The sequence below is a fragment of the Labilibaculum euxinicum genome (genome assembly GCF_009795715.1).
GTDB classification, from domain to species: domain Bacteria; phylum Bacteroidota; class Bacteroidia; order Bacteroidales; family Marinifilaceae; genus Labilibaculum; species Labilibaculum euxinus.
Map to the genome: position 1 here is coordinate 1 of NZ_WTCR01000014.1, position 57,671 is coordinate 57,671.

Below are 57,671 nucleotides of genomic sequence, written 5' to 3' on the forward strand. Positions count from 1 at the left end.
TGTCTATTGCATCGGGGTTCCACCTCTTCCCATTCCGAACAGAGAAGTTAAGCCCGATAGCGCCGATGGTACTGCCAACTGGTGGGAGAGTAGGTCGACGCCAACTTTTAAAGAGTCTTGTTCCAATGGAATGAGACTCTTTTTTGTTATATGTGTAAATTTTTAACAGCAGAATTTTAATATAGATCGCAAATATATTCTCTTCTTTAACTCTCTCTAAGGTTTTTTAACCTATATTTTGAATCAATCCATTCAACTTAATAACAGTTTGTTTATCTTTGTTGGCTATGAAACAATTCTTCCTATTAGTAACAATTTTAGTTTGTCTTTGTCTGAATTCTTATGCTCAGGTGTATGAAGGTCGTCCTGATGATCTTCAAAGAGATAAATTAGGGAGTAGAGGTAAATTGGGAAAGGAAGGTAATGAACTTGACAGTTTAGGCTATAATAATGTAAAATCTGTTATTAAGAGTTGGAAACTCACTGATTTTGCTTCGAGAAATGAGTTAGTTGAATTAGATACAATTTTGGGCTCTCAACATAACTACAACCCAATATTTAAAAAGAGTATTTCCAACACTTATTTAGGCAATTTAGGTTCTCCATACTTATCAAATATTTATAGAGATCGTAATGTCAATGAACAGTTCTTACCGTTTTCGCCTTATAGGAACTATATGCTTAAACCGGAAGATATCGTATTCTTTAATACAACCACACCTTTTACAAGTGTTTATTACGAAACAGGTGGCCCTAAGGGACGAGCGGAGAATTTATTGAGAGTGTTGCAAACACAGAATATTAATCCTAACTTGAATGTGGGAGTTAGTTATAACTTAATTTCGAGTGATGGGCAGTATCAAAATCAGAAAACAAAGTTGTATGATTTTAGCTTTTTCTCTTCTTATAAAAAAGAAAGGTACGGGTTGGATTTTGTTTTGAATCAAAATAGTCTGAATAATGAGGAGAACGGTGGTTTGTCTGAAGATACTGACTTAACTGATAAAAGTGAGGATCCGGAAAATTTGGAAGTCCGGCTTGATGGTGCTAAAAGTAAATTGACCAATTTTAATTTTTTCATGAATCATTCTTATGGCATTGGTGAAGAAAGAGAAGTTATTCAGGAGAAGGATACAACTTATTCTTATCCTATAAATTTTATTTATAATTTTAAGTATGAATCAGATAGTTGGAGATACAAGGAAACAATAATCGACAATTCTTTTTATTCACATTATTATTATGATACTAAGTCGACATTTGATAAAGTTGAATATTCAAACATTAGAAATACGTTTCAGCTTGTATTTAATGAAAATAAAAACAAGTGGATTCGTTTGGGAGCTAGGTTTGGAATTATAAGCGATCTTGGAAAATACAACACCAGATTAGCGGTAAAGGAAATTTCTTTTCACCAAACGGACACTAAAATTCATAATAATCAACTTCTTGCCGGTTTGTTTAGTTCAGCAGGTTCATCTTTAAATTGGAATGCAACCGGAAGGTATGTATTCGAAGGATATAAGCAAAATGATTTTGAGCTAAAATATGAATTAACAAAATGGATTGGAAAAAAAGATACAATTCATCACGGTGTATCTGTTCTTGCTAAATTAAATTCTAAAACACCTGATTTTCTTCTTTCTAAGTACTATGGAAATAACCAGCAGTGGAATTTGAATTTGGATAAGATTACAGAATTAGAGCTTGGAATTGAATATTTTAATGAGAAAAGGAATTTAAAAATAGGTGGGCAAATTAACCAAATAGATAATTATACTTATTTTGGACTGGATACTATTCCAGAACAAACAAACAAAGGAATTACGGTATTGACCGGATATTTAGAAAAAAGATTCAAGTTGGGAAACTTTTATCTAAACCAAAAGTTAGTTGGTCAAAAAGGATCTGAGGATAAAATTTTACCATTACCAACTTTTTCAATCTATAGTAATAATTATTATAAAAATACATTTTTTAAAGGCGCACTTGGGCTTCAAGTAGGATTTGCAGTGCATTACAATACTGCATTTTATGCCCCTGACTATATGCCATCAACAGGACAGTTCTTTTTGCAGAATCAGAAAGAAATTGGTGATTATCCTAAGGTTGATGTATACATTAATTTTAGAATTAGACGTACTCGGATATTTGTTATGTATGAGCACATGAACGCGTCGATTGGCAGTAAAAATTATTTTGTTGCTCCACACTACCCTCTCAATCCAGCCATGTTAAAATATGGACTAATCTGGACTTTTTACAATTAAGGATTTATTATAAAAACCAAGAACTGAATCAAATATTTCTAGGTTGGAAATCTGATTTTTTCTAATTTTTAATTAGGAAAGGAAAAAGTTATGTCTGGAATCAAATATTTAAAATTATTTATCCCCGTGATTTTCATGGTCTTTCTTCAGACTTGTAATCAAAACCGTAAGATGGTTGGATTGCAGATTGATGAGAAACCAGTTGTGGAGTTAAAGCATGTAAAGCTTCGTGGGAAGTTGCGTGTGGTTACGGATTACAATTCCACCAATTACTTTGTATACAAGGGGCATACAATGGGGTTTCAATATGAAATGCTTGAAGCTTTGGCTAAGCACTTAGGTGTTAAATTGGAGCTGACTGTAAACAATGATTTGGTATCCGCTTTTGCTTCTTTGGAACGAGGTGATGTGGATTTATTAGGGATGAATTTAGCAGTGACAACTGATCGCATGGAGAAATTCAATTTTACGATTCCTCATAGTCAGTCGCCACAGGTATTAATTCAGCGGAGTCCTGTTAATGATTCTATTGGTTTCATTAGGAACAAGGCTGATTTAGGAGGTAAGCGAATTCATGTACAGTCAGGATCATCATTTCAAGAGCATTTGGTAAAACTCTCTAATGAAATGGAAATGCCTATTGATATAGTAGTTGTTGATATGTTGGAGGAAGAGGAGCTGATATCGATGGTTGCCAGTGGTGAGATCGATTATACTATTGCAGATGAAAATGTTGCGATGGTTAATTCATCGTATTATCCGGGTATTGAGTTTAAGACAAGTGTGAGTTTACCTCAGAACCTGGCATGGGCATTGCGCAAAGGAGCGAATCATTTAACTCATGATGTTAATATGTGGTTAATGAATTTTCAAAAAACGAAAGAATACAAACGAATATACCAGCGATATTTTAAGAGCAGCCGAATTGAAGAGATGATGCAAAGTGAGTATTTTACTGTAAAAAGTGGTAAGATTTCGGATTTTGATGATCTTCTTAAGGAAAAAGCGAAAATAATAAATTGGGATTGGAGATTGCTGTCAGCTTTGATATCTCAGGAATCAAATTTTGATCCTAAGGCGCAATCATGGGTTGGAGCTTTTGGTTTAATGCAACTAATGCCCGAAACTGCTTATCGATATGATGTTGATTCACTTTCTTCTCCTATTGATAATGTTGATGCCGGAGTTAGGCATCTGAAATATCTAAAAGGGAAATTGGACAAGACTCTGTCTGACAAGACGGATGAGTTGAAATTTTTACTTGCGTCATATAATGTTGGATTAGGACATGTGCTGGATGCAAGACGATTGGCAGAAAAAAATGGTAAGAATCCTGATCAATGGAAGGGAAGTGTCGACTATTATTTATTGAATAAATCGAAACCGGAGTTTTTTAATGATCCGGTAGTGAAATATGGTTATTGCCGTGGTTCGGAGCCTTATCAGTATGTGAATAAAATTTTGGAACGCTATAATAATTACCAAAACATTGTATTACTGAATTAGTCCGGCTCGAAGAAACATTTCTCTTAATTCGGATAGAATCATTGCAGTGGCTCCCCAAATTTTGTGCTCTTTTGCTTGAAAATAAGGAGCGTGAATTTCGAATCCGTTTTTGTTAATGGTGAAATTGCTAATATTCTCTTTTCCTAATAGTTGAGATACAGGCATTTCGATTATTTCTTCAACTTCGAATTCATTCAATTTAAATTCAGGTCTTTTTTCGCAATATCCTAATACGGGTAAAACCATAAAATTACTGACTGGAATGTAAAGTTCTGTTAAGAAGCCTAATATTTTTATTTTTTTGCAGTCGACACCAAGTTCTTCATTTGTTTCTCGAATTGCAGTTATTGTTCTATTTGCATCACTTTCTTCATATTTTCCTCCAGGTAAACTAATTTGACCACTATGGCTGTTGTTTCCTGTTGTTCTTTTCATGAAAGGAATATACAATTGACCATTGTGAGGATAAAATAATAATAGAACACTACTATCCCTGGCAATACTAGGATCACTTGTTTTAAGGGCGTGATCCCGAATCGACGGGGACATTAAATTTTGAGCCTCGAAACCAGGCAATCCATTATTTAGTTCATTATTTACTAAACTGGTAAATTGTTCAAGGTCAAATATCGTTTCTAAAGTACTCATAAAGGCTTTTTTCTAATAGTACTTAAAGATAATAATAATGTTTCCCTCTAGTAAGAAAAAAATATTAATCTTTTTTAGATCAGCAAAAAGTAACCCCGAAAAAAAATCGGGGTTTAAACTATTTTCTAAAGTTTTTAACAAATTGTTCTACTTCAGGAACTCCTCCCTGATAGAGAAGATATCCATTATAAGGTTCTCTTTTTGTTGTTTCGTCGTTTACGGGTTTTTGCATAATGTCAATTACCTCTTTTCGTTTGCTGGTTTGGCCTAGTGTCCATCCTAATTTAATATAGGCGGCTTCGGGCAGCATATTATCAAGCGGAACAATTCCCATTGAGAGTAAGTCTCGTCCTGTATCGTAAACAAACATGTGAGTGTAACCCCAAAGAGTTTGAACGGTCATGAATATATGAACCCCTTTTTCAACTGCTCTTTTTAAAGCTGGGTAAACCGGTTTGTTGACATGACCAAGGCCAGTACCAGCGATAATTATTCCCTTATAGCCACAGTCAACTAATGCATCGATAATATCGGGTTGCATATTAGGATAGTAGTATAGAATCGTAACTTTTTCTTCGAAGTAAGGAAGGATTTTTACGTTTCGATCTTTTCGTCGGTGATTGTACTGTTTTTTAATTGGTTTAACTCCTTTTCTGGTAACCGTAGCTAAGGGTGTATCGCCAAGAGTCCGGAAGGTAGATCGATAACTCGAATGCATTTTTCTCACTCTGGTTCCCCGATGCAAAAATCCATATTCATCCGAAGTTGGGCCAAACATACAAACCATTACTTCTGCAATATCACCGTGACCGGCAGCTACTGCTGAGTGCATTAAATTTAAAGCTGCATCTGATGACGGTCGATCTGATGATCGCTGAGAACCTACTAAAACAATTGGAACGGGTGAATCCTGAACCATATAGGTTAAGGCGGCCGCGGTATGATGCAATGTATCTGTTCCATGAGCGATAATAATTCCATCAATTCCGTTTTCAATTTCTTTTCCAATTGCAATGGCTAATGAAATGTATTGTTTCGGTCCCATATTTTCACTGAACACAGCAAAAACCTTTTCGGTAGATAGATTACATATATCAGCCAATTCAGGAACAGAACCATAAAGTTCTCCTGGTGAAAAGGCCGGAATAACAGCTCCGGTTCTATAATCTAACCGGGATGCGATTGTTCCTCCGGTTCCAAACAGCTTTACAGCTGGTTGTCCATTTGTATAAGGAAATTCTTTTTCGGGAACTTTATAATTGGCTTTTTTGTAACCGATTTCCTTCATTTCTTTTATAGTTGTAACATTTATCCCAATGTTGTAACCGGTTATTATTTTAAGCACAATGTGCTGATCATCATCATTTTCTGCTCTCGGTAGAATTGTTCCGTCGAATTCGCCTCGGGTGGTAACAATATGTGTTTTGCCCCATACCCGAACACTGTATTTTTTTAGGGTCTCAAGAGCCATCCCTTTGTATCCTTGAAAAATATCTTCCATTAGTTAAGTCGTTTGTCGATGTTTATTCTTAATTCCCTTAATTCAATATTCCCAATTGCCTGACGGTGCAATTGCCCCATAATCCAGTGACTGGCATTTTCACTGTTCTCAGATGGATGTAAGTCCTTAAATTTTTCTTCCAGAAAATCAATTGGAGCGATCAACTCGGCCAGACTTCTTTTTTTAAATTTTAAGCTGATTAACATGGAGGCAAAATCCATACTTGGGTTTTGGTAGAGAATAGGGAACAGGTATCGTGTAATGTTTGGGTGTAATTCCTGATCGTGAATGAACTTGAATAGTCCGACTAATTTTCGGTAGTTGAATTCGGGATGGATGCTGTATTTTCCGATGATGTTTTTATAAGTGTGGCCAAAGAATATTGCGGTATTTTTAGGATCGAATTGAAATCTGTCAGCTATTTCTTTAATAATTGGATACAGATCTTTACTGAGAATAAAATGATGGGAATCTTTAGGTACTCCCCATTCATTCATTTGATTAATTCGCTCACAAATATCATTTGGTAAATCTTTACCAAGATTATTGATGTATTCATCCGATAAAGGAATTGGAGCAGAGTCTGTATCCGGATACATTCGATCGGCACCCGGAAGAACTCTCTCGAAGATTGTTGTTCCATCGGGCAACGATTTGCGTGTTTCGTTTGGGACACCATCAAAAACCATTTTACAACGTTCTTTTATTGTTTCGATTGCTGTAGGGATATCTTCTTTCGCTCCCCAAATGATTAATTGTGCATCATTTGAATTTGATCCTAATTTGGCAAGTATTTTACCAAAATCTTCTTTTGACAGCAATTCTTCTTCTTGCTCTGAATGCACTAAATTGGGATGTTCGATACAGGCAATTACTTTTAAACGCTGGGCAATTTCATCGGCAAAATTTTGGTTTGGCTGGGTAAAATGCGATAGTAATCCTTTAAATTCAGGAAGGTTAACAGCAATAATCTGATGTTCTTTTTCTTTGCATTCAATTAAAGGGGAATATGTGAAATTATAGTCGTGATAATCTAACTCCAGTGTGTGAATGCTCCAATTTTCTTTTTGAATCCGTTCGTTTAATAGTTTTTTGATATTTAGCAAAGCCCATTGTCTGAAAGCCTCATTGTGTGAAAGTTCCGGAATCCATTTGTTGTGAGCAACTCCTTTAATTTCGACTCTTGATCCGCCTTTGCAGCTAACATTTACATCTTCACGGCCTGCTCCCATTCCTGTGCGGACCAAGCCTGTGCTTCGATTTAAAAAACGGATGTATTCTGCAGCTTCCCGTAATTCATCAGGAGTGTTTAGTTCGGGGGCGGTAACTGTCTCTATCAGTGGCGTGCCAAGACGGTCTGTCTTATAATATCGCTCATGTCCAACGTCTGAAATTTCACGGCAAGAGTCTTCTTCGATGCTTAATTGTATCAGATTTACTTTTTTATTGCTTAGTTGAATCTGACCGTTTACACCTAAAATTGCGGTTCGCTGAAAGCCTGTAGGTATACTTCCATCCAAATATTGTTTTCGGGTAATATGTACTTCACCTACGATATTTAATTTGCACAAAAGTGAGATTCGAAGGGCAATTCCCAGAGCTTCCTGATTAATTCTAAAGGGAGGAGTATCGTCAATCTCGTAAGTACAGGCTGTTTCGTTGTTGATACGATATATAATGTTTTTTCGGGTTTTAAACTCCATTAGCGCCGTGCCGTCATATCCGCCAAGTTCGCTCATTGCAGGGCGCATATGTCGTATTATTTCAGCATCGTAAGCTCCGTTTTTGTGAAAGACACCACTGGGACAGTGACAAAACAATTTTTCTTTTGTGTCAAGTTGCTGGTGAACTTCCAGTCCGGACATGAAACCAATTCGACGATAATCGTCCTCGGTGGCTTGCTGGCGGGTGACATAGCCAATTTGTTCTTTGGTTTGGAGATGGTTTTTGTTGGGTGTGAATATAGTATTCATTGGGTTAGTTTTTAGTAACCCCAAAAAATACTAATAATCTGTTGGTTAAGAAATGATTTAATTCAGGTTTGCCCCCTGTTTTAATGAATTTTGATTTTGAAATTAGGGTGTAAACGGCAATCTGATTTTGTAGCCTTTACTTTCAATATCTGCTTTTATTTTTGCCCCAATTGCTTGTCCCCACGACATTCCGGCCTGCATACTTTCAGTGGTGATTTTCGGTAATTTCTGAGCAATTCTTTTTCCGGCAACCGATTCGTAAAAGTCAATCATGGCTAATACATCCTCGTGAGAAAGGTTCTGCCTGTAGATTGGCAAAAGCATTTTGATTAAATCATTAACTGAAGTATTCACGAATTCAACTTCAGCTTTGTCCCAATATTCTGTTGGAATATTTGATTCCTGACTTCGTAGTTGAATAATCATCGCTTTAATTGATTCCTGATAGCTGGCTTGTGATCCGTTTATCTGAAACAGATATTTTAAATCTTTTTCGTACGTGTTGGTTTCTTGCCCCGAAGAAGCGAATGTAGATGTCGAAAGGGTAAGAAATAAAAACAATACTATATTTTTCATGGTTTTTTAATTTGCTGAGAGTTTTTTTATTTAGTTAATTGAAGATGATCAAGTATTTTGGAAACTATGATTCTCCTTTTGGGAGCATCATCAGAATTTTTAATATCGATATTAATTGCGAAAAAATATACATTCTCTCCTTTTTCAATATAGCCAACATACCATCCAATTTGCTTGTTTATTCGTGCTGCCCATCCTGTTTTCGCTCTGATTGTATAATCAGGAGTCTGTTCAACAATCATTATTTTTTTCACAATTTCTTGATTTTTTTGCGAAAATGGAAGTTGGTTAAAGTATAATTTTTGTAAAAAATCAATTTGTTGGTTTGGGCTGATTCTAATGTCTCCGCTCAACCAGAAAATATCGATTCCTCCGTTTATATTTTTATTGCCGTAATCTGATGCCTCTACCCAATGTTTCATTCTTTCTTCGCCGATTCTTCGAGCCAGTTCCTGATAAAACCAAACAACAGAATATTTTAATCCGCTTTCCAAATTTTGATCCCTATTCCATTCGTTATATCTACGATCGATACTATCCCACTTAATGATTTCTTTTTCATCCTGAATCACTCCGGTTTCCAAAGCAATCATCGAATTAATTATTTTGAATGTGGAAGCCGGCAAAAATGCTGAATCTAATCGTTCCGAATTAAAGCTGAGTTTTGTATCATTTTTTAAATCATAAATTGCAAAACAGCCGTTAATTTTTTCTGATTTGAAAATACCTTCCAAATCGGAAGAAGAGTAATTGTTTAAAATTGAATTTGATTGTGGAGAACAAGCAAAAAGGATAAACAATAAAAAAAGAGAAAGTAAGGTTTTCATAATAAACTAGTTTGCAGTTGATAAAACATTCTGTTTTTTGTATACCATCCAAAATAATACAATACCAAGAGAACAAAGAACTGTTGCAATAATTGATCCTTCCAAACCAAATTGACCTCCGGTAAGAATTTCATTTCCGTGAATGCTTTGTGATATTAGAGAGGAGGAACTGGTTCCGCTAACTTCGAATCCGAAAATTGGTCCCTGAAAAAAATTCCAGCTAAAATGAAGGGCCAAAGGAAACCACAGATTTTTAGTGAAGATATAGCCAATTCCCAAGAGTAATCCTGCAAGGAAAATATTTGTAATACCAACAAGTGAAACATTAGGATTCATTAGATGAAGAGCCATAAATATCAATGATGATGAAATTAAGGCAATATATTTATTCATGGAATCCATGAAATTTCGAAGAAGATATCCTCTTACAAATACTTCCTCGTTAATTGAAACTAAAATAAACAATACTACTGATTGAGCTAACCCAATCAAATTAAAAGTAATGGAATTGAATGTTAAGTTTCCGGAAAAATACAGAATTAAACTGCCTGCTCCCATCATGATAAAACCGGCCAGTAATCCGTAAATGATATCTTTTGCTCGTTTTTGAAAGGACAATCCCAAATCAATCATTTTTTTTCGATCGATAAAACGGGTAAACAGCCAAATCAACAACAGCGTTCCAATTGTTCCAAAAAATTGAATTACTAAGAATGAGGAAGTAGAATTATCTGCCTGATTTTGTAGCATTTCCAAAAGGTCTTTGTTCGACGCAAGAGCCAATACAAAAGTACCAATAAGTTGAAAAATTCCGGTAAATATTATAAAGGGAAGAAGAATTAAAATGGCTCTGAGCCATCCTCTTTTAATCGCTGGTTCATTGTTTGTTGGGTTCATTAATTTGGATTTTGGTTTGTGTGGTAAAATTAACAAAATCCTGATGTTATGAAAGGGAAAATAAACGTCTTTTAATTTATGACGACATAAAAAAGGGGCTGTCCCAAAAGAACAACCCTTTTTTTATTGAGTATATACCTATACGATGCCCTGTGCAATCATGGCATTGGCAACTTTTACAAAACCGCCAATATTTGCACCATTCATGTAGTTTACAAATCCATTTGAAGATTTACCATACTTAACACATGTGGTATGAATATCCTTCATAATCCTTTTAAGCTGATTGTCAACTTCCTCGCGGGTCCAGCTTAAACGCATTGCGTTTTGAGACATTTCTAAGCCAGAAACAGCAACACCACCGGCATTGGCCGCTTTGCCGGGACCATACAGAATTTCATTTTTAATATAAATATCCACAGCTTCGGGAGTAGAAGGCATATTGGCACCTTCCGAAACGCAAATGCAACCATTATCAATTAAGATTTTCGCTTCTTCAGCATTTATTTCATTTTGTGTGGCACTTGGCAAAGCAACATCACACTTCACTCCCCAAGGTCTTGCGTTTGGATAGTAGGCAACATTGTATTTCTTGGCATATTCTTCAATTCTGCCTCGTTTAATGTTTTTAAGTCTCATCACGTAAGTAAGTTTTTCTCCATCAATTCCATCCGGATCATGAATAAAACCGGAAGAATCGGATAATGTAACCACTTTACCTCCTAATTCATTCACTTTTTCGACAGTAAACTGAGCAACATTTCCAGAACCGGAAACAGTTACGATCTTGCCTTTCAGACTGTCATTTTTCGTATTCAGCATTTCTTCGGCAAAATATACATTGCCATAGCCGGTTGCTTCCGGACGAATAAGGCTTCCTCCCCATTCTGCACCTTTACCGGTTAAAACGCCTGTAAATTCGTTACGTATTCGTTTATATTGACCAAATAGATAACCAATTTCTCTGCCTCCAACTCCTATATCTCCGGCAGGAACATCAGTATTTGGTCCTATGTGTTTACAAAGTTCAGTCATGAAACTCTGGCAGAATCTCATTACTTCATTATCCGATTTTTGTTTTGGATCAAAGTCTGAGCCCCCTTTTCCGCCTCCCATTGGGAGTGTGGTTAAGCTGTTTTTAAAAACTTGTTCGAATGCAAGAAATTTTAGAATACCAAGGTTTACCGTTGGGTGGAAACGCAATCCACCTTTGTAGGGGCCAATTGCACTGTTCATCTCAATACGGTATCCGCGGTTCACCTGAATTTCCCCTTTGTCATCAACCCAAGGAACCCTGAAAATTATAATTCTTTCAGGCTCTGAAATCCTCTCCAAAATTTTAGCTGTTTTGTACTTTGGGTTTTCCTCTAAAAAAGGAAGTAATGACTCCACCACTTCGTGAACAGCCTGATGAAATTCAATTTCTCCTGGTGTTCTGCTTTTTAATTTGTCCATAAATTCCTTGCTGGAAGGAGCCTTTAACATAGTTGTCATGGTAATTAATGTTTAAGTTAGACATGAATTATACTGGGTGTGAATGAACGTGACCGCTAATACCAGCGATCATATTTAAAGGTAAAAAAGAAATCCCTCAAGGTCAAGGGCTTAGGTTTCACTTAAATTGTTTAAATTTAAAAGAGCCTACAAACAGTAGTCAAATCACCACGATCTTTTTACAATTTTTAATGCATCTACGTAAGTAAACCGAAAATGTATGGAATCAAATCCGGGTAAAGAGCAGGGAATCAATAAGATTATAGCCGAAAATATAGAGCGGTTAAAAGAACTTTCCGCAATTAATCAAACCACAGGTATTATCAAGGAAGGAAAATCCATTGAGGATACTTTACAGCAAATCTGCTTTATTCTTCCTAAAGCATGGCAATATCCGGAGTTTACGGTTGCCCGTATTGTATTTGACGGACAAGAATACCTCAGCCCCGGATTTCGTCTCTCGCAATGGACACTAACACAGGAATTTTTAACGATCAATAATCGAAGCGGACGAATTGAGGTTTGTTATGTGAAAAAATTCCCAGCACAAGATGAAGGCCCATTTTTGAAAGAAGAAAGGCACTTGATTGAGAATATTGGGAATATTATTGTTGGTTATATCAATAGCGAAACGGGAAAGGAACTGCTTAGTCGGAAAAGGAAAATTGATCCTGAGAAGAAGGAAATAATAGGTCCTTATGTTCCGGTTACAAATCGAAAATTATTACAGGATTTTTTGAATAAGAACAATGCTGATCGGGATATTTATCATGATTTAATGCCATTTAAAGTAAAGGAAATATTGTTGGTTGCGAACCTGTATGATGCTTATTGTATTGAACGTGAAGGGCGTTTTTCAGAACAAATTTCCAGCGAATATCATCAGCTTAACTTAACATCAATGCCTCGGGTTACAGGTGTTTCTAATTTGGAAGAAGCCATGGAACAATTACATTCCAAGCATTTTGATATGATTATATTAATGGTTGGAGTGGATAAAAAAACACCAATAATTTTAAGTGAGCATATTAAAAAGGAATTTCCGTACATATCCATTTTTTTATTGCTGAATAACGATGCCGATATTGCCATGTTTGAAGAACAACGGGCTGAACTAAAAAGTGTAGATAAAATATTTGTGTGGAATGGCGAGTCGCAGGTTTTCTTTGCCATGATTAAGAGTTTGGAAGATAAGGTAAATGTAGAAAATGACACTAAGATTGGTTTGGCTCGGGTAATTTTATTGGTTGAAGATTCGGCAAAGTATTATTCGAGATATATGCCAATGCTTTATCAGAGTGTTTTGGCGCAAACCCAGCGAATAATAGATGATGTGAGCACCGATGCTCAGTATAAAATACTTCGCTTGCGAGCGCGACCTAAAATATTATTGGCTTCGAATTACGAAGAGGCAATGAATATTTATTATCGGTTTAGGGAGTATTTGTTGTGCTTAATTTCTGATGTGAAGTTTAAAAAAGATGGAATATTTTTAGATGATGCGGGAATTAGTTTGGTAAAAGAAATTAAAGATGAATATCCGAATATGCCGGTTATATTGCAATCTTCTGATGTTTCGAATGCCAGCCATGCTTTTAAGCTGAAAGCTAGTTTTATCGATAAAAACTCTGAAACGCTTAGAGGGGATATTCGTTTGTTTATTCGTCAGTTTCTGGGTTTTGGCGATTTTGTTTATAAGGATGCTGAGGGAAAGGAAATTGCTACGGCAAAATCTTTAAAAGAATTTGAGGAGTATTTGTATCATATTCCCGCTGAATCATTGGTTTATCATGCTCAGAAAAATCATTTTTCATTATGGTTAATGGCTAGGGGAGAAATCCGGGTTGCAAAAATGATTGCTCCCTATCACATCACCGATTTTAAATCTGCTGAAGATGTGCGGGATTATTTAATTAATGTAATTCAAAACTACAGGGACGAAAAAAATAAGGGAAAGGTTGTGGAGTTCAATGCCGATTTTGCTCTTAATTCCAACAATATAGTCACCTTATCTACCGGTTCCTTAGGTGGAAAAGGGCGAGGATTGGCTTTCATTAACTCCATGCTTTTTAATCTAAATTTGAGCCGGTTTGTTCCCGGAATAAATATAAAGGCACCTATGACTGCAGTAATTGGTGTTGATGAATATGAATCATTCTTAGATCGAAATAACCTTTTAGACCGAATTAAGGATATGGATGATTTTGAACAAATTCAGAGGGTATTTCTTGATGCAGAATTAACGCAGCGTCTGGTTCAAAAAATAAGAATCATTCTGAAGAGCTTTGAGCAGCCACTGGCGATCCGATCTTCCGGATTGTTTGAAGATTCATTGCTTCAGCCTGTAGCAGGGGTTTTTCAAACTTACCTTGTGCCCAATAATCATCCCGATTTAAATACGAGGGTTAAGCAGGTAACTGACGCAGTAAAATTGGTTTATTCCTCCATTTTTTCCAATGATGCAAGGCTGAATGTTTCGGCCATGAATTATAAAATTGATGAAGAAAAAATGGCTGTAGTCATTCAGGAAGTAGTGGGCAATCAGTATGGATCAACTTTTTATCCCCACATTTCGGGTGTAGCTCAATCGTATAATTATTATCCCTTTGGGCACATGAAACCCGAAGAAGGGTACGCTGTGATAGGTGTTGGTTTGGGTAAATATGTTGTAGATGGTGAAAAGGCATTTAGGTTTTCTCCTGTTTTCCCAACCATTGAGAATAACAGCGCAAAAGATCAATTTAAAAACTCGCAGGTAGAATTTTATGCTGTTGACCTAAACAAAAAAGATTTGGATCTTCTGGAGGGAGATACGGCAGGGTTAATTCGTTTGGATATTGATGAAGCAGAAGCACATGGTAATTTGGTGCATTGTGCTTCTGTTTATAATTCCATGAGTGATACAATTAGTCCCGGTTTGGATATTATGGGACCAAGAATCATCAATTTCGCCAACATTTTAAAATACAATTATATTCCACTGGCAAAAACGATTGAACTTGTTTTGGATATTATAAAAGAAGCAATGGGCTCACCGATTGAGATAGAGTTTGCAGTCGATTTAACGAAAGATAAAGAAGGGAAGGCTTCGTTTTATCTTCTGCAGATTAAACCTTTGGTTGGTAATATAGATGATTACCATATTGATTTGAATGAAATTGACAGAAGCAAGCTTTTGATGATTTCTGAAATGAGTATGGGAAACGGATTGGTAGATGATATTGTTGATGTTGTTTATGTTGTGCCCGAATTATTCAAAAAAGACTTGACTCTTGAGATTGCGGATACCATCTCAAAAATTAATCATGAAATGAGAGAAAAAAACAAACGTTTTGTATTGATTGGTCCGGGGCGCTGGGGCACCCGGGACCGATGGATTGGAATTCCCGTAAAATGGAACGACATTTCTTTCTCAAAATTAATTGTGGAGACAAGTTTTGAGGATTATCCTTTGGAAGCATCATCTGGATCTCACTTTTTTCACAATGTAACATCAATGAATATTGGCTACAGCTCCATTCACCACCATTCAGAAACATCCTTTATCGAATATCAATTACTAAAAAAGCAGAAATTAATTGGGGAGTATGGCGCCGTTCGTCACGTTCAGTTTAAAAAACCATTAAGTATTAAATTGGATGGTAAAAAACGACTGGCTGTTGTGAGTTGGGAATGATATTTAAAAATGAATGGAAATGCCTAAAGCCAGATTCCAGATATCGTAAAATTTAACATATTCTGTTCTTATGCCTTCTAATAGATAATTGTCAATTGTTCCAATTTCGGTGTAAAAATCGATTCCTTTAATTATTTTATAAGGAAGAGGGTGGTAAACCATAGCGCCAACAAAAGGAGCAAAATGTATTTTATTCTGAAAATAATAATCATTGGGGAAGTAGCTGGGTAAATTTCGGTAGGTATTGTGAGTTGAACCAAAATTGATACTTAAGCCTGCTGTTGGAGCAACTACAAAATCACCAATGTGAAATTGTTTGATAAGAAATGTGTTCTTAAATGCAACTGTATTTAGAGTATGAACATGTGAATGCATTGATGTACTGCCATACATGAATGAAAGACGATACCAGTCTTTTGCAAGATAATAGGTAATTCCGGCAGAAAGAAAGCCAATATTACCTGCGTATTGAATTTTTGCATCACGTGGTAAATACCATTTTCTTTTTATCGAATCAGTTTGGCCTTCGTTAATATTACTACCCAAGGCTGATAGGTTAAAACAGCAGCTACATACTAAAATGATTAATATATATTTTTTCATTAAAAAGCGATGTTTTCAATCGAATAATTACCATTATCAATAGTAATTACCTGATAGTGATTATCAGCAATATCACCTCCTACCAAAAAATCTGTTTTGCCATATTTTTTGCCATGATAAAAGCTGTGTGTATGGCCATGTATGGAGAGTTTAATATTGTTATTTTCCAGTATTTGATTCAGAATTGAATCTTCTCCGTCATATTGATCCGAATAAGGTGGGATGTGTGAGACAGGAATCACCAGATCAGCACTGCCATCATTCTTTAAATTCTCATTGAACCAATCAAAATCAGGATCTGTGTTTTTTCGTTCCCATACAATATTATCAAACATTACAAATTTGCAGCCTTTGTAAGTAAATGTGTAGTTGTTTTCACCAAAGGAGGTATGGTATAATCTTTCGCCATTTGATAAGTGGTCGTGATTCCCGATTACTGTAAAAAAAGGAACGTTCAGCCTGGATATTATTTCGTTAAACCATGTAAATTCTTTGTGAAGGGCACTTAAGGTTAAATCACCACCATGTATTACGAAATCAATATCATCTCTTGCATTTAGAGCAGTAACAGCATCCTCAAATTCATCATAAAATGTGTGAGTGTCTGTGATAAAAGCGAATTTGAAAGTTTCATTATTATCAGTAGTTTTTATTTTATCCAGATTTTTAGAAGTTAAATCTCTGAATTTACTCTCAACTTTATTATCATATGGACTGTATTCATAAGGCAGACTGCATCCTGGGAATACCCCCAAAATAGCAGACAGGCATACCAGTCCGTTGGTTTTTATAAAATCACGTCGGATCATATCTGTTGGTTTTATTCTTTCAGAATAAATTCAATAAAATTAGTGTGGAGCAAAGATATTATAGAAAAAGAAAGATGATGAAAGTTATAACAATTATTAACTTTTTTAACAATTCAAAGCATTTTAGCAGCGTGAAGAAGCGATTTGTTAATCAAATTTAATCGCCTTTGCAGGAGTTATTTTTGTAATTAAATAGGAGGGAACAAGCAACATCGAAACTGTAACAATTAAACTGCCAATATTCAGAAGAATAATGTGAGTGATTTTAAGATTGATTGGTACGGTATCTACATAATAGTTGGTTGGATCCAGAGGGATAATCTCAAAAAAGTATTGCAGTAAACACACAGAGATTCCAATAATGTTTCCCCACAGCAGTCCTTGTCCGATAAGCATGGACGATTGATAAAGAAATATTTTACGAATCGACCAGTTTTCTGTCCCCAGTGCTTTTAAAATTCCAATCATATTGGTCTTTTCCAGAATAATAATTAAAAGCCCCGAAACCATATTAAAACCGGCAACCAGTATCATTAGGCTTAAAATAATCCATACATTCATATCGAGCATATCAAGCCAGCTAAATATTTGCGGATATTTGCGAACAATGCTTCTTACTTTTAAACCGGCACCATCATCGGTAAATGATGCAGCTGTAATTCCTTTTATCTGTTGATCGATAAGATCTAAATCGTCAAAATTATCAATGAAAATTTCGTAGCCGCTAACCTGATTGTTACTCCAGTCATTTAATTTTTGAATGTGTTGTATATCGCAGATAAGGAATAGTTTGTCGAATTCTTCCATTCCGGTATTGTATATCCCGGCAACGGTAAAACTTCTTACCCTGGGCGGTTGCTGAATAAAATAAACCGATAATTTGTTACCTACTTTTAATTGAAGAAGATTTGATAGTTTTTCCGAAATCAAGATATCATTACTTTTGGTGCTGTCGGTGAGCTGAATGGTTTTTCCCTCCACCAAATGATTTTTAAAAAAACTCCAATCGTAGTCTTTACCTATTCCGTTTAAAACAATTCCTTGAATATCCGATTTTGTTTTAAGAATACCCGGTTTCGTTGCAAAGGATTGTATGTGCGAAACTCCGGGTATTTTTTCAATGCTGCTTACGGAGATTGCATTTTTTTCGATGGGGTTAGTTTCAAACGACGAGTTGTTATCGTAATTTGTGATTTGTATATGAGAACCAAATCCGATAACCTTGTTGGTAATTTCAGATTTGAATCCGGTAACAATAGCTACAGCCAATATCATTACTGCGATGCCAAGAGCAATACTTATTTTGGCAATACTAATAATAGGATGAGATATATTTCCACCGCCTTTTTTGCTGATGGTAATTTTTTTAGCTATAAAAAGTTCTAAATTCAAATTGAGTTTCTTTTTAAAAGATTAATACAAAAGTAGTAATTTCGTGTTTACAGATGTGAAAAATTAGTTAAATGAGAAAAATAAAACAATTGATTCAATATTGTGTGCTGTGTTCATACTTTTTGTTTGTAATATGTGTAACATCTTGTGCACAAAAACAATCAGATTCATTATCGACCGGAGCCGAAAACTTCACAGAATTTATACCTCTGCTGAAAGAGAAAAAAATTGCAGTTGTCGCCAATCAATCCTCATTGGTTAAAGCCGAACATTTGGTTGATGTATTACTGGCAAAAGACATACACATTACTCGAATTTTCAGTCCCGAACATGGCTTTCGGGGCGATGCTGATGCAGGCGAGAAAATTACCAATGGCATAGATGCGAAAACAGGATTGCCGATTGTGTCCCTATATGGAAAGCATTATAAACCTTCGGTGGCTGATTTAAAAGATGTTGATATTGTAGTATTTGATATTCAGGATGTTGGTGTTCGCTTTTACACATACATTTCCACGCTTCATTATGTGATGGAAGCTTGCGCCGAGCAGGGAAAACAGGTAATTGTTCTCGATCGGCCAAATCCAAACGGACATTACGTGGATGGACCAGTCCTGGAGATGAAATACAGTTCCTTTGTTGGAATGCATCCGGTGCCTGTGGTTTATGGCATGTCGATAGGTGAATATGCCCAAATGATTAACGGGGAAAAATGGTTGAAGAATAAAGTACAATGTGAATTAAAAGTGATTCCATGTAAAAACTGGAACCGGGAGAAATCCTATTTGCTGCCGGTAAAGCCGTCGCCCAATCTGCCGAATCAATTGTCTGTTGCTTTGTATCCGTCTCTGTGTTTTTTCGAAGGAACAGTGGTTAGTGCCGGTCGTGGTACAAATTATCCGTTTCAAGTATACGGACATCCTTTTTTTACAAAGGGTGATTTTGAGTTTACACCAAGCAGTATTACCGGAGCAAGTAAATATCCAAAGTTTAAAGGTGAAAAATGTATTGGTTACGATTTGCGTAAAATAAATGCGGATGACTTCCGAAAGAAGAAAAAATTGGATCTGTCTTTTTTATTAAATGCTTATAGTGAATTGAAAGTGGCCCCGGATTTTTTCAATTCTTTTTTTGAAAAGCTTGCAGGAACAGCAAATCTGAGAACTCAAATTGAAAACTCCATATCGGAAGAACAAATTAGAGCCAGTTGGGAAAAGGATCGAAAAGATTTTATGGCAATTCGAGCGAAGTACCTGATTTATTCTGATTTTGCAGAAGAGTAAATGGAAAAAGAAACAGAAGCATCGGAGTGAAAGGAAAGTTGTATCGACTAAGTTGCAAATCCGATGTTCTGTTTCTGAGGGATTCTTTTATTTGTGGTTGAATTTGTATTCGGCCTTAACAAGAGCAAGTTTACAAAAGAGAAATTTAGGAAGTATAAACTGACTATTAATTATGTGTTAATTACTATTTATTTTTTCAGATTTAGGAGCAGAAATTAACAATAGAATAGCTTGAAATTAATTTAGATTTTCTCAAAATAATAAGTAAATTTAAAGGAGTGTTCAATAAATAAAATATTTAAAATGGCATTTACCTTGCAAATTAATGATAAAGCTCCTGATTTTGATCTGATAGCTACCGATGGAATTCGATATAAATTAAACGATTTTAAATCATCTAAACTTTTAGTCGTTTTTTTTACTTGTAATCATTGTCCTTATGTTATCGGTTCCGATGAAGATACCAGAATGATTGCTGATAAATACATTCCAAATGGAGTTGAATTTGTGGGAATTAATTCTAATTCAGCAAACACTTACGAGGAAGATGATTACGATCATATGGTAACACGAATGGAAGAAAATGATTTTCCCTGGGTTTATTTGTACGATGAAACACAAGAGGTGGCAATGGCATACGGTGCATTGAGAACTCCCCATTTTTATTTGTTTAACGAAGCACGCAAATTAATTTATACAGGCAGAGCAGTCGATAATCCCAAAGATACGTCCAAAGTTACTTCCAGAGATTTGGAGAGAGCTATAGATGAATATTTGGCTGGAAAAGAAATTTCTGTTCCGGTAACCAACCCAATTGGCTGCAACGTAAAATGGGATGGGAAAGACAAACATTGGATGCCTGCAGATGCTTGTGATTTGTTGTAAGTATTTTTCCCAATCAGATAAAAAATAAAAAACGGCTCCAATTTTAGAGCCGTTTTTTGTGTTATATGTTGAGAAACTTCTTAAATAGTTCTTCCCGGATAAACCTTCAATGCTTCAGCAAGAGTTTCCATCGCTTTCGCCAAATCTTCTTTTTTAAGAACGTAAGCAATACGAACTTCATTTTTACCTAAACCTTTAGTAGCATAAAATCCTGTAGCAGGAGCAACCATTACAGTTTGGTTTTTGTATTCAAAATCCTCTAAAATCCACCGTGCAAACTTGTCTGCATCATCAATTGGAAGTTTAACTACAGTATAAAAAGCTCCTTTAGGAGTTGGGCAGTAAACGCCATCCATATTATTTAAAGCAGCCACCATAAAGTTACGGCGATCGATGTATTCGTTGTAAACTTCGGTGAAGTAATCTGCAGGTGTCTCCAAAGAAGCTTCGGCAGCAATTTGTCCAAAAGCAGGAGGGCACAAACGAGCCTGAGCAAATTTTAAAGCGGTGGTAATTACATCTTTATTTTTTGTAATCATTGCACCAATACGAACACCGCACTCGCTGTAGCGTTTCGAAACAGAATCAATTAGAATTACATTTTGCTCCAAGCCTTCCAGTTTCATAGCTGAGAAATGCTCTTCGCCATCGTAACAAAACTCACGGTAAACTTCGTCTGAGAAAAGGAACAGGTCGTGCTTGATAATCAACTCACGCAATTGATTCAATTCCTCTTTTGAGTACAGGTAACCAGTTGGGTTATTTGGGTTACAAATAACAATTCCTTTGGTTTTAGGAGTCATTAATTTCTCGAATTCTTCAATTGCAGGCAATGCAAAATCATTTTCGATACTCGATGTAATTGGTTTTACAACCACACCGGCACTTACAGCAAAACCGTTGTAGTTTGCGTAAAATGGCTCCGGAATCAAAATCTCATCACCAGGATTCATACAAGTCATTAAAGCAAAAGTAATTGCTTCCGAACCACCTGTAGTAATCAACATCTCATTTTCGTCCACGTTAATTCCGATGTTCTGATAGTATTTCGCCAATTTCCTGCGGTAAGAAATATTACCCGCCGAATGAGAATACTCAATCACCTTTTCGGTACAATTTCTAATGGCTTCCATGGCAACCTCAGGTGTTTTAATATCCGGCTGACCAATGTTTAATGGATACACAGTTTTTCCTGCAGCTCTTGCAGCTTCAGCGTAAGGAACCAATTTACGAATTGGTGACTCAGGCATTAATCTTCCTTTGTCTGATATTTGTGGCATTTGTTATGTGTTTATATATTTTATGAATGAAGTTTTTTGTTGCTCAAAAGTAGATAAATTTCCATGTAAAAAAAATGATTTTTATTGCTTTTCAGCATCCCGTTAAAAATCTGAAATTTACTCTCCAAATCAGTGATTATAAAATAAATGCATAGTTTTATTAACTCCCTTATTTTTATTGCAAATTACTTACAGATCGCTTTCAGACAGATTGTTGCTTTTTGTTGGAGATATATCTCTCAGATTTTCTTAATTTTGAGCCAAATTTTTTTAGTAGTATAGATTTTTAAATTTTAGTTAAACACATGGAAATCCCAACAAAGTACAATCCTGCAGAATCGGAGGACAAATGGTATAAGTATTGGATGGATAAAGGATTCTTCCACTCTGTACCTGATGAGAGAGAGCCGTATACAATTGTGATACCTCCGCCAAACGTCACCGGAGTGTTGCACATGGGGCATATGCTAAACAATACAATTCAAGATGTATTGGTGCGTAGAGCCAGATTGCAGGGAAAAAATGTCTGTTGGGTGCCGGGTACCGATCATGCATCTATTGCGACAGAAGCTAAAGTTGTAAACAAGCTAAAGCAGGAAGGCATTTCAAAAGATGACATCACCCGCGATGAGTTTATGGCGCATGCCTGGGAATGGAAAGAAAAACATGGCGGAATTATTTTAGAGCAGCTGAAAAAATTGGGTGCTTCGTGTGATTGGGAGCGTACTGCTTTTACTATGGACGAATCTCTTTACGAATCGGTAATTGATGTTTTTATCGATTTATATAAAAAGGAAAAGGTTTATCGGGGTGTTCGTATGGTGAATTGGGATCCTTCGGCACAAACAGCTGTTTCCGATGAAGAGGTAATCTATAAGGAATTACAATCAAAACTGTATTATTTAAGATATCAGGTTGAAGGAAGTGATGAGTACATTACCATTGCCACCACCCGTCCTGAGACAATTTTAGGTGATACCGCAGTTTGTATCAATCCAAACGACGAACGTTTTGCTCATTTAAGAGGCAAACGTTGTATCGTTCCTTTGGTGAACCGTTCCATTCCAATCATCGAAGATGAGTATGTTGATATGGAATTTGGTACCGGTGCTTTAAAAATTACACCGGCTCACGATATTCATGATTACGAAATTGGTGATCGTCATAATCTGGAAACCATCGATATTTTTAACGATAACGGAACCATGAGTGAAGCTGCTCAGCTTTATGTTGGTAAAGATCGTTTCGAAGTTCGTGATTTAATTATGCCTGATTTGGAGAAAGCTGGCAACTTGGTGAAGGTAGAAGATTACGTAAATAAAGTAGGTTTTTCGGAACGTACCGATGCTGTAATCGAACCTAAATTGAGTATGCAGTGGTTCCTGAATATGAAAGAATTGGCCAAACCGGCTCTTGAGCATGTAATGAACGACGATATTCAGTTGCATCCTCCAAAATTCAAGAACACTTACCGTCATTGGATGGAAAATGTGAAGGATTGGTGTATTTCCCGTCAGTTGTGGTGGGGACAACGAATTCCGGTTTACTATTTGCCTGAAGGCGGATATGTAGTAGCCAGATCAATTGAAGCTGCACTTGTTGAAGCAAATGCCAAAACAGGAAAAACATACAAAGCTGAAGACTTACGTCAGGATGAGGATGTGTTGGATACATGGTTCTCTTCATGGTTGTGGCCAATTTCAGTCTTCGATGGTATTCGTAATCCCGAAAACGAGGAGATCAAATACTATTATCCAACCAACGATTTGGTTTCCGGACCGGATATTCTGTTTTTCTGGATTGCCCGTATGGTAATTTCAGGTTATGAGTACCGTGGCGAAAAGCCATTTAGTAATGTTTATTTAACTGGTATTGTTCGCGATGAATTGGGCCGTAAAATGTCAAAATCATTGGGTAACTCGCCTGATCCGTTAGACTTAATTGCTAAATATGGAGCAGACGGGGTTCGTGTGGGAATGCTGTTGTGTTCTCCTGCCGGAGGCGATTTGCTGTTCAACGAGAACCTACCTGAACAAGGACGTAATTTTACTACCAAGATCTGGAATGCATTCCGTTTGGTAAAAGGTTGGGAAGTTGCCGATATCGAGCAACCTGAATATGCCCGATTGGCAACAGAGGTTTTCCATGCACGTTTAAACAACACTATGGAAGCTTTGGATGAGCAGTTCAAGCAATATCGCATCAGCGAAGCATTAATGACTGTTTACACCTTATTCCGCGATGAGTTCTCATCATGGTATTTGGAAATGGTGAAACCAGCTTATCAGCAGCCAATCGATAAAAAGACTTTCGATTCGACCGTAGCTCTTTTCGAGAAGTTGATGCAGTTACTCCACCCATTCATGCCTTTCTTAACAGAGGAAATCTGGCAGTTACTTGCCGATCGTACCGATGAGGACAGCATTATGGTTTCAGTGATGCATAAGCCAGATTCTTATGACGCTAATTTGTTAGCCAAGTTCGAGCAGGTAAAAGAAGTGATTGTTGCTGTTCGTAATATCCGTAAGCAAAAAAATATCGCTTTTAAAGAAGTTTTAGAAATGAATTACAAATTGAAGGGAGACAATTACGATGCTTCTTTCGATTGTGTGGTGGCTAAAATGTGTAATCTTACCGATATTACTGTAGCAAATGGAGAAATGACTGGTGCAATGTCGTTCATCGTAAATGCAGTTGAATATTTTATTCCTTTGGGCGACCTGGTCGACGTTGAGGAAGAATTGAAGAAAATGGAAGAAGAGTTGAAATATACCAAAGGTTTCCTGACTTCGGTTCAGAAGAAAATGAGCAACGAGCGTTTTGTAAACAATGCACCAGCTAAAGTCATCGAAATCGAGAAAAAGAAAATGGCCGATGCCGAAGCTAAAATCAAAGTTTTAGAAGATCGCATTGCCAGTATGAAATAAGAGAAGTATACTCTATTGTATTAATGCCGTTTCATTCATTTGAAACGGCATTTTTTTATGGTATTACAATTTTTATTCCTTCTATTATCCCCTTTCAGGGAATTTAGTATAGAGCTGTGTCCATCCGTCCACTTTGTGGACGCTTACTCAAGTTTAGTTTCTTCGAAACATTTTCATGAAACATGTCCAATTAGATTTTTGAAGAAGATTGACTTTGAATTGAGTAAATATCACGAAGTGATTAAATTTAAGTAACCGCCTACGCAGCAGGTGGAACTTGAAATTGGAAAATGATCCCCGAAGGGGTAAATATTTATGGCAAGAGTCGTTACAAACAAAAGGTAGAACATCTGCTGCCGTTCCAAATAATTGGAACAGCATTTTTTTTCATTTAGCTTATTGGTATTTCGGTCGCTAATTTATTCAATTCTACTTCTACCCTATCAAAAAAGGTAAATTTATGTTTTTTTGCGATCATACTTCTAAGTACATAATTAGGGACACTTCCATTATCTTTTTCCAACCACAATTTCATTTCTGCTTCTGAGAGTTCTTTTTTTCTCAAGTGTTTAAGTGAAAATATATTGATTGGCTCTGTGCATTGGAATAGTTTAGTGATTTCTGGACAATACCCCTTATAGTTGATTGATTTAATAGGGATTGCGATACTAATTGAGTGAGGCCTAAGATTTTTGTATTTTTCATTTCCTTCTATTGTTGATAAATATTTTATTCCATCTATATCTAATGTTGTTTTACACCACTGCATTAGCATTTGCGGAATAATATATTCTTCCTTGAAATTTGCAAATGGGTATTTTGTTTGTATAGTGCATGCAAAAGCTAATGGCCAAGTTAGAATAGCTTGTTCTAAAAATACATATTTCCTATCCATGCCTTTTTCAATTAAAGCTTTATTAAGATTGAAAATTTCTTTATTAGTCATAGAAATATCCAATAAATTAATTGTATTTAAATCTACCTCATATCTTGTAGCGTATAAGTATTTTATTTTAGGAGATCGTAACTCTTTCCAACAGGTCTGTATTGAATTCCCTAAGTAAACACAAGGTACCCCAGGGATGCTGTATCGATTGGTAGATACTAAATGCTTTCGTTCGAATGGAATATGAAAAATATCTCTTCTGTTTTTAATTTTAATATAACTTTCACGTATTTTGTAGAAATTTCTTCTGGAATTACCCATAAGCATAATCCTATTTTCATTTGGGAAAAATAAGCTGTCTTTAACCTTATCTAATCCTTTGGATAGATTGTTGTATGCATTGAATGTTTTACCTTCTAAATATAGTTTTGTGGAATTTAATATACAAGAGCACAGAATCTCTAAATTCTCTCTGTTCTTTTCAATTACATCTTTAATTTCACCTTCGAATTTATTAATTCGTTTTAGGTATTCTTCAAGATTAGACGATATATAATCTAAATATGGTACGTCATAGTTTTTCTTAGGCAGATCAAAAAAGGTAGTATTAAATAGTTCAATATTTCTCATTCTAAGTGCTATTAAATAGATGTTTTTAAGTTGTAAATGTATTCTTTTTTATAGAAATCAATCTATTCCGAGCATTACTTCCTTAATCTTCTTAAAGCAAAACAACTTAAACATTTTTATCAAAAATAGTAAAAGACGCAGATAATCATGAATTACATAGTAAAAATGCCGTTCCAATGATTTGGAGCGGTATTTTTTGTTGTGTGCCTATTGCTTGATCATTTCTTAGGGTATATCAGACATGTCCTCTTTTAACAGGTCGGATGTGATTGGAGTTTTAGAGGCATTTACTCAATTAATTCCTCAGTTGCTGAAAGATAACAGGAGTGTTGAATTGGGAGATTTGGGTACATTTTCTCTTCATATTTCGGCCGAAGGGGTAGATTCGGAAGAACTGGTAACACGACATCGTATTAAGAAAAGTACAATTGCTTTTCGTCCCGGTAAGCGAGTGAAGCAAGATATTGCAAGAGTCGATTATCGAAAAATTCCGAAGAAGTGAAAGAGATTTTTTTTTGCTTGTGGTTGGAAAATAAGAGTTTTCCACATATTTTTTGATCCATGCAAATGGGTTTTAACCCGTTCGAAAAATATATTTTCCGTTGCAAACGGTTGTAGTTTCTGTTCAATTAGCTTATTAGAGAAATAATTCTTTATTTTGTAGAGGATAAAAGAGTCCGAAAATCCAAAATAAGATTTGGATGAGGGGAATAGTGGCTGAATAGTCTAATTTGAATACTAAAAGATTAAAAAAATATGGATACGATTAAGCATATCCCTGAAAATGGAAAAACCAGAATTGTAATTATTGGTGGTGGTTTTGCAGGTTTAAAACTTGCACGGAAACTGGTGAAAACAAAATATCAGGTGGTGTTAATTGATAAAAACAATTTTCATCAGTTTCAGCCTTTGTTTTATCAGGTGGCAACCTCTGGTTTGGAGCCAAGTTCTATTGCTTTTCCCTTGCGGAAGATTTTTCAGAAGCGGAAAAATGTGCATTTTCGAATGGCTGAATTGTTGGAGGTGAATCCAAATGTGCAGAAGATATACACAAGTCTGGGGTCGTTGAAATACGATCATTTGGTATTGGCCACCGGTGTGGATACCAATTATTTCGGAAATAAGAACATCGAGGAGTTTGGTATTCCTATGAAATCGGTGTCCGAAGCCATTTTTCTGCGCAATTCAATTTTGCGTAACTACGAAAAGGCGTTGAATGAATCGGATCCGAAAAAGGCGGCCAATTACATGAATATTGTTTTGGTGGGCGGTGGTCCAACAGGAGTTGAATTGGCAGGTGCTTTGGCCGAAATGAAAAATGAAATCCTGCCAAAGGATTACCCGGAGCTTGATTTTTCTTTAATGAATGTGTATTTGTTCGAAGCGTCAGATCGATTGTTGAGCGGCATGTCGGAGAAAGCATCAGAGAAAGCGAAAACTTACTTAGAGAAATTGGGTGTAATTGTAAAAACGGAGGCTCGGGTTGCCGATTACGACGGACTTAAAATTAGTTTGGCTGATGGAGAGGAGTTTTACTCATACGCTTTGGTTTGGGCTGCGGGGGTTGTGGCTAATTCCATTAAGGGTATTTCGGAGATTGCTGCAAGTCGTGGAGGAAGACTTCGTGTTGACATGTATAATAAGGTAAGCGGTTTAAACAATGTGTATGCTTTGGGCGATTTGGCTTTGCAAAAAGAGGGGGAATATCAGAATGGTCACCCACAGGTTGCACAGGTTGGTTTGCAGCAGGCTGCTGTTTTGGGTAAAAACCTCATAAATATTCAACAGGGAAAAAGCATGAAACCTTTTCATTATAAGGATAGAGGATCATTGGCAACAATTGGAAAGAATTTGGCTGTCGCTGATTTGCCTGGAATTAAAACACAGGGTTTTTTGGCGTGGATTCTTTGGTTGTTTGTGCATTTAATGGCAATTGTGGGTGTAAAGAACCGATTCTTTATCTTGATTAATTGGGTTTGGAATTATTGGACTTCGGATCAATCGCTGCGGGTTTTAATTCGACCGGATAAACGAAGTTTTACGGATAGGGCTTCAAAAAGGCATCAGATTAAAGACCCGGTTAACTTGAATTAAGGAGGCTGAAAGCACCAATTTTACTGAGGATTGGTGCTTTTTTTATTTTTGGCACAAGCTTTGCATCTATTCAGTCAAAGTATACCGGTACTTGACTTTTAGAAGATTCGTCCCTACCATAGGATGACAATATTGAAAGCCATACAAGAGTGTAAATTGAGTATTTAAATTTCATCCTGCACGAAAGGGCTATTTGGCTTACACATTAAAAACTAAATGCCATGAGAAAGTCTGTATTATATAAGTTGACAGCCAGTATAGTATTGGTTTCAGCAATCGCAATTTCTACTACAAGTGTATCAGCTCAGCGCAGATCGCAGCAAAATGAGAAGACCCGTTACGAAGAACGAAATAAATCAACCCGTTTGAAAGATGCTGATAGAAATGAGAAATACAACAAGAGTCGTTATTCAGATTACTCAGATCAGAAAAGGAATAACGCGTCTAATAAGAAGAGTGCAAAATATCACAAAGAACGGAGTACGAAAGGGTATTCTAGTCAATATAAAAATGGACATGTAAACGGCAATAAGCGTTGGGATCGGAATCACAATAGAGGGGCGCATGTGAAATCTTATCATTCCTCAGGTGATCGTTACAGAAGTTATCGTTATCCAAAAATGGTCCATACCAATCAACGTTACAGAAACTTTTACAACAATCATGGACACAATTGTTATCGTCATGAACGTTACGGAAATGTAGTTTTAAGATTTGCTGTTGCACCGGTTGTAATCCGACATAGTTACGGAGATTACTACTTTTCTGATGGAGATTTTTATAGATTCTATCCTGAAGTGGGATATGTTGTAGTTGATGCGCCAAATTCTTTGTATTTCTCTTATGTTCCTGATAACTGCCATAGGATTTTGCATCATGGAAATGAATATTACACAAATGGAGATATGTGTTTTGTGAAGCATAGAAATGGGTTTAGATTGGTGAGTGCTCCTGCCGGAATACATTTATCTTTGAGATTTTAAGTGAAAGACTAATTATTCGAGCATTATTGAACAGTACTAAAATAGACTTACTTTTAAAAAATAAAAAATACAGGGGTGTGGTTTGTAAAAAAGACAAAAATGGTCTTAAAATTTGCAAAACTACACCCTTCTCTTGTAAAAAATGACGTTTTATGGCTGGTGCACTCAAAAACGGGGTATTTTGCTGTGACTTGTTTTTCTTTTGAGTTGATACCTGATCAATTAAGGGAGTAAGAAGGGGAGAAATATAAGATAATCTGCTTGTGTATACACTTTTTAGGGGTGTATGCGAAAAATCTTATTTTTTGTACTCGAAAACGATTTCGAGAAGCTGTTGTAAAACAGGTTTTTGCTTGGGTTGATCAATGAGTTTTATCTTTTGTGTGTTCTGATTTTATTGGGATTTATGGCTTTTTATGTTGTGTGTTCTAAATTCTGAATTCCGCTTGGATATTCAGTGGAAACTAGGCTATTTTATCCCTCAATAACAAATGATAACAACAACACAATTTAAAACAAGCGTATTATGACAAGGGATGAATATTTAATGGATCCAAATAAGTTGGTTCAATTCCTGCAAAAACCAAGCAACGAGTTCACAAAAGAGGATCTGATAAGATATATAGCAGAGAATGGAATTAAGATGATTAATTTCCGTTACGTTGCTGAGGATGGAAAATTGAAAACCTTGAACTTTATTATTACCGGGAAAAGCCATTTGGATAGTATTCTATCTTCTGGCGAGCGCGTTGATGGATCAAGTTTGTTCTCTTATATAGGAGCAGGTTCAAGTGATTTATACGTGATTCCCAGATTTAAAACGGCATTTGTGAATCCTTTTTCAGAAGTGCCGTGTCTGGATATTCTTTGTTCGTTTTATACTGCTGAAGGAAAACCAATGGAAAGTGCTCCTGAGTACATTCTAAAAAAGGCACATGAGAGCTTTAAAAAAACAACAGGCCTTACTTTTAAGGCAATGGGTGAACTCGAATATTATATTAAAAGTTCAAATCATACATTATATGCTGATGTAGATCAGAAAGGATATCACAGTTCCCGGCCTTTTACTAAATGGGAAGGTTTGAGACGCGAAGCAATGGTTTTAATTGCTCAATGCGGAGGGAAAATAAAATACGGACACTCAGAGGTTGGGAATTTTTCAGCGGGTGATGATGGTTACGAGCAGCATGAAATTGAGTTTTTACCGGTTGAGGCAGAGGATGCAGTTGATCAGTTGGTGATTGCAAAATGGATTGTGAGAATGTTGGCTGCCCGTGAGAATGTATTGGTGAGTTGGGCACCAAAAATTACTGTTGGTAAAGCCGGCAGTGGTTTGCATATTCATATGTTGGTAGAAAAGGACGGCAAAAATATTTGTATTGAAAATGGAAAGTTGAGTGATACGGCTAAGAAAATGATTGCTGGTATTTTGAAACTTTCCGGAGCTTTAACAGCTTTTGGAAATACGATTCCGACTTCTTATTTACGTTTGGTTCCGCATCAGGAGGCTCCGACTTACGTTTGTTGGGGAGATCGTAACCGCTCTGTTTTAGTGAGGGTTCCTCTTGGATGGGTAGGTGCTGCGGATATGATTAAGAGTGTGAATCCGTTCGAACCGGCTGATGCAAGAGATTTTTCAAGTAAGCAAACTTTTGAGTTCAGAGTGCCGGATGGTTCTGCAGATATTTATTCATTGGTGGCTGGTTTGATTGTTGCAGGTCAGTATGGATTGGAAATGGAAGATGGCTTGCAGGTAGCTGATGAATTGTATGCAGATGTAGATATTTTTGCTTCGCAGTATAAAGAAAAATTAGATGGTTTGAAGCAATTGCCGACTTGTTGTTGGGAGAGTGCAGATTGCTTGCTTGAGCAAAGAGAGGTTTTTGAGCGAAATGGTATTTTTACAAAGGGAAGAATTGATGCGGTTGTGAAAAAATTAAAACTATATGAAGATTATGGGTTGAATGACCGAATTCTGGGTAATGAAGTTAGGATTATGGAGATTGTAAATGATTACATTCACTGTATGTAAATTTGGGAAGAATATTTACTAATAAGTTTTTTATATGGGGGTAGTCCCGCAACGAAAGTTGCGGGACTTTTTTATGATTTCCTTTATTCTTTGTATGCAAATGAGTAGGATTCATCGTGTTGTGATATATCTAAACCTTTGGCTTCAGAGTATTCTGAAACTCTAAGTGTAACAAATTTGTTTGTTATCCAATATAGGATGTAGGAACCTCCGAAAGTAAAAATTCCAACAATTACCAATGCAATGATGTGCATTAAAAAAGTTCTGATTTCTCCATGTATCAGTCCAACATCATGAGCAAATACAGCGGTTAAAATCATTCCTGTAATTCCTCCCATTCCGTGTGCCGGAAATACATCAAGGGTATCATCAAGAGATGTTTTTCCTTGTAAGGTGATTGCGTAATTGCTTACGATGGATGCTATTACACCAATAGTAATGGATGCTCCGACAGTTACAAATCCTGCGGCAGGAGTAATGGCTACAAGTCCAACAACCAAACCAATTGCAGCTCCTAATCCTGATGGCTTGTGTCCTCGGGCACCATCAAGGAAAATCCAGGTCAGCATGGCTGCCGCTGATGCTGTATTTGTATTTAGTAGGGCTAATACTGCTGTCGATGAGGCTTCCAGGGCCGATCCGGCATTGAATCCAAACCATCCGAACCAAAGCATTCCTGCACCAAGAAGCACGAATGGAATGTTGGAGCGTTTCTCGTTGTATTTCGATTTTGTTCGTTTTCCGAGAAACATGGCTCCGGCAAGTGCTGCGAATCCTGCAGACATATGAACAACAGTACCTCCTGCAAAATCTAATACTCCCATGTTGCGAAGAAATCCGTTTGGATGCCAGGTCCAGTGTGCAAGCGGAGCATATATAAATATCGTGAAAAGGCTTATGAAAATCATATATGCTCTAAATCTCACCCTTCCTGCAAAAGATCCTGTGATTAAAGCGGGTGTGATAATTGCAAATTTTAACTGGAAGAGTGCAAAAAGAGCAAATGGAATGGTTGGCGACATTTCAGGATTTGTGTAGCCTCCTACATTTTTAAACATCAGGAAAGTTAGCGGGTTTCCAACCAATCCAAAGCCGTCAGGTCCAATGCTGTCTCCAAAAGCCAGACTGAATCCAATAACAACCCATATCATACTTACAATTCCCATTGCGACAAAACTTTGAAGAATTGTTGATATAATGTTTCTGGGATCCACCATACCACCGTAAAAAAATGCAAGTCCGGGAGTCATAAGAAGAACCAGGGCGGTTGAGGTCAGCATCCATGCTACATCTCCCGAAACAATGTTTGGATCATCAACTCCCAATTCAACACTAGGGACAAATATTCCGACAATAGCCACTACAATAAGCAGCAATAAGGCATAAAGCCATTTTTTACTGTTTTTCATCACAATAATGATTTATAAAATGTACAAAATCCGGTTGGTGTGATTATGGATTGTAGTCCGTCAAATATTACGCTTGGGTGGTAAAAATAGAATAAAATTTAGAAACAACCTAATTGAAATGAGGGGTGTGGTTATTTAAAATGATTATATTTTTGAGACAGCCCTATTTTTTTAGGGTGAAAGTTCTTTTTGTGTATGGTTTTTTATTTGGAAGGATTTGGATTTATGGTGGAATTAGGACGAGACATCCTGTAAAAAGAAAGGCTCCAATGTATTTGGAGCCTTAATTAGTTTTTTTCGATTCGTAGTTGATGTACAACAAATTTTCCTGTATCATTTTTTAGCAGAAAATTAACCCGGAAGTCTCCATGGCTAGTCGTTAAGCTCCCAATCACATATCGGGCTTCAGGTTTCCCGCCTTCATGTTTTTTATTGAATCCTGTCGGAGGAAATTCCTTAAAGAATTTAGCCATGATTTGTTTTGCTTGTGATTTGCTGTAAATAGCTTCCTTATCTTGTATCGTTAATTGAACTCGATCTCCAAAGAAATTTGATAAGCTTATACTATTGCCTTGTTTAAAAGCATTGATCAGTTCTCGTGGTAAATCATCCTGATTTTGTGAAATTGCTGATGAACAACAAACTAAAAGGAAGAATATTCCTGTAAATATGTATTTTATAGATCTCATATGAATAATTTTCAACTTAATATCATATACCTTTACACAAATACTGTGCGAAAAATACACTGCAAGTTAAAAAAAATCTGAATTTCTTTTTCTAAATAAGAAAAGAATTGATTATTATGATGTGTGCAGTCAGTCATATAGATACTTTCATCTTGCAGGAATTGTTTAAAGTTTGAGTACTATTTTCGACGAAAGGAAATTAAGATTTTTTTTGCACAAATTTTTGCCAAAACAACAAATAAGGGGAGTCATAATTGAAAATTATAAATAAATGAAAATTGTTCTTTTAGTTATTGGAAAGACAGATAAGGATTTTGTGAAAACGGGGATGGAAGAATATCAAAAGAGATTGGTGCACTATCTTCCTTTCGAGATGAAAATAATTCCAGATATAAAAAACACGAAGAATCTTTCTGAAAATCAGCAGAAGCAAAAAGAGGGGGAATTAATTTTAGAAAAGATTAAAGCCGGAGATACATTAATATTGCTCGATGAGGGAGGAAAAGAGTTTTCTTCTGTAGCTTTTTCTAATTTTATAGAACAAAAGATGATCGGCGGAATTAAAAATTTGGTTTTTGTAATTGGCGGTCCTTATGGGTTTTCTGAAGATGTGTATCGGAACGCACAAGGAAAGGTTTCGTTATCGAAAATGACTTTTTCCCACCAAATGATTCGGATGATTTTTACCGAGCAATTGTATCGGGCAATGACAATTATTAAAGGAGAGCCTTATCATCACGTTTGATGCTTTGAACTAATTATGCTAATTTGTGAGGAGTTTAGCATGAATTTTGTATCTGCAATAAAACATTTCAAAACTATCCGAATTGAAAAATAGACTTCTCAAATATATTCCTGCGATTTTAACGTTGGTATTTCTTCTGTTGGCAGTTTCTACAGAGTATTATTTTAGGCAAAATGACCGCCTTGCAAATGTGGCCAATCATGCCCGGCAGGTTCTGGAGAGAAAAGAACAGCTGCTGAAAAATGATCTTGGCGAACTGCAGACTGCAATCGCAAAAAAGGATGGAGTACTTCAAAAATACGATAGCTTTTCTGAGTTTGAGAAGGACCTAAAAAAAGATGGATTTGTTCTAGTTGCCTATAAACAAGATAGTTTGTTGTTTTGGAGCGATAATTCATTTCTGATACCTGAGAAAAGCTTTCTTGAAGAAGAGAATTCATTGGTTGTCCGGCTGGATGATGGATTCTATTTTATGCAAAAACAGAAGGTGGATTCAATTGATCTTTATGGATTCTTACTTTTAAAAAAGATTTATCCATATCAGAATAAATTTCTGAAAAATCATTTTGGGCCGGATTTTTTCATCCCCGATTCTTTTGATATTTCTTTACATCCGAATGTGGGAGCTTCTGTTAGCAATTCTGATGGCAAATTCTTGTTTTCTTTATCGGATGATAATGCGGGAATGGGCAGCAGAAGGGGACAAAAAGGAGTGGGTTTACTGTATTTATTGGCGATTCTGTCTGGTTTAGTATTCTTCAGTATCTTACTGCGGCAATTAAAAGATTTGAAATTAGGTCTTTCAGCTTTTCTTGTTTGGGGAGCAGGTTTGGTGCTTTTACGATATTTTATGCTGCTTTGGGGATTTCCTGCTGTTTTTTCAAAGTTTGAGATCTTTTCGCCTGTTTTATTTGCGAGTTCATTTTTCTTTCCATCCTTAGGCGATTTTGTAATCAACTCGTTCTTTTTATTTGTTTTCGTTTATACCTATTCAAGGTTTTTGGTAAGCAATCAATTCTTCAAGCCTAAAAGTTCATATCAGGTTGCCGGATGGATTTATGTGCATTTAATACTGTTTTATCTACTGTATTTTACAATCGAGGATTTGTTTGAAAGCTTGATTTTTGACTCTAGCTTTAGTTTGCAGATGTTTGTATTTCAGGACAATGGAATTTATGTTTTTATAGGTTTTGCCATTTTGATTTTTTTATTTTATGCTCTGGGACAAATTGCAAATCTATTAGGCCAAATTGCCCGGGATCATTGGAATTTAAAAACTTATTTACTCGCAGTTATTCCTGTATCCATAGTTTTAAGTTTGATATTTTATTATTTCAATTCTGTAAAACCCGATGCTGTAACTCTGGGCTTTCCAATTTTGATGGTTTTTGTCTTGGGTCTCATAAATTATCAGAAAGATAAGGGAGGCCGATATTCTTTATATGTGGCTTTGCTTTTAGGTGTTTCAATCTTTGTTACCAATAGGATCAATTCTTTCTCCAGCCAAAAGGAAAAACAGGATAGACAAGTGGTGGCAATGAATCTTTCTACAGAATATGATCCAACTTCTGAATTTTTTTTGATGGAAATTCAAGAGAAACTCGATCAGGATTCAATATTGAAAGATTTGTGCAAGCAACCTTTTAGAAATGAACCTGAAATAGCAGACTATATTCAAAATAAATACTTTACAGGATTTTGGGAGCAATATCATCTTCAGGTTACTATTTGCAGCAACATAGATGACTTAAATATTGAGCCCGATAATCAGATCAGAAATTGTTTTGAGTTTTTTGAAGAAATGATTGTGACAACGGGTGAACCCATTCCGAATAGTAATTTTTACTACTTGAATGAGTTTGATGGGATGGTTTCATATTTAGGTGTTATTTCCAATCCATCGTTTGCTTCCGATGAGGTTAAAATTTACCTGCGTCTCGATTCTAAATTTGGCAATGAGGGTTTAGGATATCCGGATTTGTTGTTGGATGAAAAAGTTGATTTGCGCCCGGTAAGTCATGAATATTCGTATGGGAAATATCAAAATGGGAAGCTGATTGCTTCTTCCGGCAAATTCAATTATTTCATGAGTAATGCCGGATTTGGTGAAAGTTCTGCCGATTTTTTCTGGAAACAGATTGATGGGTACGACCATTTGGTATATAAGTTTGGTAATAATGCTGTTGTAGTGAGTTGCCCTTCAGTATCATGGTATGACAGAGGGATAACCATTCCGTATGTTTTTGTTCTTTTTTATGTTTTTGGATTTTGTATTTGGATGCTTGAGAAGGTTTCTTCTAAATTCAGAATAAATCTAAGTTTCAAATACCGGATTCAATATTCAATTATTGGTCTGCTGATGCTATTCTTCCTTTTGTTGGGTGGGGGTACGGTATATTATAACATTAATCAGGCCAACGAAGCGAATAGCAGAAGTCTGCAAGAGAAGTTACTGTTGGTTAAACGTGAGGTAATTCGGGATTTATCGGGTGATAGTTCACAAAAATCAGAGGTGTTAACAGATCAATTAAGGCAATTGTCAAATTTGATTTTTGCAGATATTCATTTGTATGATTTGTCAGGGAAATTGATTGCAACATCCAGACCAGAGATATTTGAGAAAAAACTGCAGGGGAAGAGGATGAATTTTGCCGCTTACGATCAACTTTTTTTTAATGAGCGAACTCATTTTATTCATAAAGAACAAATTGGGAAAATGTCTTACTTGTCGGCTTACGAATCTTTGGTTGATGAAAATAATGAAACCATTGCATTTGTAAATCTCCCTTATTTCCTAAAAAGCAAAGAGCTGGAAAAAGAAATGTTTAATTTAATTCTTGCCGGGGTAAATCTTCATGTATTGATGATTTTGCTGGCCATTTTTCTTTCGGTAATTATATCGAATAAAATAACTTATCCGCTTCGTTTAATTCAGAGCAGACTGAAGGCAACACGTTTTGGTTCGTATGGTGAGCAAATTGAATATACTAAAAATGATGAAATAGGTAGTTTGGTGAAGGAATATAATCAAATGCTTATTGAGCTTGAAGAGAGTGCTTCCCGTTTGGCAAAATCGGAGCGGGAATCTGCATGGCGGGAAATGGCAAAGCAAATTGCTCATGAAATTAAGAATCCATTAACCCCAATGAAATTAAGTATTCAGTTTCTGCAGAAACGCTTCGAGGACAAAACACCAAATTGGGAAGAGCATTTTAATCGTGTGAGTAAAACATTAATAGAGCAAATTAATGCTTTGTCATCTATTGCTACTGCATTTTCGAATTTTGCAAAGATGCCGGCAGCCAAAAATGAGAATTTAAATTTGGTTGAAATTCTCGAACATACAGTTGATTTGTTTAAGAACGATGATTTTGATTTGAAACTCGATTTGAATTCCATTGAGAATGCAAGTGTTTTTGTTGACAAAGAACAGTTTGTTCGCGTTTTTGTGAATTTAATTAACAATGCGATTCAATCTATTCCGGAAGAAAACCTAGCTCAGGTTGTAATTGAGTTAGAGGATATAAATTCTGATTATCAGGTAAGTGTAATTGATAATGGTTCCGGAATTAACCCGGAGATTAAAGAGAAGTTGTTTTCACCTAACTTTACAACAAAATCGAGTGGTATGGGATTGGGTTTATCGATTGTTAAAAATATTGTTGAGAATGCTAACGGAAGCATTTGGGTTGAATCGGAGAGGCATATTGGATCTTGTTTTATTGTTCGGATTCCTAAAAGAAAAGAGATATAAGATGATTATAAAAATACTGGTAGATAATACCGCGAAAGATGGTTTTGAGGCAGTTCATGGTTTTTCGGCTGTGATTGAGGCCGATGAGAAAATTTTATTTGATGTTGGACCAAATTCCCTTTTTATCGAGAATGCGGGAAAAATGGGTGTTGATTTGGATGAAATCAATACTCTGGTTTTGAGTCATGGTCATTGGGATCATGGTGATGGTTTGCAGTTTGTGTCAGGGAAACGTTTGATTACACATCCCGATTCATTTTCTCTTCGTTTTCGAAAGGAAAGCAAGACTACTGTTGGCCTAAAAATGACAAGAAAAGAGATTGCTTCACAATTCGAATTAAAGGAATCAAAATTGCCGGTTTGGATCAGTGAGAAAATGGTTTATCTGGGTGAAATTCCACGATTAAACGATTTTGAATCCCAATCAACAACTTTTCTTCTGGAAGACGGATCGCCGGATTTTGTTGCTGATGATTCTGCACTTGCCATTAAGAGCGAAAAAGGATTAATAGTCATCAGCGGGTGTGCGCACGCCGGAATTTGCAATACGGTGGCTTACGCAAAAGAGGTTTGTGGGGAGGATAAGGTTTATGCGGTGTTGGGAGGTTTTCATTTAAAGAAACTGGATGAAGTTTTTCAGAAAACCACAGACTTTTTTCAGGAAGAGAAATTGGAAATATTAGGAGCAACACATTGCACAAGCTTTCTTGTTCAGGATGAGTTTAAAAAATATTTTAAAACGATAAATTTAGAAGCCGGAGTTGAGGTAGAATTGTAACTATTTTACCTCGTCCATAGAAATAAGATTGTGCAAAATTGCATATACCGTTAATCCGGATACAGATTTAATACCCAATTTTTGTGTGATGTTTTTACGGTGAGTGACCACGGTATGAATGCTGATGAATAATTGATCGGCAATTTCTTTGTTGGTTAATCCAAGAGCAATATGTTTTAAGATATTTTTCTCACGGGAACTAATTGTTTCTGAATTTTTATCAGGAAATGAACTTTTGTTATTTTTATTTAGAATTTCCTGCATCATATCAAGAATGGTATTTTGCCCATCCATATAATTGATATAACCATCTGCCTTTAAGTCATTTTTAAGGTTTTTCTTGTTCGATAACAAGATCAGAGAGAGTTTATTTTCATTGAAAAATTCCCTCTTTGCATCCAGACAATCACCGGGCAGCATGTCTGGATTAATAATGAGAATATCCGGTTTTCTTTTGTGCACAATTCCGCATACATCCTCTTTATTATCGATGAGCTGAATCACCTCAGAATTCTCCAGATTTTGAAGAATTGACCGGAGTCCTTTTCGGATCATGCACGAATTATCAGCAATAAGAATCGTAGATCTTGCCATAGTTAGAATTTAAATAAGATTGCAGATCGATTTTTCCATTAAGATAACTTTAGGAGTTAGTACCTTATCCTCAATTCTGGAATGATAGTTCAAATCTTCCTCTAATTTGAACAGATCCTGTATAATTGTATGGTAAAGTGTGCTGTTTGCCGGAGGCGTAAGATATTTGATCATGATGGTTTTTAAATCCATCAGTTTTTCTTCTACATCATTATGCCCTTCCTCGTATTTTTCAATGGAAAATGATTCGAAAATTTCACGGTTTCTTTCTGTAAAATTTTGATTCTTAATGATTTCTTCAACGGCTAAAACATATGGGAAAACAACATTTTCCTCATGCATAATGTGTTCTGTCAGCTCAGATTTATATCCCTCAAAGAAGTTTCTGATCAGCAGAATGTATTTCTGATCTTCAGTGTCTTCCGATTGCAGAGAGATAATTTTTTGTTCAATCTCTGATAATTTATCATTTAAATAACTTGAATGAGTCATTTTAAGATAGTTGACAATGTTCTTAACCGGAATAGTTTGAAGCTCTTCTTTTGGGAAGTAGTCTTTATCGTGATATGCGTTTACAAGCTGTAAAAAGAAGTTTATGTCGACCTCGTTTTCCCTGCAAACATCAGCAACGGTTTTGTCCCCAAATCCCAAATTGATTCCAAAACGGTGAATGACTGGAATGAGCATATAATTCAATTGAATTACATCAGCCAGCTTCATATCCTTTTTAATACGCATAGCTTGTTTTTTTAATTAATCTAAATTAATAAAAAGTGTGGAATATTCGCAAAAAACGCATGAAGAATGCCGCAGGAAACCGAAACCAAATGTAGGAATAACACTAAAAATTATCTTATGGCAAAAGATTTTTTGAATACCATTTGGTTTCAGTTGTCGCCGGCATGTTCTATCTGTACAAAATTAGTTTCTCCAAATTTGCGGACAATACCTACTTATAGGTATATTATCCCATTTTAAAATTAAGATGAGTCGGTGCAATGCCGATAGATATTTGACAATCAATGTCAAGCCTGCGCAGATAGGGATTATTTGATTTCGTTGATTTTCAATTCAAATACTAATTGGTATTATCTCCCGAAGTGAATGATTTCCTTGATATGAAGTATTCGCGATTTTGCATATTCATATTTAGGATCGTCTATGTCGGAGGTTTGCTGGAGGAATTTGGTGTAATAATCCAGTGCTTTATCTTTATTTTCCCCATACTCTTCGTAGGTTGTTGCAATTTCGTAAAGAATATCTGGGTTTGTGTTGTCTATTTCAAGAAGATTCAGATAGGATGCTGTCGCTTTTTCAAATTGTCTGGTTGCTCCGTACGATTTTGCCAAATACAAATGCATTGAGGCCTCAATAGGTGAAGTGATATAAAAAAGAGCATCTTCCAAAAATTTAATCCCTTTCTCGTGTTGATTCAATCGGGCATAACAAATTCCTGTATGGAAATTAATCATTGGGTCTTTTTCAAAGGTCGGGCCACAACTTGCAAAAGCAGTTAATGCATCTTCATATTGCCGGGTCTGCATGTAGCAAATTCCCAGTTGTCTGTGTTCGGCTGCAGTTAGGTTGTTGGATGCTTTAAGATCTTTTAAAATTGTTAAGGCATTGTCGTACCATTCCAATCCAATTAAAACCTGAGCCTTTTTCTTTAGTAGTATGGTGTTGTCCGGATAGGTTGCCAATCCATTTGAGCAGTATTCCAATGCTTGCTGGTAAGCGGTCATTTCATAAAGCTGTTGAATAATATGAACCAATACAGATAAGTCATCAGGGTTGAGTTCGTACGAAATCATATAAGAAGACAAAGATCCTGTGAAATCCTGCATTCGATCTTTTAAATTCCCTATTTGTTTGTAAATGAAAGGATTTAAAGAATCCGTTTGGATGATTTGTTTATAGACTTTTAAGCTTTCTTTGAGTTTATTTTGACCGGAAAGGGTTTTTGCCAAAAGTAAGTTGATTTGATAATCAGAGGAATCAATGGAATGTAAATTGGAAAGATATTTCTCTGCTCCGGGATAATTTCCTAATGAGTACAGACAGGAACTTAAATTCAAGAGTATTGTTTTGGAATTATTGTTTAAAGAGTTAGCTTTTTGATAATTGATGATGGCTAATTTGTCTTTGTTAAGGTTTTGAAAGGCTTTGCCAAGTTGAAAATACAAGAGACTGTTTAAGCTGTCTTTTTTTATCATTTGCTCAAGCATTGGAATTGCTTTGGAGTATTGTTCCGAATACAGGAGTTGATCTACCTTAGTTGCTTTTTGAGAAAAACTTGCAGGAATGTTAATTGCTATACTTAACAGAAGTAGGAGGATGATTTGTTTCATGTCTTGGGTTTATGATTAGGATTTAAATATAACTAAAATTTTAGTTATCAAAAATATTTTTCCCTTTAATGACAAAAAAAACCGACTCAGAAAAACTGAATCGGCTAATGATTGTGCTGTGTACAACACTTATTTTTTTCTCACAAAAATTTGAATCGGCACCCCGGTAAATGACCAGTTTTTGCGGATCTGATTCTCAAGATATCTTTTGTAAGGATCTTTAATGTATTGAGGCAGATTGCAATAGAATGCAAATGTTGGTGCGTGAGTTGGTAATTGAGTTACATATTTTATTTTAATAAATTTCCCTTTCAACGCAGGAGGATTAAGAGCTGCAATTACTTTTTGCATCACATTGTTTAGTTCCGATGTTGGTATTTTACGAATACGATTCTCATAAACCTCAAGCGCGGATTCCAAAACTTGAATTAATCGTTGTTTTGTAATGGCAGAGGTGAAAATAATTGGAACATCTTTAAATGGTGCAATTCGATTTCTAATTTCTTCTTCGAATTCTTTCATGGTATTGGTTTCTTTATCCACCAAATCCCATTTGTTAATCATGATTACAACTCCTTTGCGATTGTTGAGAATAATGTCGAGAATACTTAAATCCTGAGCTTCTACACCACGGGTTGCATCTAAAATCAACACACAAACATCAGCGCTTTCAATTGTTCTGATTGATCGCATTACCGAATAGAATTCAAGATCTTCGTGCACTTTTGGTTTCTTGCGAACTCCGGCAGTATCTACCATGATAAAATCATGACCGAATTTTTGAAATCGGGTATGAATTGAATCTCTTGTTGTTCCTGCAACATCAGTCACAATATTTCGGTCGATTCCAACCAAAGCGTTCACAGTTGATGATTTTCCTACGTTTGGACGACCAACAAATGCTATTCTTGGCAGACCTTCATCATCGTCGTTTGGTTTGATCTCAAAATCATTTACTACAGCATCCAGTAAATCTCCTGTTCCCGATCCATTAACCGATGAAATTGGAAAAACCTGTCCGCTCAGACCAATTGAATAGAATTCGTTCGCTGCAAAAATTAAATCCGCATTGTCAGCCTTATTTGCAACCAAATAAACTTTCTTTTTGGTGCGGCGAAGTATTCCTGCAACAGCCGAATCTAAATCTGTGATTCCGTGCTGTACATCTAAAACAAATAAAATAGAATCGGCTTCCTCAATGGCAATCATTACCTGTTTGCGGATTTCCTCTTCAAAAATATCGTCTGAATTGGTAGCGTAGCCTCCGGTATCAATAATAGAAAATTCTATGCCATTCCATTCAGATTTTCCGTAATTACGATCACGGGTAACACCGGCAGTTTCGTTTACGATTGCTTTTCTAGTACCCGATAATCGATTAAAAAGTGTAGATTTTCCAACATTTGGTCTTCCTACGATTGCAACTATATTGCTCATTATTTTATTTTTCTAACGCAATCTCTGCGTGTAATTCTTATTCAATTGATTAAAATCCTAAAGATTTCTTCGATTTGTCAATACAGTTTTGAACTTATTGATTGTATCCAAAATTCTTTAGCTGAGAGTCTTTGCTTCTCCAGTCTTTTGCAACCTTAACGTATAGTTTTAAGAACACTTTTTTCCCAAAGAATTTTTCCATGTCCAGTCGGGCTTCAGTTCCAACTTTCTTCAGTGCTTTGCCCTGGTGTCCAATGATGATTCCTTTTTGAGAAGTTCGTTCAACATTAATTACTGCCATAATGTTGATTATTTTAGGCTCATCCTTGAATTCTTCAACGGCAACCTCTACCGAATATGGAATTTCTTTGTCGTAGTTAGTCAGTATTTTCTCTCTGATAATTTCATTTACAAAAAAACGGGATGGTTTATCAGTTAGTTCGTCTTTTGCGAAAAAAGGAGGACCTTCAGGTAATAATTCCAAAATGCGGTTAAACAAATTCGGAACGTTAAAATTCTCTGTTGCCGACATTGGGAATATTTCAGCTTTAGGAAGTGTTACTTTCCATCTATCTACCAGTTTATTTAATTTTTCCTGATCAGATAAATCAATCTTGTTGATCAGCAAAAGAACCGGGATGTCAGAATTTTGTACCTTCTTAAGGAATTCTTCGTTTTTATCGATGGTTTCAATAACGTCGGTAACATATAAAATAACGTCAGCATCAACCAATGCCGAAGTTGAAAATTTCATCATCGACTCCTGAAGTTTGTAGTTTGGCTGCAAAACTCCTGGTGTATCAGAGTATACAATTTGAAAATCATCACCATTAACAATTCCTTTAATCCGGTGACGCGTGGTTTGTGATTTCGACGTAATAATTGAGATGCGTTCCCCAACCAAATTATTCATTAAGGTTGATTTCCCAACGTTGGGATTTCCAATAATATTTACAAAACCTGATTTATGAGGCATATGTACTCCAATTTAGTGATTTAAAAATTTTTGCAAAGATAGTACAATTAATACCATTTACGAAAATGTCTGCCACTCATTAAGATGGAATAAAGAACTTGTTGGAGTTTTTTTTATAGAAATACCAATATGTAATGGTTTAAAAGTCCTAATTCGAAGCGTTAGTGTGGCTTAAGTTTTAATGTTTTGAATTTACAGTGTGTTGTAAAGACTGTTTGTGCGATTTGTTTTTATTTTCTAAAACTATATATTTGTAGCAGAATAAGGAATGAAAACTTTGTTCTAAATATTTTATTGTTTCTTCAGGGCAGGGTGAAATTCCCGACCGGCGGTGATAGTCCGCGAATCTTTAACGAGATTGAACTGGTGTGATTCCAGTACCGACAGTACAGTCTGGATGGGAGAAGAAAAACAATTGATCAATTTGATTGATTTCATGTCAATGGAAATTGTTTCCGTTTGGCTATACCTATAATAGATGCCCTGAATAGTTTAATGAACTATTCAGGGCTTTTTGTTTTTATGCAGATGAGTAAAGAGTATCAATACATGCAAAGAGCCTTCGAGTTGGCTAAAAAGGGAATAGGAAGAGTAAATCCTAATCCTTTGGTTGGTGCTGTTATTGTTCGTGATAATCAAATTATTGGCGAGGGATATCATGAGTTCTTTGGTGGTCCGCATGCCGAGGTAAATGCATTTCGATCAGCAACAGAATCTGTTGAAGGGGCAACAATGTATGTGACTTTGGAGCCATGTTCCCATTATGGTAAAACACCGCCTTGTGCTGAAGCAATTGTGAAAAATAAAATTGGGAAAGTGGTGATTGGGATGTTGGATCCGAACCCATTGGTGGCGGGAAAAGGAGTAAAATTACTTGAGGATAACGGAATTGAGGTTGAATACGGCTATTTGTGCGAAGAATTAAGTCAGATGAACCGTGTTTTTCTGAAATTTATTCAAAATAAAATTCCCTATGTGGTGATGAAAACAGCCATGACTCTGGATGGGAAGATTGCCAGTGAAACGGGTGATTCCCGTTGGGTTTCCAACGAAAAATCACGGGCAAGGGTTCATCAGTTAAGAAATGAACTGGCAGGAATCATGATTGGTGTTGATACGGTGATTGCCGATGATCCGATGCTGACGACCAGATTGGGAAAAGGAGAAGGACGAAATCCGGTAAGGATAGTGGTAGACAGTAGTGCCCGGATTCCTTTGGAATCAAAAATACTGAATACGGGTGTTCAGGCCAAAACAATTGTTGCTGTAACAGATAAAGTTGACTCTGTAAAGATTGCACAAATTGAAGACTTAGGAAATTCCGTGATCATTGCAAAATCCAAAAATGGAAGAGTTGATCTTGCTGATTTAATGGTGAAGCTTGGAAGTGAGGGCATTGATGGAATTTTACTGGAAGGAGGAGCAACGCTTAACTTTTCGGCTTTGGAAGCAGGTATTGTTGATGAGGTAATGTCGTTTATTGCACCTAAAATTATTGGTGGTGCCAATTCTAAATCACCCGTTGGCGGCGAAGGAATCAAATTCATGAAAGATGCCATCGAATTGGAGAATATTATAATAGGTCAGCTTGGAAATGATCTGATGCTGACAGGGAAAATAAAAAAAGTGTAGCAGATAGTGGATGCTTTGTAATTTGATAGCTGTTTACCAATAACTGATAATTGAAAAAATGTTTACAGGTTTAATTGAAGAAATAGGAAGCATTAAGTCCATTCAAAGTGGAGGCAAGTCAATTCGATTGACTGTTTCGGCCCGTAAAATTATGGATGATGTGAAGCTGGGTGATAGTATTGCAACCAATGGAATTTGTTTGACAGTGGTTAGCTTTAATTCTACCGGTTTTTCGGCAGATGTTATGCCGGAGACAATGAGCCGAACAAATTTCGGATTGTTGGGAGCGGGAAGCCGCGTGAATTTAGAGCGGGCTCTTCGAGTTGGCGACCGGATGGGTGGTCATATGGTAAGTGGACATATCGATGGTTTGGGCGAAGTTGTAGGCAGGGAGCAAGATGATAATGCCATTTGGGTTAGCATTGCGGCACCTGATAATATATTGAAATATATTGTGGAGAAAGGTTCTGTTGCCATTGATGGTATCAGTTTGACTGTGGCTTATGTGGATGAGAAAATTTTTAAAGTTTCAATTATTCCGCTTACACAGGAAGATACAACTTTAACTTCTAAGAAAAAGGGAGAAAAAGTAAATCTGGAATGCGATATGACTGCAAAGTATATTGAAAAATTCATGCTTCATAGAGATGAGGAAAGTGCTCAGGTGGGGAAGTCGGATATTTCGATGAATTTCCTGAAAGAGAATGGGTTTGCATAAAAAGTAAAATTGGAAACAAACAACAATACATAAAACTATGAAATTTCATACAATTGAAGAAGCGATTGAAGACATCAAATTAGGGAAGATGATTGTGGTGGTTGACGATGAAGATCGTGAAAATGAGGGTGATTTGCTGATGGCGGCGGAAATGGTTACTCCTGAGGCAATCAATTTTATGGCCCGACAGGCTGGAGGATTGATTTGTATGCCAATTGTTAAGGAGCGTTTGGATGAGTTGAATATTGATATGATGGTGTACCATAATACTGATGCAAAGCAAACGGCCTTTACCGTAAGTATTGATGCTGCAGATTGTTCAACCGGTATTTCTGCTCACGAACGTGCGCATACAATACAGAAAGTATTTGATAAGAATGCCAAACCGGAAGATTTTACCCGTCCGGGACACATTTTTCCTTTGGTAGCGCGTAAAAATGGAGTTTTGGTTCGTGCAGGACACACCGAAGCGGCTGTTGATCTGGCAAGAATGGCAGGATTGTATCCGGCAGGCGTAATTTGTGAAATTATGAATGAGGATGGGACCATGGCCCGTGTTCCTCAGCTCAGAGAATACATCAAAAAGCATGATTTAAAAATGATTACGATTGCTGATTTGATTGAGTATCGCAGACAAACAGAGAGCGTAATCGAAAAAGTAACTGAAACAGCAATGCCAACAAAACATGGCGAATTTAGAGCTCATGGTTTTGTCAATAAAATTACCGGTGAGCATCATGTCGCTTTGGTAAAAGGAGATATTGATACTTCTGAACCAGTGTTGGTTCGGGTGCATTCTGAATGTTTAACCGGTGATGCGTTTGGTTCTATGCGTTGCGATTGCGGCGATCAGCTGCAGGAAGCTTTGCGGAGAATCGAAGAGGCTGGCAGAGGTGTGTTGTTATATATGCGTCAGGAAGGCCGGGGGATTGGTTTAATTAATAAATTAAAGGCTTACCAACTTCAGGATATGGGGATGGATACTGTTGAGGCAAACCTGGCATTAGGATTTAAGGCCGATTTACGTGATTATGGTATTGGTGCTGCTATTTTAGCTGAATTGGGTGTTAAGAATTTGACTTTAATGACCAATAATCCACTGAAAGTTGCTGGTTTAAAAGGATATGGATTGAAAATTGTTGCTCGTGAAGAGATTGAAATGACTTGCAATGAAAAAAATGAATTCTATATGCAGACCAAAATGAATAAAATGGGTCATCTATTGCATCAGGATGTAAAGTGGAATTTGCAAAACGATGATAAAAAGATAAAATAAGTATATGTGTTAATGAGTGAATGAGGTAACAAGAATTGCTTTTGAAGAAGAGTAATCTCACAGCTGAAATCTCATTTCTCACATCTAAAATCAAATAAAATGAATATTATTGAAGGTAAGCTTATTGCGAAAGATTTAAAATTCGGTATTGTTGCCGGTCGTTTTAATGAATTTATTGGAGGTAAATTGTTAGCAGGTGCTTTGGATGCGATCAACCGTCATGGAGCTTCAACTGATGATGTAGATGTCGCCTGGGTTCCCGGAGCATTTGAAATTCCATTGATTGCCAAGAAGATGGCAAAAAGCGGTAAATACGATGCGGTTATTTGTTTGGGTGCTGTAATTAAAGGTTCAACTCCTCATTTTGAATATGTGTCGAGCGAAGTAACTAAAGGTGTTGCAAGTGTTTCCTTAGATTCGGAAGTGCCTGTTATTTTTGGTGTTTTAACTACCGATTCTATTGAGCAGGCTATTGAACGTGCCGGAACTAAAGCTGGAAACAAGGGATTTGAAGCAGCGGTATCTGCTATTGAGATGGCTAATTTGCTGAAGCAATTTTAAGAATACAATATGTCAAAAAAATCCCGGCAGTGATGCCGGGATTTTTTTATACAATGTCTACTGAGTAGATACTTATTGCGATTAATATATTTTAAGCATGCTTACCTCTTTTTCGCTTAGGAATCTCCATTTCCCTCTTGGGATGTTTTTCTTTGTGATTCCTGCAAAAAGTACGCGGTCCAATTTTTCGATTTCGTAACCCAGATGCTCAAAAATGCGTCGAACAATTCTGTTTCGGCCCGAATGAATTTCTATTCCAACCTGAGTTTTATCGGTTTCACTTGTAAAACTAATGGCATCAGCTTTAATTGCTCCATCTTCTAATTCCAGTCCAGCAATTACCTGATCTAGTTCTTCCTGAGAAATTGGTCTGTCAAGGAATACATGGTAAATCTTTTTTTTGTTGTAGCTCGGATGAGTAAGACGTTTTGTTAAATCGCCATCGTTGGTGAAAATTAAAACTCCGGTAGTCATACGATCCAGTCTTCCTACAGGATAAACTCTTTCGGGACATGCATGACTAATTAAATCCATAACCGTTTTTCTTCCCAGAGGATCATCAAGAGTAGTTACAAAATCTTTGGGTTTGTTTAAAACCAAATAGACTTTTGCTTCGGCCTCCAATTGTTTACCATCCATGCAAACTACATCATCAATGTTTACTTTGGTGCCAACCTCTTTAACAATTTCGCCGTTAACGGTTATTCTGCCTTCTTCAATCCGCAGGTCTGCAGCTCTTCTTGAGCATGCTCCTGTGTTCGAAATGTATTTGTTAAGTCTTAGGATACCATCTTCCGGACCTGATAGTTTAGCAAAAGCCAATTGTTTTTTCTTGCTGTAATGCTTTTTTTGAAGGGTTTCTTTATCAGGTTTGTTTTTAAAACGATCATAAGGTTTTGCAGTAGAATCTTGATCTTCATCAAAATCATTTGCAAATCTTTTTTTGTTTCCTGTAAATTCTGATCTTTCTTCGTCTCTTTTTGAGTGGTCGAAATCTCTTCCCGGTCTGAAGTTTGAGTCTTCACTGTGTCTTCTTCTGTCAGAATTTTCTGATCTGCCACCAAAGTTGTGATCTCGTGATCCTGAATCCCGGCCAAATTTACGGGTTGAGTCTCCAAATCGGGGTTTTCCTCTGTAAGAGTCTTTTTCAGATCTGTTGTCGTCAGATCTTCTTGACGAGCCTGATCTTGAATCAGAACCTCGTGAATTTCTGTAAGAATCACTGCTGCGTCTGTCAGAACTTTCTGATCTGCTGCCAGTATTTCTATTTCTGGAATCCGAATCCCTGCCAAATTTGCGATTTGGTTCTTCCGATCCGGATCTTCTTCTGTCGGAACTTCTTTCCGAACTGTCACCATCAGATCTTCTTGATGATTGTGGTCTTGTGTTGTCTCTTTGAAAAGGTTTTTCTGAATTATCTCTTCGTTGTCGGGGATATTCTGATTTCCCCTCATTGTTGCGTGATTCTGAATCCTTTTTGAATCGAGGATTTGCACCACCAGGTTTTCTATCGTTTTCTGTTTTTGATCTAAAAGAAGATTTTTCTTTTCTATCTTTCCCGTATTTTTTTTCTTCCATTTTTGAGTAAATGATCATTGTTCTGAACCTGCAAAGGTACTAATAATCAAAGAATATATTAATTCCACCAGTTAAAAAAGTGAAATAAAGAAAATCAATTTCAATTTTGCTTTTTTACTCTTGATCGAAATTATAAATTTGTCATACAAATTAAGAGATGAATGTTTGTTCAGAATCTTTTTTATGAATCAGTAAACATTAAAATTGGATAAATAATATGGCATTAATTAAATCAATTTCCGGAATCAGAGGAACGATTGGCGGTAAGGTTGGAGATGGATTAAGTCCTCTTGATGTTGTGAAATTTTCAGCAGCATATGGTACCTGGGTATTACGAAGAAACAGCGGACAAAAGGTAAAAGTAGTTGTTGGACGGGATGCCCGGATTTCCGGCGAAATGGTCGATATGCTTGTGGTTGGAACTCTTTTGGGCTTAGGAATTGATGTTGTGGAAATTGGCTTGGCAACTACGCCAACCACTGAAATTGCAGTTGCCGAAGAAAAAGCTCAGGGAGGTATTATTTTAACTGCCAGTCACAATCCTAAACAATGGAATGCATTAAAACTACTCGATGAAAAAGGGGAGTTTTTGAACGATAACGATGGGAAAATTGTTCTTTCCATCGCTGATAATGAAGATTTTCTATTTGCCGATGTAGATGATTTAGGTCAGCTTTCTCATGTAGATAATTACACTCAAAAACATATTGATCATGTTTTAGCACTTAAGTTGGTTGATGCTGATGCAATAAGAAAAGCAAATTTTACGGTTGCTGTTGATGCAGTAAATTCGGTTGGTGGTATTGTAATTCCGCAATTATTGAAAGCTTTGGGTGTTGAAAATGTTGTAGAATTATATTGCGAGCCAAACGGACAATTTCCTCATAATCCGGAGCCACTGCCAGAGCATTTAACTGAAATTGCTTCGGTAATGAAGGAAGGTAAGGCCGATTTAGGATTTGTAGTTGATCCTGACGTTGATCGTTTGGCTATTGTGAACGAAGATGGAAGCATGTTTGGTGAAGAATATACATTGGTGGCATGTGCTGATTACGTATTGGCAAATACACCCGGAAATACGGTTTCAAATCTTTCATCAACCCGTGCTTTGCGCGATGTTACAGAGAAACATGGAGGAACATACGAAGCTTCGGCTGTTGGCGAAGTGAATGTAGTTACCAAAATGAAAGAAAATAATGCCATAATTGGTGGTGAGGGTAATGGAGGTATTATTTATCCTGAAAGTCATTATGGCAGAGATGCTTTGGTTGGGGTTGCTTTGATTTTGACGCACATGGCAAAAACAAAGAAAAAAGCTTCGGAGTTAAGAGCAAGTTATCCGAACTATTTTATCTCAAAAAATAAAATTCAGTTAACTCCCGAAATTGATGTTGATGAGGTTTTAGTTGCCATGAAAGAAAAATACAGGAATGAGAAAGTGAACGATATTGATGGGATTAAAATTGATTTTGCATCGGAATGGGTTCATCTGCGAAAATCAAACACTGAACCAATTATCCGAATTTATTCGGAGAGTGAAAATGAGGATTCTGCAAATCAATTGGCAGAAAAAATTATTTCAGAGATCGAAGAAATAATCAAATAGGATTTTTTTTTTGAGAAGCGCAGGATTAATTTTCCTGCGTTTTTTTTTTTTGATAAAAGAAAATTTTCCGTAATCGTTTGCATTTCTTCGATCTTATAAATTTAAAGCTTTTTTGGAGCGATTTAATCAGATTTCTTCCGATTTAATTTTATCTCGGAACTTCTATTCTCCTTGCTAAATGTGGCTTCTGATAATAAGATCTGTTTGTCGTTATTGAACAGAAGAGCCTGTATGGGTGTTTATACCCAGTTTTGAAATAGTTAAATATGTCAGAAGTTAGATAATTGTTATCTAATTTTTATATATTTAAGTGAGACTGTTGAAAAGCAGGTCTTTTTCTGAATTATTTTCTGGCATTGTGTATATATTTGCTAGCCAATAAAGAAAAAATTCTCCATTGATACGAATACAAATAGATATAATCAAAGATTAAAGCCTTATGAAAATTACCGTTGTAGGTGCAGGAAATGTTGGCGCAACTTGTGCAAATTGCATTGCCCAAAAGGAATTAGCAAACGAAGTAATTATTGTTGACATTAAAGATGGATTGTCAGAGGGAAAAGCTCTTGATATGTGGCAAACTGCTCCGATTAATTATTACGATACAAGAGTTAAAGGAGTAACTAATGATTATGCAGCAACTGCTGGATCAGAGGTTGTTGTTATTACATCAGGTCTTCCGCGTAAACCGGGAATGAGTCGTGATGACTTAATCGCTACCAATGCTGGTATTGTAAAATCGGTTACTGAAAATGTAATTGCTCATTCTCCTGATGCAATCATCATTATCGTGTCAAATCCTTTAGATGTTATGACTTACGCTGCTTTCTTAACAGCTAAAAAAGCATCTAACAAAGTATTTGGTATGGCTGGTGTATTGGATACAGCTCGTTACCGTGCTTTTCTTGCTGAAGAATTAAATGTTTCTCCTAAGGATATTCAGGCATTGTTGATGGGTGGACACGGAGATACAATGGTTCCACTTCCTCGTTACACTACTGTAGCAGGTATTCCTGTAACTGATTTGATCGAAGAAGATAAATTGAATGCTATTATCGAAAGAACTAAATTTGGTGGTGGTGAATTGGTAAACCTGATGGGAACTTCAGCTTGGTATGCTCCAGGTGCTGCTGCTGCTCAAATGGTAGAAGCCATTGTTCGCGATCAAAAAAGAATTTTCCCGGTATGTGCTCTGTTGAACGGAGAATATGGAATGAAAGATATTTTCTTGGGAGTGCCTGTTGTTTTAGGTAAAAACGGTATCGAGAAAGTAATCGAAGTGAAATTAAACACAGAGGAAATGGAATTGTTGAAAGGATCAGCAGAAGCTGTTAAATCTGTAATGAAAGTGTTAGATGAAATGAATATTCTATCTTAGTTAGAAGATTTCATTTACTAAAATATTGAGGTTGTCTCCATGAGAGACAACCTTTTTTGTTTTGTAAAATCAAACAGAAATAAATTCCACCTTAAATTCTGAACAATGTCATCTGTAAATCAGGATTTATAAAATTTTTAGATAGATTATTATTTTGTTAATGTTTTAAGGGTTTTATGTAATTTATGGCACAAAATCCTGTTCTTTTGGTATATTTGCTGTCCTTTGTTCAGAAAGCCCATGAAAATTGAAGTCCCAATAGAGATAATAGAACTTGAAACTGAAAGTTTCCATCTTTTAATCAGATGTAAAGTAAACAGTAGTCATGAAGGAGATCTTGTGATTGATACCGGCGCTTCAAAAACGGTTTTAGACCGGAATTTCGTACCTGCTTACACCTTGTCTGAGTATCAAACCTCAGAAATAAAGTCGCGGGGTTTGGGGGAAGGAAGTTTAAATACCGAAATGGTTAAGATAGATTCATTCCAATTAGGAGATCTTCTTGTAAATGATTTTCATTGTGCAATTATTGATTTGGCAGGAATAAACGAGATGTACATGGAGCACTGTCAGCGGGAAATTTGCGGATTACTTGGAAGTGACTTTCTTTTAAAACACGGAGCAATTATCGATTATGGAAGAAAAATTCTGAAATTGAGAATTCTTTAAATCCCATGTCTTTCACCAAAGACGTAAAGTCGGTTAAATACCTGAGATTATTGAACAAAGGAATTTGAAAAAAATTAATATATTTGTGCGTTAATTGCGGTTAAGAATATTATATACCACATAAATAAGAATTAAATAAACCTAAACACATGCGAAATAAAGGAGCGATTCGTCTACTCGCTATACTCTTTGCGTTAGTGAGTTTGTATCAATTGACATTTACTTACGTTACCAAATCAGTTGAAAAGGAAGCTCAAGAGTTCGGAGCCGGCGATATTAAGAAGGAACAAGCTTATCTTGACTCTATTAGGGGTGAAGGAGTTTACAATTTTCTTTGGATTAAAGATTACACTTACAAAGAGTGTAAGGAATTGGAGATGAACCTTGGTCTTGACCTTAAAGGAGGTATGAACGTTACCATGGAGGTTTCTGTAATTGATATTATTAAGGCTATGGCCAATAATAGCAAGGATGAAACTTTTGTAGCAGCTATAGAAAAAGCCAAAGCGATGCAAAAAGATAGTCAAAAAGAATTTGTTGTTCTTTTTGGTGAAGCGTTCGAATCAATCAATCCAAATGCTCAGTTATCTTCTCCCGATATCTTCGGAACTTTAGAGATGAAAGATAAAATTCCTTTTGGTGCTTCTAATGCTGAGGTGTTAAAAGTGATTAAAAAAGAAGCTGATGCAGCGATTGATAATACCTTTAACATCCTTCGTTCCCGTATTGACCGTTTCGGTGTTGCACAGCCAAATATTCAAAAAGCTGATGTTTCGGGACGTATTATTATCGAACTTCCAGGTATTAAAGATGCAGCTCGTGTACGTAAGTTACTACAAGGAACTGCAAGTTTGGAGTTTTGGGAAACTTATAGTGCTAACGAAGTAACTCAGTATTTAAATGCTGCAAACGAAAAGTTAGCAGCTATCAATACAATGGCTGAGCCTGCTGAAGCAGCTAAAGAAGCTACTAAAGAAGAGGTGAAGGAAGAGGCAAAAGATGAAGATGTTGCTCTTTTGGACAAAATTGAAGAAACAGCTAAAGATTCAACTACTGACCTTAACGCAAAAGAAATTGCAAAAAAATACCCATTGTTTTCTGTTTTGAATCCTACACAAAGAGGTTCATCGAAAGCAGTTGTTGGTATGTCTCATATTAAAGATACTGCCAGAGTAAATCAGATTTTGGCAATGCCGGCTGTTCAATCAGTAATGCCACGTAATTTGAAATTCTTTTGGGGGGTTAAACCTATTGATAAAGGTGGTAATGTATTCGAATTATTTGCAATTAAAGTAACCAGCCGCGATGGAAAAGCTCCGTTAGATGGTGATGCTGTTACTTCTGCACGTGAGCAAATTGATCAAAACAAAGCGCAAGCTGAAGTTTCGATGAGTATGAGTGGTGAAGGAGCAAAAGTTTGGGCTCGTTTAACTAAAGATAACATTGACCGCGCAATTGCAATTGTTTTGGACGGATATGTTTATTCTGCTCCAAATGTAATTAGTGAAATAAAAGGCGGACAGTCCAGTATCAGTGGTAATTTCACCATTGCAGAGGCGAAAGATCTTGCAAACATATTAAAGTCTGGTAAATTACCTGCTCCTGCTCATATTATTGCTGATGAAGTTGTTGGACCATCTTTGGGACAGGAATCTATTCAAAAAGGGATGTGGTCATTCATCATTGCTTTTGTGTTGGTGTTGATTTATATGTTTTTCTTCTATAGTAAAGGTGCAGGTCTTACTGCAAATATTGCTTTGATTGCCAACTTGTTCTTCATTTTTGGAGTGCTGGCTTCACTGGGCGCTGTGTTGACATTACCTGGTATTGCCGGTATTGTATTAACAATCGGTATGTCGGTGGATGCGAATGTACTGATTTATGAGCGTATTCAGGAAGAGCTGAAAGGTGGAAAAGGATTGAGTCTTGCCATTTCTGATGGATACAAGAATGCCTATTCTGCGATTATTGATGGTAACATCACAACTCTTTTAACTGGTATTATTCTTTATCTTTTTGGAGAAGGTCCAATTAAAGGTTTTGCAACTACTTTGGTTGTCGGTATTTTCTCATCTTTATTTGCTGCAATTTTTATCACCCGATTAATTATTGAAGGTTCTCTTAAACGTAACCGCAACATTACTTTTACAACTAAGTTTACCGATAACTGGTTGCGAAATGCACATATTAAATTTCTTGAGAAAAGAAAAGTGTTTTATGTGATTTCAGGTATTGCGATTCTTGTTAGTATAGGTTCTCTTGCAACAAGAGGTTTGAATCAGGGTATCGATTTTACCGGGGGTAGAACATATGTTGTTGCTTTTGATCAGGATGTTTCGGTTGAAGCTATTTCTAAGTCGTTGGAAACTGTTTACGGGCATGCTCCTGAAGTGAAAACTTTTGGTGGTGATTCTCAGGTGAAAATTACCACAAAATATAAAATTGATGAATCAGGAAACGAAGTTGATGATGAAGTAGAAGGTTTACTTTACACAGGGTTACAACCATATTTAAATGGAGCTTCTAAAACAGATTTCCTTGAGAACAATAGAAAGATGTCGCAAAAAGTGGGACCTACTATTGCTGATGATATTCGTCAGTCTGCAGTTTGGTCAATCTTGTTTGCTCTTATCGTGATTTTCCTTTACATCATGCTTCGTTTCTCAAACTGGCAGTATGGGTTTGGAGCTATTGTTGCTCTGGCTCACGATTCAATCATAGTGTTGGGTATCTTTTCATTGTGTTACGGATGGCTGCCATTCTCACTTGAAGTTGATCAGGCATTTATTGCAGCAATACTTACTGTGGTGGGTTATTCTATTAATGATACCGTGGTTGTATTTGACCGTATCCGGGAGTACATTGGATTGCATCCAAAACGTGATCGTGTTGAGGTTGTGGATAGTGCTTTGAATAGTACATTACGTCGTACTTTCAGTACTTCATTATCTACTATGGTTGTTTTGTTAGCCATCTTCCTTTTCGGGGGAACTTCAATTCAAGGATTTACATTTGCTTTGTTGGTAGGGGTAATGGTTGGAACCTATTCTTCACTTTTCATTGCAACACCAATTGCTTACGACACAAGTTTACGTGTATCTAAAGTGATTGCTAAAAAGAAATAATTAGAAATTAATTATAAAATTGTCCCCCGAATCGTATGGTTCGGGGGATTTTTTTTGCTTAGGTTCAAATCGAATGCAATCTATCTTCATGATTTAAAATTTCTTCGGTATATTTGTTTAAAATTTCAATCAAATGAATGATATTCTTTTATTTATTAGTGGCGGTGAAATTGTTGTCGTACTAGTTGTTATTCTGTTGTTGTTCGGATCGAAAAAGATTCCTGAACTGGCTCAAGGTTTGGGGAAAGGAATGAAAGAATTCAAAAGGGCGACGGAAGATATTAAATCCGAGATCAGAAAGGAAACTGAAGTTCTTGATCATATCAAGGAATTTAAGGATGACCTTACTAAGAAGCTGTAATCCCATATTCTAGGTTTAATCATTCCACCAATATACAGTGTGGAATTTTTTTTTTAATTCAATGGACTATTTGTATCTCTTTATTGGTTTCGTTATTCTTTTATATAGCGGGAATTTGTTGGTGAAAGGAGGTGTGGCCTTATCTTCTCATTTTAAGATTTCTACACTTGTTGTTGGAGTTACTGTAGTTGCGTTTGGAACATCGGCACCAGAGCTTTTTGTGAGTCTGGGTGCAGCTCTTCATGGCAGCCCTGATATTGCTGTCGGCAATGTTATTGGCTCTAATATTGCAAATATTGCCCTCGTTCTTGGTTTTACAGCTATATTAATGCCTTTGCCTGTTCGCAGTAATTCCATAAAGTTCGATTGGCCTTTTATGATGGGCGCATCCTTACTGTTTTATGTGTTTATTTTAAATCAGAAATTAGAGTACTATGAAGGAATTATTTTTGTAATTCTTTTGATCGTATTTATGGTGTGGACAGTTTGGAAATCAAGAAAGGAAAACAGAGATTTAATAATAGGATTTAAAACAGCCAAACATTCAATATTTGTTGCAGTTCTACTAATTCTTGCTGCCTCGGTTGGATTGTATTTTGGAGCTGATATTTTGGTTGGCAGTGCTAAAAATATCGCTCTCGACTTTGGAGTAAGTGAACGTGTAGTCGGATTGACTTTGGTTGCTTTCGGCACATCAGTACCTGAATTAGCGACTTCTGCGGTGGCAGCTTATAAGAAGGAGATGGATATCTCTATTGGAAATATTATTGGCTCTAATATATTCAATATCTTAGGAGTGTTGGGAGTTACATCAATTATCAAAAATATTTTCATTAGTCAGCCAATCATATCTTTTGATATACTT

General features: G+C 36.3%; 43 protein-coding genes, 1 rRNA gene and 1 riboswitch (1 of these 45 running past the window's edge). Of the genes, 24 read left to right on the top strand and 20 right to left on the bottom strand.

Annotation, left to right across the window (positions count from 1 at the left end):
• From rrf to GQR60_RS20295, 3 genes are all read left to right on the top strand, one after another.
• Window positions 1-106: ribosomal RNA gene (gene rrf, locus GQR60_RS16525) — 5S ribosomal RNA — on the top strand; the annotation flags it as partial.
• A 181-nt stretch (window positions 107-287) separates the two neighbouring features.
• A complete protein-coding gene (locus tag GQR60_RS16530) occupies window positions 288-2,270 on the top strand; it encodes a putative porin (RefSeq protein WP_124993999.1) in 1,983 nt (660 codons plus the stop codon).
• 90 nt (window positions 2,271-2,360) lie between these two features.
• Window positions 2,361-3,776, top strand: coding sequence for an MltF family protein (locus GQR60_RS20295; RefSeq protein WP_124994000.1), 1,416 nt, complete (start codon window positions 2,361-2,363; stop codon window positions 3,774-3,776).
• Here the strand turns inward: GQR60_RS20295 and GQR60_RS16540 are convergent.
• The 7 genes from GQR60_RS16540 to gdhA all read right to left on the bottom strand — a co-directional run bounded on the left by GQR60_RS16540 (window position 3,765) and on the right by gdhA (window position 11,692).
• Window positions 3,765-4,424, bottom strand: coding sequence for an NUDIX hydrolase (locus GQR60_RS16540; RefSeq protein ID WP_124994001.1), 660 nt, complete (start codon window positions 4,422-4,424; stop codon window positions 3,765-3,767). The two genes, GQR60_RS20295 and GQR60_RS16540, sit on opposite strands and share 12 nt — an antisense overlap.
• A 118-nt stretch (window positions 4,425-4,542) precedes the next feature.
• Window positions 4,543-5,925 carry a Glu-tRNA(Gln) amidotransferase subunit GatD gene (gene gatD / locus GQR60_RS16545; RefSeq protein WP_124994002.1) on the bottom strand — a complete coding sequence of 461 codons (1,383 nt, stop codon included), beginning with the start codon at window positions 5,923-5,925 and terminating at the stop codon, window positions 4,543-4,545.
• The gene (gene gatE, locus GQR60_RS16550; protein WP_124994003.1) at window positions 5,925-7,898 is read right to left on the bottom strand and encodes a Glu-tRNA(Gln) amidotransferase subunit GatE; all 1,974 of its coding nucleotides are present in this window, start codon (window positions 7,896-7,898) and stop codon (window positions 5,925-5,927) included. Before gatE ends, gatD begins: the two co-directional genes overlap by 1 nt.
• 102 nt (window positions 7,899-8,000) lie before the next feature.
• On the bottom strand, window positions 8,001-8,474 hold the full coding sequence (locus GQR60_RS16555) for a DUF2059 domain-containing protein (protein WP_101309602.1): 474 nt from the start codon (window positions 8,472-8,474) through the stop codon (window positions 8,001-8,003).
• A gap of 26 nt (window positions 8,475-8,500) precedes the next feature.
• Entirely contained in the window at window positions 8,501-9,301 is an 801-nt protein-coding gene (gene blaOXA / locus GQR60_RS16560) for a class D beta-lactamase (RefSeq protein ID WP_124994004.1), read from the bottom strand.
• Between the two features lie 6 nt (window positions 9,302-9,307).
• Window positions 9,308-10,198, bottom strand: a complete 891-nt coding sequence (locus tag GQR60_RS16565) for a CPBP family intramembrane glutamic endopeptidase (protein ID WP_124994005.1) — start codon at window positions 10,196-10,198, stop codon at window positions 9,308-9,310.
• Between the two features lie 138 nt (window positions 10,199-10,336).
• Window positions 10,337-11,692, bottom strand: coding sequence for an NADP-specific glutamate dehydrogenase (gene gdhA / locus GQR60_RS16570; protein ID WP_225441443.1), 1,356 nt, complete (start codon window positions 11,690-11,692; stop codon window positions 10,337-10,339).
• Window positions 11,693-11,912: 220 nt separating this feature from the next.
• Here gdhA and GQR60_RS16575 point away from each other — a divergent pair, with 220 nt between their 5' ends.
• On the top strand, window positions 11,913-15,368 hold the full coding sequence (locus tag GQR60_RS16575) for a DUF5752 family protein (RefSeq protein ID WP_124994006.1): 3,456 nt from the start codon (window positions 11,913-11,915) through the stop codon (window positions 15,366-15,368).
• A gap of 3 nt (window positions 15,369-15,371) precedes the next feature.
• Here GQR60_RS16575 and GQR60_RS16580 read toward each other — a convergent pair whose 3' ends face one another.
• The 3 genes from GQR60_RS16580 to GQR60_RS16590 form a co-directional block, all read right to left on the bottom strand.
• A complete protein-coding gene (locus tag GQR60_RS16580; protein ID WP_124994007.1) occupies window positions 15,372-15,971 on the bottom strand; it encodes a hypothetical protein in 600 nt (199 codons plus the stop codon).
• On the bottom strand, window positions 15,971-16,780 hold the full coding sequence (locus tag GQR60_RS16585) for a metallophosphoesterase family protein (protein ID WP_124994008.1): 810 nt from the start codon (window positions 16,778-16,780) through the stop codon (window positions 15,971-15,973). Before GQR60_RS16585 ends, GQR60_RS16580 begins: the two co-directional genes overlap by 1 nt.
• 147 nt (window positions 16,781-16,927) lie before the next feature.
• Window positions 16,928-18,172, bottom strand: a complete 1,245-nt coding sequence (locus GQR60_RS16590; protein ID WP_124994009.1) for an ABC transporter permease — start codon at window positions 18,170-18,172, stop codon at window positions 16,928-16,930.
• Between the two features lie 71 nt (window positions 18,173-18,243).
• Between GQR60_RS16590 and GQR60_RS16595 the strand changes: the two genes are divergently transcribed.
• Together GQR60_RS16595 and GQR60_RS16600 are read left to right on the top strand one after the other, a co-directional pair.
• Window positions 18,244-19,455 carry an exo-beta-N-acetylmuramidase NamZ family protein gene (locus GQR60_RS16595; protein WP_124994010.1) on the top strand — a complete coding sequence of 404 codons (1,212 nt, stop codon included), beginning with the start codon at window positions 18,244-18,246 and terminating at the stop codon, window positions 19,453-19,455.
• 303 nt (window positions 19,456-19,758) lie between these two features.
• Window positions 19,759-20,340, top strand: a complete 582-nt coding sequence (locus tag GQR60_RS16600) for a thioredoxin family protein (RefSeq protein WP_124994011.1) — start codon at window positions 19,759-19,761, stop codon at window positions 20,338-20,340.
• Window positions 20,341-20,420: 80 nt separating this feature from the next.
• On the opposite strand, the gene GQR60_RS16605 is transcribed toward GQR60_RS16600, so the two are convergent.
• The gene (locus GQR60_RS16605; RefSeq protein ID WP_124994012.1) at window positions 20,421-21,620 is read right to left on the bottom strand and encodes a pyridoxal phosphate-dependent aminotransferase; all 1,200 of its coding nucleotides are present in this window, start codon (window positions 21,618-21,620) and stop codon (window positions 20,421-20,423) included.
• A gap of 305 nt (window positions 21,621-21,925) precedes the next feature.
• Here GQR60_RS16605 and GQR60_RS16610 point away from each other — a divergent pair, with 305 nt between their 5' ends.
• Window positions 21,926-24,547 (top strand): valine--tRNA ligase, encoded by a 2,622-nt coding sequence (locus GQR60_RS16610; protein WP_124994013.1) that lies wholly within the window; start codon window positions 21,926-21,928, stop codon window positions 24,545-24,547.
• Between the two features lie 391 nt (window positions 24,548-24,938).
• Here the strand turns inward: GQR60_RS16610 and GQR60_RS16615 are convergent, their stop codons facing one another.
• On the bottom strand, window positions 24,939-26,063 hold the full coding sequence (locus GQR60_RS16615) for an RES domain-containing protein (RefSeq protein WP_124994014.1): 1,125 nt from the start codon (window positions 26,061-26,063) through the stop codon (window positions 24,939-24,941).
• A 241-nt stretch (window positions 26,064-26,304) separates the two neighbouring features.
• Between GQR60_RS16615 and GQR60_RS16620 the strand changes: the two genes are divergently transcribed.
• The 4 genes from GQR60_RS16620 to GQR60_RS16635 all read left to right on the top strand — a co-directional run bounded on the left by GQR60_RS16620 (window position 26,305) and on the right by GQR60_RS16635 (window position 31,172).
• Window positions 26,305-26,565 (top strand): HU family DNA-binding protein, encoded by a 261-nt coding sequence (locus GQR60_RS16620; RefSeq protein ID WP_124994015.1) that lies wholly within the window; start codon window positions 26,305-26,307, stop codon window positions 26,563-26,565.
• Between the two features lie 254 nt (window positions 26,566-26,819).
• The gene (locus GQR60_RS16625; RefSeq protein WP_124994016.1) at window positions 26,820-28,157 is read left to right on the top strand and encodes an NAD(P)/FAD-dependent oxidoreductase; all 1,338 of its coding nucleotides are present in this window, start codon (window positions 26,820-26,822) and stop codon (window positions 28,155-28,157) included.
• A 221-nt stretch (window positions 28,158-28,378) separates the two neighbouring features.
• Complete coding sequence (locus GQR60_RS16630) at window positions 28,379-29,140, top strand: DUF6515 family protein (protein ID WP_124994017.1); 762 nt, start codon at window positions 28,379-28,381, stop codon at window positions 29,138-29,140.
• Between the two features lie 526 nt (window positions 29,141-29,666).
• Window positions 29,667-31,172, top strand: coding sequence for a glutamine synthetase family protein (locus tag GQR60_RS16635; protein WP_124994018.1), 1,506 nt, complete (start codon window positions 29,667-29,669; stop codon window positions 31,170-31,172).
• Window positions 31,173-31,255: 83 nt separating this feature from the next.
• Here the strand turns inward: GQR60_RS16635 and GQR60_RS16640 are convergent, their stop codons facing one another.
• Together GQR60_RS16640 and GQR60_RS16645 are read right to left on the bottom strand one after the other, a co-directional pair.
• The gene (locus GQR60_RS16640) at window positions 31,256-32,581 is read right to left on the bottom strand and encodes an ammonium transporter (protein ID WP_124994019.1); all 1,326 of its coding nucleotides are present in this window, start codon (window positions 32,579-32,581) and stop codon (window positions 31,256-31,258) included.
• A gap of 287 nt (window positions 32,582-32,868) precedes the next feature.
• On the bottom strand, window positions 32,869-33,270 hold the full coding sequence (locus GQR60_RS16645; protein ID WP_124994020.1) for a DUF4783 domain-containing protein: 402 nt from the start codon (window positions 33,268-33,270) through the stop codon (window positions 32,869-32,871).
• A gap of 271 nt (window positions 33,271-33,541) precedes the next feature.
• Here GQR60_RS16645 and rlmH point away from each other — a divergent pair, with 271 nt between their 5' ends.
• From rlmH to GQR60_RS16660, 3 genes are all read left to right on the top strand, one after another.
• Entirely contained in the window at window positions 33,542-34,015 is a 474-nt protein-coding gene (rlmH, locus tag GQR60_RS16650) for a 23S rRNA (pseudouridine(1915)-N(3))-methyltransferase RlmH (protein ID WP_124994021.1), read from the top strand.
• A gap of 82 nt (window positions 34,016-34,097) precedes the next feature.
• Entirely contained in the window at window positions 34,098-37,769 is a 3,672-nt protein-coding gene (locus tag GQR60_RS16655) for an ATP-binding protein (RefSeq protein WP_124994022.1), read from the top strand.
• Between the two features lies 1 nt (window position 37,770).
• Window positions 37,771-38,547 carry an MBL fold metallo-hydrolase gene (locus GQR60_RS16660; protein WP_160463505.1) on the top strand — a complete coding sequence of 259 codons (777 nt, stop codon included), beginning with the start codon at window positions 37,771-37,773 and terminating at the stop codon, window positions 38,545-38,547.
• On the opposite strand, the gene GQR60_RS16665 is transcribed toward GQR60_RS16660, so the two are convergent.
• From GQR60_RS16665 to era, 5 genes are all read right to left on the bottom strand, one after another.
• Window positions 38,548-39,141, bottom strand: coding sequence for a response regulator transcription factor (locus GQR60_RS16665; RefSeq protein ID WP_124994024.1), 594 nt, complete (start codon window positions 39,139-39,141; stop codon window positions 38,548-38,550).
• A 9-nt stretch (window positions 39,142-39,150) separates the two neighbouring features.
• Window positions 39,151-39,879, bottom strand: coding sequence for a hemerythrin domain-containing protein (locus GQR60_RS16670; protein ID WP_101309628.1), 729 nt, complete (start codon window positions 39,877-39,879; stop codon window positions 39,151-39,153).
• A 350-nt stretch (window positions 39,880-40,229) separates the two neighbouring features.
• Window positions 40,230-41,489 carry a tetratricopeptide repeat protein gene (locus tag GQR60_RS16675; protein ID WP_124994025.1) on the bottom strand — a complete coding sequence of 420 codons (1,260 nt, stop codon included), beginning with the start codon at window positions 41,487-41,489 and terminating at the stop codon, window positions 40,230-40,232.
• 129 nt (window positions 41,490-41,618) lie between these two features.
• Window positions 41,619-42,926 (bottom strand): ribosome biogenesis GTPase Der, encoded by a 1,308-nt coding sequence (der, locus tag GQR60_RS16680; RefSeq protein ID WP_124994026.1) that lies wholly within the window; start codon window positions 42,924-42,926, stop codon window positions 41,619-41,621.
• Window positions 42,927-43,020: 94 nt separating this feature from the next.
• Entirely contained in the window at window positions 43,021-43,902 is an 882-nt protein-coding gene (gene era, locus GQR60_RS16685) for a GTPase Era (protein WP_124994027.1), read from the bottom strand.
• 294 nt (window positions 43,903-44,196) lie between these two features.
• Window positions 44,197-44,315, top strand: a riboswitch (FMN riboswitch).
• Window positions 44,316-44,361: 46 nt separating this feature from the next.
• Here era and ribD point away from each other — a divergent pair.
• The 4 genes from ribD (at window position 44,362) to ribH (ending at window position 48,089) form a co-directional block, all read left to right on the top strand.
• Window positions 44,362-45,534, top strand: a complete 1,173-nt coding sequence (gene ribD, locus GQR60_RS16690; RefSeq protein WP_225441444.1) for a bifunctional diaminohydroxyphosphoribosylaminopyrimidine deaminase/5-amino-6-(5-phosphoribosylamino)uracil reductase RibD — start codon at window positions 44,362-44,364, stop codon at window positions 45,532-45,534.
• 58 nt (window positions 45,535-45,592) lie between these two features.
• Window positions 45,593-46,252, top strand: coding sequence for a riboflavin synthase (locus GQR60_RS16695; RefSeq protein ID WP_124994028.1), 660 nt, complete (start codon window positions 45,593-45,595; stop codon window positions 46,250-46,252).
• A 37-nt stretch (window positions 46,253-46,289) separates the two neighbouring features.
• Entirely contained in the window at window positions 46,290-47,528 is a 1,239-nt protein-coding gene (locus GQR60_RS16700; RefSeq protein WP_124994029.1) for a bifunctional 3,4-dihydroxy-2-butanone-4-phosphate synthase/GTP cyclohydrolase II, read from the top strand.
• Window positions 47,529-47,627: 99 nt separating this feature from the next.
• Entirely contained in the window at window positions 47,628-48,089 is a 462-nt protein-coding gene (ribH, locus tag GQR60_RS16705) for a 6,7-dimethyl-8-ribityllumazine synthase (protein ID WP_101309634.1), read from the top strand.
• Window positions 48,090-48,170: 81 nt separating this feature from the next.
• Here ribH and GQR60_RS16710 read toward each other — a convergent pair whose 3' ends face one another.
• Window positions 48,171-49,667, bottom strand: a complete 1,497-nt coding sequence (locus tag GQR60_RS16710) for a pseudouridine synthase (protein WP_124994030.1) — start codon at window positions 49,665-49,667, stop codon at window positions 48,171-48,173.
• A gap of 217 nt (window positions 49,668-49,884) precedes the next feature.
• Here GQR60_RS16710 and glmM point away from each other — a divergent pair, with 217 nt between their 5' ends.
• From glmM to GQR60_RS16740, 6 genes are all read left to right on the top strand, one after another.
• On the top strand, window positions 49,885-51,273 hold the full coding sequence (gene glmM, locus GQR60_RS16715) for a phosphoglucosamine mutase (RefSeq protein WP_124994031.1): 1,389 nt from the start codon (window positions 49,885-49,887) through the stop codon (window positions 51,271-51,273).
• 439 nt (window positions 51,274-51,712) lie between these two features.
• Window positions 51,713-52,651 carry a malate dehydrogenase gene (gene mdh, locus GQR60_RS16720; protein WP_101309636.1) on the top strand — a complete coding sequence of 313 codons (939 nt, stop codon included), beginning with the start codon at window positions 51,713-51,715 and terminating at the stop codon, window positions 52,649-52,651.
• Window positions 52,652-52,891: 240 nt separating this feature from the next.
• Entirely contained in the window at window positions 52,892-53,320 is a 429-nt protein-coding gene (locus tag GQR60_RS16725; protein ID WP_124994032.1) for a retropepsin-like aspartic protease, read from the top strand.
• 149 nt (window positions 53,321-53,469) lie between these two features.
• On the top strand, window positions 53,470-56,445 hold the full coding sequence (gene secDF / locus GQR60_RS16730; RefSeq protein WP_124994033.1) for a protein translocase subunit SecDF: 2,976 nt from the start codon (window positions 53,470-53,472) through the stop codon (window positions 56,443-56,445).
• 133 nt (window positions 56,446-56,578) lie between these two features.
• Window positions 56,579-56,806, top strand: coding sequence for a twin-arginine translocase TatA/TatE family subunit (gene tatA / locus GQR60_RS16735; protein WP_124994034.1), 228 nt, complete (start codon window positions 56,579-56,581; stop codon window positions 56,804-56,806).
• 61 nt (window positions 56,807-56,867) lie between these two features.
• Window positions 56,868-57,671: the 5' portion of a calcium/sodium antiporter gene (locus GQR60_RS16740; protein ID WP_124994035.1), read on the top strand. Its footprint extends 132 nt past the window's final position; the window shows 804 of its 936 coding nt (coding positions 1-804); its start codon is at window positions 56,868-56,870; its stop codon lies beyond the right edge, outside the window.

Coding starts and splice junctions, on each gene's coding strand:
- GQR60_RS16600 (WP_124994011.1), top strand. CDS start 19,759: ATGGCATTTACCTTGCAAATTAATGATAAAGCTCCTGATTTTGATCTG.
- ribH (WP_101309634.1), top strand. CDS start 47,628: ATGAATATTATTGAAGGTAAGCTTATTGCGAAAGATTTAAAATTCGGT.
- GQR60_RS16675 (WP_124994025.1), bottom strand. CDS start 41,489: ATGAAACAAATCATCCTCCTACTTCTGTTAAGTATAGCAATTAACATT.
- gatE (WP_124994003.1), bottom strand. CDS start 7,898: ATGAATACTATATTCACACCCAACAAAAACCATCTCCAAACCAAAGAA.
- mdh (WP_101309636.1), top strand. CDS start 51,713: ATGAAAATTACCGTTGTAGGTGCAGGAAATGTTGGCGCAACTTGTGCA.
- GQR60_RS16630 (WP_124994017.1), top strand. CDS start 28,379: ATGAGAAAGTCTGTATTATATAAGTTGACAGCCAGTATAGTATTGGTT.
- GQR60_RS16700 (WP_124994029.1), top strand. CDS start 46,290: ATGAAATTTCATACAATTGAAGAAGCGATTGAAGACATCAAATTAGGG.
- GQR60_RS16625 (WP_124994016.1), top strand. CDS start 26,820: ATGGATACGATTAAGCATATCCCTGAAAATGGAAAAACCAGAATTGTA.
- GQR60_RS16645 (WP_124994020.1), bottom strand. CDS start 33,270: ATGAGATCTATAAAATACATATTTACAGGAATATTCTTCCTTTTAGTT.
- GQR60_RS16595 (WP_124994010.1), top strand. CDS start 18,244: ATGAGAAAAATAAAACAATTGATTCAATATTGTGTGCTGTGTTCATAC.
- der (WP_124994026.1), bottom strand. CDS start 42,926: ATGAGCAATATAGTTGCAATCGTAGGAAGACCAAATGTTGGAAAATCT.
- rlmH (WP_124994021.1), top strand. CDS start 33,542: ATGAAAATTGTTCTTTTAGTTATTGGAAAGACAGATAAGGATTTTGTG.
- GQR60_RS16725 (WP_124994032.1), top strand. CDS start 52,892: ATGAAAATTGAAGTCCCAATAGAGATAATAGAACTTGAAACTGAAAGT.
- GQR60_RS16530 (WP_124993999.1), top strand. CDS start 288: ATGAAACAATTCTTCCTATTAGTAACAATTTTAGTTTGTCTTTGTCTG.
- GQR60_RS16555 (WP_101309602.1), bottom strand. CDS start 8,474: ATGAAAAATATAGTATTGTTTTTATTTCTTACCCTTTCGACATCTACA.
- GQR60_RS16580 (WP_124994007.1), bottom strand. CDS start 15,971: ATGAAAAAATATATATTAATCATTTTAGTATGTAGCTGCTGTTTTAAC.
- GQR60_RS16605 (WP_124994012.1), bottom strand. CDS start 21,620: ATGCCACAAATATCAGACAAAGGAAGATTAATGCCTGAGTCACCAATT.
- glmM (WP_124994031.1), top strand. CDS start 49,885: ATGGCATTAATTAAATCAATTTCCGGAATCAGAGGAACGATTGGCGGT.
- GQR60_RS16575 (WP_124994006.1), top strand. CDS start 11,913: ATGGAATCAAATCCGGGTAAAGAGCAGGGAATCAATAAGATTATAGCC.
- GQR60_RS16670 (WP_101309628.1), bottom strand. CDS start 39,879: ATGCGTATTAAAAAGGATATGAAGCTGGCTGATGTAATTCAATTGAAT.
- GQR60_RS16610 (WP_124994013.1), top strand. CDS start 21,926: ATGGAAATCCCAACAAAGTACAATCCTGCAGAATCGGAGGACAAATGG.
- GQR60_RS16620 (WP_124994015.1), top strand. CDS start 26,305: ATGTCCTCTTTTAACAGGTCGGATGTGATTGGAGTTTTAGAGGCATTT.
- GQR60_RS16710 (WP_124994030.1), bottom strand. CDS start 49,667: ATGGAAGAAAAAAAATACGGGAAAGATAGAAAAGAAAAATCTTCTTTT.
- GQR60_RS16695 (WP_124994028.1), top strand. CDS start 45,593: ATGTTTACAGGTTTAATTGAAGAAATAGGAAGCATTAAGTCCATTCAA.
- GQR60_RS16585 (WP_124994008.1), bottom strand. CDS start 16,780: ATGATCCGACGTGATTTTATAAAAACCAACGGACTGGTATGCCTGTCT.
- secDF (WP_124994033.1), top strand. CDS start 53,470: ATGCGAAATAAAGGAGCGATTCGTCTACTCGCTATACTCTTTGCGTTA.
- GQR60_RS16660 (WP_160463505.1), top strand. CDS start 37,771: ATGATTATAAAAATACTGGTAGATAATACCGCGAAAGATGGTTTTGAG.
- tatA (WP_124994034.1), top strand. CDS start 56,579: ATGAATGATATTCTTTTATTTATTAGTGGCGGTGAAATTGTTGTCGTA.
- GQR60_RS20295 (WP_124994000.1), top strand. CDS start 2,361: ATGTCTGGAATCAAATATTTAAAATTATTTATCCCCGTGATTTTCATG.
- GQR60_RS16565 (WP_124994005.1), bottom strand. CDS start 10,198: ATGAACCCAACAAACAATGAACCAGCGATTAAAAGAGGATGGCTCAGA.
- GQR60_RS16635 (WP_124994018.1), top strand. CDS start 29,667: ATGACAAGGGATGAATATTTAATGGATCCAAATAAGTTGGTTCAATTC.
- era (WP_124994027.1), bottom strand. CDS start 43,902: ATGCCTCATAAATCAGGTTTTGTAAATATTATTGGAAATCCCAACGTT.
- GQR60_RS16640 (WP_124994019.1), bottom strand. CDS start 32,581: ATGAAAAACAGTAAAAAATGGCTTTATGCCTTATTGCTGCTTATTGTA.
- GQR60_RS16540 (WP_124994001.1), bottom strand. CDS start 4,424: ATGAGTACTTTAGAAACGATATTTGACCTTGAACAATTTACCAGTTTA.
- blaOXA (WP_124994004.1), bottom strand. CDS start 9,301: ATGAAAACCTTACTTTCTCTTTTTTTATTGTTTATCCTTTTTGCTTGT.
- gatD (WP_124994002.1), bottom strand. CDS start 5,925: ATGGAAGATATTTTTCAAGGATACAAAGGGATGGCTCTTGAGACCCTA.
- gdhA (WP_225441443.1), bottom strand. CDS start 11,692: ATGACAACTATGTTAAAGGCTCCTTCCAGCAAGGAATTTATGGACAAA.
- GQR60_RS16665 (WP_124994024.1), bottom strand. CDS start 39,141: ATGGCAAGATCTACGATTCTTATTGCTGATAATTCGTGCATGATCCGA.
- GQR60_RS16615 (WP_124994014.1), bottom strand. CDS start 26,063: ATGAGAAATATTGAACTATTTAATACTACCTTTTTTGATCTGCCTAAG.